Here is a 55,456-nt window from a genome sequence, read left to right on the forward strand (position 1 = left end):
ACGCGGACGCGTTCGGCAGCGCGGTCGAGAAGTTCGGGGTCGGCACGGCGTTCCTGGTGCCCTCGATGGCCATCGAGCTGGTCAACGCGGGCACCGCCGGGCGGTACGACCTGAGCAGTCTGCGCCTGGTGAACTCCTCCGCGGCCGCCCTGCCCGTGCCGGTGGCCGCCGCGCTGGCCGCGGCGCTGCCGGGCGCGACGCTGGTCAACACGTACACCTCCGCGGAGGCTTCGCCCGCGCAGATCTCCACCGTGGTCGACACCCGCCGTCCCGGTTCGCTGGGCCGCCCTGCCGACCCCCGTGACATCCGGATCCTCGACGCGGACGGGCTGCCGCTGTCCGCCGGGCAGGTCGGCGAGGTCTGGCTGCGCCAGCCGGGACCGCCGCGCGGCTACCTGGGGGACGCCGGGCAGAGCGACCGGGTGTTCCGGGACGGCTGGGTGCGGATGGGCGATGTCGGACGCCTCGACCCGGACGGCTACCTGTACCTGGTCGACCGGGAGAGCGACGTCATCAAGAGCGGTGCGCTGAAGGTCTCCACCCTGCGGATCGAGGAGGTGCTGCACGCACACCCCGCGGTCGCCGACGCCGCCGCGCTCGGCCTGCCGCACCCGGTGATGGGCGCCGTCCCCGTGGCGGTGGTGGTGGCCGGGCCCGGCGGTCTGGATCCGGACGAGCTCCGGCTGTTCCTGAGCGCCCGGTTGAGCCGGCCCGAACTGCCGGTCCGGATCGTGCTCGCCGACGACCTGCCCCGGAACCCGAGCGGCAAGGTGGTCAAGCACCGGCTGCGCCCGCTGTTCGACGTGCCGGCGGAGCCCGCGGGACCCGTGGTCGCCCCCGCCACCCCGACGGAACTGCGGCTGTCCGCGCTCTGGAGGCGCCTGCTGGGCCGGCCGGTCACCGATGTGGCCGCCGAGTTCTTCGCGCTGGGCGGCGACTCGTTCCGGGCGGTCCAGCTCGCCACCGGCATCAGCGACGAGTTCGGGGTCCGGGCGCGCACCGCCCTGATCTTCGAGCGGCCCTCGCTGCGCTCCCAGGCGGCCTGGGTGGACCACCCCGACCGGGGGCGGACCGCTGCCGACGCGGCGGATGCCGGGACGCGGACCGTGACGCCGTACCTGGCCGCGCTCCGTGCGCAACCGCACGCCGTGGCACTCACCTCGCAGCAGGAGAACTTCTTCCGCTGGATGGCCGAGGCCCCCGGGCGGGACGCCGGCGCGGTGACGGCGCTGTTCAAGGTGGCCGACCGGCTGGAACCGGAGACCCTGGGCCTGGCGCTCACCGAGGCGGTCCGGCGCCACCCGGCGCTGCGGACCCGGTTCGAGGCGGTGGGCGAGGGGGTCGTGCGGGCCGTACTGGACGAGGAGCCGCGGGTGCGGATCACGCTCACCCGGGCCCCGGGCGCCACGGACGCGGAGGTGGACGCCCTGCTGCTGGCCGAACGCGACCGCCTCACCGACCTGGCCCGCGACCCGATGGCCCGCCTCCTGGTGGTCAGCCGGTCGGAGACCGACCACGTGGTGCTGGTGGCGATGCACCACATGGTCTCCGACGGCTGGTCGGTCGGCGTGCTGCTGGCCGACCTCGGGGTGTTCTACTCCGCGCTGCGGCGGGGCCGCTCGGCCCCGCCGGCCCGCTCGGGCCCGGGCTACCCGGAGCTGGTCGGCTGGGCGAACGCGCACTGGCCGGCGTCCCGGGCCCACTTCGGTTCCGCGCTGGCCGGGGCGCCGGAGGCCGTGGAGCGGTTCGCCGGCCGCCGGGCGGTGGACGAGGTGCTGACCAAGGCGCACGAGTTCGAGGTGCCGGCTCCGCTGGCCGACGCGCTGCGGGCGCGGGCGGCCGAGCTGGGCGCCACGCCGTTCCTGGCCGTCACGGCGGCCTGGACCGGACTGCTGGCCGGCCGCAGCGGCCGGCCCGACCTGGTGGTGATGACCCCGGTGCCCGGCCGCCCGCGCCCGGACGCCGAGCGAACGGTGGGCTGCTTCGTCCAGTCGTTGCTGCTGCGGGTGGACGCGAGCGGGGGGCCCGGTTTCGCCGAGCTGGTGGACCGGCTGCGGACCGTCTACAGCGAGGCGCTGGACCACCAGCTGTACCCGTTCGCCGAGTTCAGCCCGTCCGTGCCGTTCGCGGCCTGGCTCCGCTACGAGGCCTGGGCCGCGCCCGCGCAGCTCCCCGGTCTGGCCTGCGAGCCCTGGGAGCTGCCGCGCGGCAGCACCGTGCCGTGGCCGCTGCCGGGCGGCGACCGGGGCGTGCCCGAGCTGACCGTGGTCGAACAGCCGGACGGCGGACTGCGGTGCTGGCTGCAGTACAACGCGCTGGCCTTCGACCTCCCCGTGATCACCGAACTGGCCGAGGAGTTCACCGCCGCGCTGACCGCCGCCTGCGGGTGACCGGCTGAGCGGGTGCTCGGCCGGGCGGGTCCTCGGCCGGGCGCCGATCGGGACCGGCCGGGCCCGCCCGGTACGGCAGCGGGGCCCGGACCGCGCGTCGCGGTCCGGGCCCTGCCCCGTACGGCCGCCGCCCTGTGGCGGCGGGTGCGTCAGCCCTGCGCGGTGTCGTCGCCCGCCTGGCCGGCGTCCTCGGACGCCTCCGCCTTCTCGCGCATCTTGCGCAGCAGCTCCGCCTTCTGGTCGGCGGCACCCTGGCGGTCGAGGTTGCGGTGCGGACCGTTGTTCTGGCGTTCGGCGCGGGACTGCCGCTTGCGCTGCCCGCCGCCCTGGCCCACGGGGTTGTTGATGTTCTTGCTGACGGTCACGGGTTCTCCCGGTCGTGATGTGAAGTGATCTGCGGATTCATCGGTGAGGGACGGGCGGCGACGTCGGGGGACGTCAGCAGGGGCCCATCACGCTCTCACTCGTAAATCGGCGCCTGGAAGAACATGACAAAGACGTTACCCGGTCCCGGCGGCCCCGCACACCAACCCTGTGCCCGCCCCGGCCTTCCGGCGGGACCGGGCACCGTGGAGCGGCCGGGGGCGCGAGGGGCGCGAAGAAGCGCATTCAGGTAGAAGATCCATTCGAGTGCGCCCCCGCGGGTGAAGCGCCCCGGTCCAAGATCTTCTGGTTGCTAGCGTCCTGGCCATGACGCACCCCCTGCCGTCCGGCCCCGAGCCGGACCACCTCGTGCTGCCCGGACCCCGCCGGATCAGCGAATCGTTTCGTCCGGTCCTGCTGGACCCGTCCCAGCCCGCCGACGCGGCGGCCCTGGCCGGACTGCGGGACTCGAACCGGTTGCGCGAGGTCCACGACCGGATCGAGGACCAGGTCGAGGAACTCCTGGGTTGCACGATGCCCCACGACCCCTTCGGCGGCCGCTCGCGGGCCCGCGCGGTCGCCGACACCCTGGGGTCGCGCCCCAGTGACTACGGCCGGTGGGCCTGGTACCCCTGGTCCGGGCGCCTGGTCCACGTCCTGCGGGAGTCCGACTTCCGGCTGGTCCGCACCGATCGCAACCGCGACAAGATCACCCGTGGGCAACAGCAGGGCCTGCTGAAGCGGCGGATCGGCGTCATCGGCCTGTCGGTCGGCAGCAGCGCCGCGCTGACCTGCGCCATGGAGGGCGTCGGCGGGGCCTTCCGGCTGGCGGACTTCGACCGGCTCGGCCTGTCGAACCTCAACCGGCTCCGGGCCGGGGTCCACGAACTCGGCCTGGAGAAGAGCGTGCTGTGCGCGCGCCGCATGTACGAGCTGGACCCCTACCTGGACATCGAGATCTTCCGCGGCGGCGTCACCGAGGAGAACATCGGGGACTTCTTCGGCGACGGCGAGGAGGGCCGGGGGCTGGACCTGCTCGTCGAGGAGTGCGACACGCCCTGGGTGAAGGTCGCCGCCCGCGAGCAGGCGCGCAGCCGGCGGGTCCCCGTCCTCATGGACACCAACGACCGGGGCGTGCTGGACATCGAGCGGTTCGACCTCGAACCGGACCGTCCGCTCTTCCACGGCCGGATCGGGGCCACGACCGCCGCCGACGTACGGGACTTCGACCGGGACGAAGCCCTGCGCTTCCTTCTCGACGTCGTCGACGAGAGCACGCTGAGCCCCGCGATGCGCGACGCCCTCACCCGCGTCGGCGACACCCTGTCCAGCTGGCCGCAGCTCGCCGGCGGGGTCATGCTCGGCGCCGCCCTCGTCACCGACACCGCCCGCCGCATCCTGCTCGGGGAGCCGCTCCCCTCGGGCCGCCACTCCATCGACCTCGAAGCCCTCGTCCCCGCACCGGTGGACGCGTGCGTCCCGCAGGGAGCCGGCCGGTGAACCGGGTCCCCGAACTCCACGGCGAGCACCTGTGGCTGCGGGAGCTCCACGCGAGCGACCACGACCCGTTCGCCCGGATCCTCACCCACCGCGTCCTCACCCGCTACCTGGGCATCGAGCGGATGGACGCCGGCCAGGCCCACGACAGCTTCACCCGGAGCCTCGCCCAGCCCCACGCCCACCCGCGCCGCAGGTACACCCTCGCGGTGTGCGCCCCCGACGACGACACCCTCGTCGGCACCATGGGACTGCTCGTCGAGGACTACGGCAGCAACGCCATGCTCACCAGCCTCGTCCTGCTGCCCGGCGCCCCCGTCCGCGGCCACGGGCACGAAGCCGGCCGCCTGTTGATGGCCTACGGCTTCGGACACCTGGGCCTGCACCGCATCTGGGCCGGCCACCGCAGCGACCACCACCACATGCCGAAGGTGATGCACGCCGCGGGCCTGCGCCCCGAAGCCACGCTCCGACAGCTCTTCCACACCCAGGGCTGCTGGCACGACGTCACCACCTACGCCGCCGTCGCCCCCGAGTGGAAGCGCCAGGCCGGCACCGCAGAACTGGCCATCCTCGACGGCGCACCCCGCCTCGACCGCGTCTGAACGCCCGGGACGATCCGGGCCGCGGAGGCGTCCCCGCGGCCCGGATCCGCAAGGACGTGACGATCAGGGCCAGTTCAGCGGACCCCTAAACGGATTCCTCATCCGCTTTCATGCTACCGTCCTCATCAAGCGGATGAAGTATCCGCATGACTGCCTGGAGGGGCGAATGACGAAGACAGCCGTGGTCACGGCGGGGACGGCCGGCATCGGACTGGAGACCGCCCTGGGGCTGGCCGCCGCCGGATTCTCGGTCACCGTGGTCGGGCGGGACCCCGACCGGGGAGCCCGGGCGGTCGCCCGCATCTCCGCGACGAACCCCGCACACCCCGCACGATTCCTGGCCGCCGACCTGGGATCGCTCGCCCAGGTGCGCACGCTCGCCGAGCGAATAGCTGCCGAACACGCCTCTCCCGACGTCCGGTTGAGCGTCCTGGTCAACAACGTCGGGGCGATGTTCCCCCAAAGACGGACCCTGGACGGCATCGAGGCGTCGTTCGTCGTCAACCACCTCTCTCCGTACCTGCTGACAGAACTGCTGCTGCCCACACTGACGGCCGGGGGGGCCAGCAGGATCGTGAACGTGACCTCGGGCGCGGTCGGGCTCGCGAAGCAGGGCTTCGACGCCGTCGAGCCGCGTGGCGGCTACTACGGCTTCCACTGGTACGGCCGCGCGAAGCTCGCCCACCTCGCCTACACGCTGGACCTGGCCGCCCGGCTGGACGGCACGCCCGTTTCCGTCTTCGCCGCCGATCCCGGGGGCGCCGCGACCGACATGACCGACGGCACCCTGACCGACCCCAGGATCGTCTCACCGGCCCTGCGGCTGCTGTGGCCTCTGGTGCGGCGCAGGTTCGCGCGCTCCACTTCCGGTCCGGCGTCCGCGGCCGCCCGGTCCTCGATCGTCGCCGCCACCGACGAAGCCCTGGCCGGCCGGACCGGCATCCTCATCGGCGCCCAGGCCCTGCCGGTGGCGCCCCTGCGCGCAGCGACCGACGCCCGCGTCGCCTCCGCCGTGCGGCGGCTCAGCCGGCGGCACGCACCGCTCGCGACCACCTGACCGGCACGCCTCCGCCGCGCCGCCCGCGTACGGGGACGGACGTAGCCGGATGGGTCATCCGGTTAGCATGTCCCCATGACGACGCCTCTGCGCAAGGACGCGGCACGCAACTGGGACCGGATCGTCGGCGTCGCCCGCGCCCTGGTCGACCAGGGCACACCGCTCCAGCTGAACGACGTCGCCGGCCGCGCCGGACTCGGAGTCGGCACGGTCTACCGGCACTTCCCCACTCCCGAGGCACTCCTGGAGACCGTCGCCGCTCCCTGCCTGGAAGCCCTGGCCGCCCACGGCCGGCAGGCGCTCACCGACACCGATCCCTGGTGCGCGTTCGAGGGCTTCCTGCTCCGCACCGTCGAAGCCCAGGTCACCGACGCGTCGCTGGCCCCGGTGGCCGCGGCCCCCGCCGACACCCTGCCCCGCACCACGGAACTCAAGGGGGAGCTGCTGTCCGTCGGCGCCGCCCTCCTCGACCGGGCTCGCGGCGCGGGAGCGGTCAGGGGCGACCTCGGCGCCGGAGACCTCGTCCCCCTCATGTGCGGCATCGCCCACGCCGTGGACGTCCACGGCGGTGCGCCCGACGACCGGATCGCCACGGCGCACCGGTACCTCGCGGGCCTGCTCCACGGGCTGCGCGCCACACCCCACTCCGCGTGAGACACAGGGGCCCCCGCGCCCCACATCCGCGGCGGGCCGCAGGCCGGGGCCGCGACCGGGTTCGCCCGAGCCGCTGACGGGGGCGGCCGGTTACGCGGTGCCGAGGGCCGTGCGCAGGGTGGCCACGGCCTGGTTGATGGCGGCTTCGGCGGCGTGGGTGCCGCGCAGGGCGTTGAGCATGACGAAGTCGTGGATGACGCCCTGGTAGCGGACGGCGGTGACGGGGACACCGGCCTGGCGGAGCTTGTTCGCGTAGGCCTCGCCCTCGTCCCGGAGCACGTCGGCCTCGGCCGTGACGACCAGGGCCGGGGGCAGGTCCCGCAACTGCTCGGTGGTGGCGCGCAGCGGTGAGGCGGTGATCTCGGCCCGCCGGCTCTCGTCGGTCGTGTACTGGTCCCAGAACCACTGCATGGCGTCGCGGCGGAGGAAGTACCCCTCCGCGAACCGCCGGTAGGAGGGGGTGTCGAACGCCGCGTCGGTAACCGGGTAGAACAGCACTTGCTGGACCAGCGGTACGTCGCCGTGCTCCTTGGCCATCAGGGTCAGCGCGGCCGCCATGTTGCCCCCGACGGAGTCGCCGGCCACCGCGATGCGGGTGGCGTCCAGGCCGTGCTGCGCACCCTCGCGGACGATCCACTGGGCGACGGCGTAGTTCTGCTCGATGGCGACCGGGTAGCGCGCCTCGGGAGACAGCTCGTACTCGGGGAACACGACGGCGGCCCGGGCGCCGACGGCCAGTTCGCGCACCAGCCGGTCGTGCGTGTGGGCGTTGCCGAAGACCCAGCCGGCACCGTGGATGTAGACGATCACCGGCAGCACGCCCTCGGCGTCGACGGGCCGGACGACACGGGCCCGGACCGAACCGGTGGGGCCGCCCTGGACCGTCACCCATGCCGCGGCGACCTCCGGCTTGCCGATCTCACCGGACTGCACCTCGTCGACAGCCTTGCGCCCCTCGGCCGGCCCGAGGTCGAAGAGGTACGGCGGGTGCGCGGTGGCCTCGGCGAAGGCGGCTGCGGCGGGCTCCAGCACCGGGCGGGTGGCGGTCTCGGACATGGAGGGCTCCTCGTGGTTCGCGTCGGCCGGCGGTCCGGCGGGACGAGAGGAACAGTATCGCTCGATTAAGTCGTGCACAACTTAATGCGACACAACACGATCGCGGCCGCCCAGAAGGGTAAGGTGAAATCCCACCACCAGACGTGAGGACCGGTCATGGACCAAGCCGCGCACGAGGCCGCGCACCGGGCCGCGGAAGAAGCCCCGCTCCAGCTCCAGGACCAGCTGTGCTTCGCCCTCTACGCCGCTTCGCGCTCGGTCACCACGCGCTACCGGCCGCTCCTGGAGGAACTGGGGCTCACCTACCCGCAGTACCTGGTCATGCTGGTGCTGTGGGGCCACGACTCGGCCACCGTCCGCGAGCTGGGGACCGCGCTCCAGCTGGAGTCCAGCACCCTCTCCCCCCTGCTCAAGCGCCTGGAGGCCGCCGGCCTGATCAGCCGTGAGCGACGCTCCGACGACGAACGCTCCGTCTCGGTACGCCTCACCCCGGCCGGCGCCGACCTCCAGGGGGCGGCCCGCACCGTCCCCCTGGCGATCGGTGAGGCCATGGGCCTCACCCCCGAACAGGACGCCACCGCCAAGCACCTGCTCCGCCTGCTCACCACGAACGTCACCCACACCTGACGACAGGGGGCGCACCGGCCGGCGCGCAGACCGGTCCGCGCGACAGCGGACCGGTCGGCTCCCGCGCCGAGGACCGTCCGTTCGCCGATGGAACCGTCCGCGCCGCCGCTACGACGCAGCCGCCGGTGCCGATGCCGAGACGCCGGCGCCGGCGCCGGCGGATTGTCCGGGCACTCGGTCAACACGCGGAGCGGGAGACGAAGGGGCAGCCAGGGACGACGTCGGGCACCCCTTCTCCTCATGGCTTCCCACATGGCTCATCCAGAGGACCACGTCACAGATCCGCAGCGCCGAGACCGTCCCCGGCACACCGACGTCATCCCGCAGCGAGAGCAACTGCTCGTGCAGAGCGTGGCCATCGGCAGCCAGCGCTTCTCGCAGCGACAACCAGAAGGACTCCGGTCGCCCGACCGCACAGCGCACCACGCGGTCGTAGACCGGGAGAAGGCGCGGACGCTTGCGGGCCAGAAGCTTGTTGGTCGTGACCCACCCCAGTCCCTTCTGACCACTCAGGAGGTGCCAGGCCTGGTCGGCCGGAGAACCGGGTTGCAGCAAAGCAGGTTCCGCGTCCGCCATGTCCGTATCCGCAGGTATCTGACGAAGAAGGAAGGAAAGCTCCCCGGCAAGGCGGCCCTCCAGCAAGGCGAGCGATGCAGGGGACGGCACCTGAACGGACAACGTCTGGACGGCTATCAGGTCCGCCGCGGTGACCACGTCGGCGATGCCTGCGCGGTCACCGCCGCCGTCCAGCCGCTCGAACCGGGAACCGGTGAAAGCAGGTGTGACGCCATCGAGTTCGTCGAGGGCGAAGTAGCGTTCCAGGTAGGCCGCCGCTTCCGCAGTGGACAGGAGCGCTCGCAACCGTTCGGTGAAGCCAACAGAAGCCATGCCGGCTCTCCTTGCACAGATGAGGGTGAAGTGACGGCAGAGCGTACCGGCGGCCCGACCAACCCACGACCTTCGGCCACCAGACGGAGCAGGAACTTCTGCGAACCCAGGTCGAGGCTGCGGAGGCGGCTCTGGACCAGTCACAGCAGGGGTTCGGTCGCGGACCCCATCGGGCCCGCGACCCCCGCGGCCGGCGCCCGCTCCGTCAGATCACCATCGGGGCCTCCGACCAGCGGCGGACACGGTACGGGGTCCACCACAGGTGGTCGCCGAAGCGGAGGACGAGGGTCTCGCTCATGAGGTCGTCCAGGATCGGGGCCGGGACCGCGTCCACGTGGGCGCCGTCGGTGAGCGCTTCGATGGCCCGGTGGTAATCCGGTTCGTCGATGGTGAAGCGGCGCAGCTCGCCGTAGCGCCGGTCGCGCACCTGGATGAACCCCGGGCCGTGACGGAAGACACATTTGCAGATGTAGTAGGCCTTGCGCCACTCCCCGGCCGTCACCGCCGGGTCGGCGGTGCCGAGGACGGCGGTCGGCGGGTGGAGATGGCCGTAGTGACGCCACGCGTCGGGGTCCGGGCCGGCGTGGAGCTGCCAGTCGACCGAGATGGCCACGCTGGACAGAGCGCCCACGAAGCTCAGCGCCCGGACCGACCAGGCCGCGTCCGCGGGGTCCGTCAGGTCGACCGGGCGGGGCAGCGTGACGTGCCGGGCGCCGGCGGCGAAGAGCCGCCGGGCGGCTTCGCCGCCGGGCAGGTCGATTTCGTAGCTGCCCAGGGACATCGCGGGCAGCGCGCCCACCTCGGGGTCGTAGTCGCGCGAGGCGGTCACGGTGAAGGGTGGGGGGCCGGTGAGTACGGGAGTCATCGTCGTCTCTCTGTGTGGCAGTGCTCAGGCGGTCGACCTGCGTGGCAGTGCTCAGGCGGTCGACGCGGCGAGTTCGGCGGCGCGCGCGGAGGTGTGCCGCATGAAGTCGATCCGCAGGAACTCCTCGTTCAGTGCGGGCGGCGCGATCTGTACGAACTGGCCGCTGTCCTCGAAGACCACCCCGAGCGCCCGCCACCGCGTCAGCACCTCCCGCAGGGCGTCCTCGCCCCTGTGGTGGTCGGCGTGCAGCTTGCGCGCGGCGGCCTTCACCGTGTGCGGCTGGTCGAGCAACCGGAACAGGGCGAGCTCGAACGGGTCGGTCAGCTCCCTGTACGTCCAGTCGAAGGAGCGGCGCTTGCTGACCAGGATGATCCGGTCCTCCAGGTCGCAGTGGGTCAGGCGGCTGCCCGAGTAGTTCCGCTTCCAGCTGGCGATGCCCTCGTCCAGGCGCCTGACGACGTCCTCGCCTATCCCCCGCGGCGGCACGTCGAAGACGTACGCCAGGTCGAACATCTCGGCGTCCGGGAGGTCGTAGGTGAGCCGGTAGGGTTCGGCGGCGCGGAGTTCGGAGAATCCGAGCTCCGGGTTGTTGAAGTACGGGCTGAACCGTTCGATCGCGATGCGGGAGGACGGACCCACGGGCGGGTTGAGGTGCTCCAGCGCGGCGAGCTGGGCCACGACGTCGTCGTAGTCCTCGGCGTCCTCGCCGGGGAAGCCGTGCAGGTAGTTCCACGCCACCGAGAGGCCGACGGTGGCGGCGTCCCGGAGCATCCGGACGTTCTGGCCGCCGGTCACGCCCTTGTCCATCAGGGTCAGCACCCGGCTGTTGAGGCTCTCGATGCCCGGCTGGACGAAGATCAGGCCCGCGTCGGCGAGGACCTGGAGCTGCTTCTGCCGCATGTTGGACTTGATCTCGATGTGCATGCGGAGGTCGAAGCCGCTCTCGATGATGCGCGGCAGCACCGTGTTGACGTACCCCATGTCCAGGATGTTGTCGACAACGTACATGTCCAGGACCCGGTGTTTGCGGGCCAGTTCGATGATCTCGTCGTAGAACACGTCCGGGCTCTTGCTCCGGAACTGCATGGACGAGCCGTTGAGTCCGCAGAAGGTGCAGTGGTGCTTCTCGCCCCACCAGCAGCCCCGTGCGCCTTCGACCACCAGCTTCGGCTCGACCCAGTTCCGCGCGTGGGAGGAGGCCAGCCGTTCGAAGTACCCGGCGTAGTCCGGCGGCAGGATGAACGCGGGCGGCAGCGGCTTGGTGCTCATCGCGTTGACGACCTGCGCGCCGTCCGCGTCGTTCCAGCACAGACCGGGTACCTCGGCGAGCGGCGTGCCGGCGTCGAGTGCGCCCAACAGGGCGGGGAAGGACACCTCTCCCTCGCCGCGCAGGACGTAGTCGACGAAGCGGAAGTTGCGGTGGACGGCCTCGCCCTGTTTGCCGTCACAGTTGGCGCCGCCCATGGCCGTCGTGATGTGCGGGGCGAGGCGCTTGACGTACTTGGCGGCGGCCAGGGCGGCCGTGTTCTGCTGGAACGTCGAGGTGAAGCCGACCACGTCCGGGGCGATCTCGACGATGCGCTCGGCGATGTGCCGGACGAAGTCGGGCGCGGTCACGTGGAGCGCCTTGGTCATCTCCATGCGGGCCCCGCGGACCCGGCTGCTCATCGCTTCGGTGAACTCGGCGACCCGCCACTGGGGGTCGTCGTAGAGGGCGGAGGAGAACACCCAGTCGCCGCATCCCATGAAATAGGATCCGAGCGAGTAGTAGGAATAGTCCTCAAGGGTGAATTCCGTGTTCTTGGTAATCCAGTCCACGTATTCGAGGTTGGCGTGGAGGACGTCCGCAGTTCCGTTCGCAACCCGCTCGTCGACACTGCGCTTGAGAATTCCGAGAGCCAGCGAAGGAAGATCGATCGGGGCCCAGGGCATGTTCACCAGGAGTACGCGCATGGCTGGCCTCTTCTCACGTGATCGGGGCACGGGGTCGGTCATCGGGTGGGGGTGGAGGGATGGGGCCGGTCGCGCACGGGTGCGGGGCCGGCCCCACGGTGCTACTTGTCCTCGTCCTCCATCTCCTCCGCGGAGCGGAGGTAGACGACGACGCCGACGCCCGGCTTGCGGCTTTCCTCGTCGCCCTCGAGCGGGTCGCCGTGGATGATGTCCTTCTGCATGATGTTCACCTCCTCTCCGGCTGCGGTGACGGCTCGGCCCGCACGGGCGCCGGAGGCAGCCCGCGGCCGAGAAATCTGAGGGATCGCCGGATCACGGCCAGGTGGTCGGCGCCGTCGTAGCCGTCGTGGCCCGAGTCCAGCCACATCAGCTCGTGGGCCACACCGCCCGCGCGCAGCACGGCCAGGTACGCCTCCACCTGTTCCGGCGGGCATTTGGCGTCCCGTCGCGCGGCGACCACCAGCAGCGGGGAGCGGATCGCGGCCGCGTACGAGGACGGGGAGGCGTGGGCGTAGGCCTCCGGCACCTGGTCCGGTGTGCCGCCGAACAGTGCGGTGTCCAGCGCCTGGAGGGCCGGGGTGGAGTGCCGGAAGGCCGTGACGCAGTCGGCGAGCGGCTTGACCGCGACCCCGGCGTCCCACAGCTCCGGACGGGTCCCCATGGCCAGCAGCGTCAGGTAGCCGCCCCACGAGGTGCCGTGCAGGCCCACGGCACCTTCGCGGCCGATGCCCCGGTCCAGGAGGTCTGCGCGGGCCCGCACCAGGTCGGCGACCTGGGTGTGGCCGACGCCCTCGGAGTAGGCGGAGCGCCAGTGCGGCCCGTAGCCGGTCGACCCGCGGTAGTTGACGCGGGCCACGGCGTATCCCGAGCCGACGAGGGCCTGTACCAGGGGGTCGTAGGCGTCGCGGTCGTGGTCGGCCGGGCCGCCATGGACGAGGAGGACCAGCGGGTGCGGCGCGGGACGGTCGGCCGGTGTGGTGACGAAGGTGTGGACCGGACCGTCGGGCCCGGGGGTCCACAGGTCCTGGCGGTGGCCGAACCGGGGAAGGCGCCACTGGCTCTGGCCGGGCAGGGGCGCACCGGACAGGGACAGCGCGCGCGGCACGTTGACCGCGTCGGTCCAGATGAGGTGGACGTCACCGTCGGCGGTGGGAGACGCGTCGAGGATGCTGCCCTCCGGAGTGGGGACCGGGGTCAGCTCGCGGCGGGCCAGATCGGCGGTGAACAGCCGGCTGCGGCCGTGCCGGTCCTGGCGGAGCAGGACCCGCGCGCTGCCCGGGCCGGGGTACCACCGGGCGGTCGTCTCCGTGTCGAAGGAGCACCAGGGCAGCAGCTCCACTCCACGCCCGGGGGCCCAGGTCCCGAGGTGGTAGCGGCCGGCCCGCTCCCGCATGACGAGCAGCAGGGGCCGGCCGGGCATCGGGCCGGCCGCGGGGGACGGCACCGGGCCGGGTGCCGACGCGGCACCGGGTGCCGACGCCGGGCCCCGCACTGGCGCCGGGCCCGGTAACGACCCCAGGCTCGGTAACGACGGCAAGCCCGGTAACGACGCCGCCAGGCCCGGTAACGACCCGGCCCCGGACAACGCCGCGAGCGGGGGCGCGAAGCCGAGCGCCCAGGTGCGTTCCTCGGTACCGGAGAGCACCTCGACGGTCCGTCCCCGCGGGTCCAGCAGCGTCACGGCGCGCGCGGAGTACGCGGGTCCGGACACCGCCAGAAGGCTGCCGTCCGGCGCCAGGTCGCACAGGGAGCCGGACTCCGTCGTGTGCAGGACGGACGTGGCGGTGCCACCGCGCCGCCCCACATGGATGCCGAGTCCCTCGGGGCTTCGGATCCCGACCGCCACCAGGCCCCCTGGCGCCAGGGCCAGTCCGGCGGGCCGCCCGTAGGGCACTCCGGCCAGCGCGGGACGGTCCGGGCCGTGGTCGAAGTCCTGGGTGCGCCAGCCTCCGCTGCCGTCGCGGTCCTCGTCGAACCACCAGACGGCCTCGTCCTCGTCGATGGCGCAGAGCAGCGTGCCGTGCGGGCGGTCCGTCAACTGCCGGCCGGTCGCGGTGGAGCGGTCCCACGTGAAGATCTCGCACCGGCCGTCGGCGTCCCCCGTGTACACCATCCGGTCCGGATGCCGGGGGCTGGTCACCGGCAGCACCGGCCGGTAGACGCCGTAGGTGCGCGGGGCCGGTGTCACGGCGCCTCCCCCGCCACGGCTCCGGCCCTGACGGTGGCGTACAGGGCGAGCCCGGCGAACGCGCCCGCGCATCCCAGCGCCACCGCACGTCCCCCGTACGCCGCCACCAGGACCCCGGCCGTCACCGGCGCGAGCACCGCGACGCCCTGGCCGGCGGTGCCCAGGACCGTTCCCATCCGGGCGAGCAGCCGGTCGGGGGTGACCAGCACCGCCCGGGTCTGGAGCACGACCGCCACGGACGGCACGATCAGCGACACTCCGCCCAGCAGGAGCCCGTAGGCCCAGGTCCGGGACGCGAACGCGAGCCCGGCAGCCGTCGGAACCATGGCCCACGACGCGCCCGTCACGATCCGCACCGCCGGGATCCGCTGTACGCACCACGGCGCGGCGAGTGCGCCCAGCAGGCCACCGACGCCCGCAAGGGTGAGGATGAGCCCGATCGAGGAGGGGCTGGCACCCTGCGCGTGGGAGGCGAACACCGCGTGGAAGTACAGCGCACCGAGCAGCGCGTTGATCCCGGCGGTCCACACCACCACGAAACGCAGGAAGGGCTCGGCCCACACGAAGCGCAGGCCTTCGGCGAGGTCGCGGGTGAAGGACGCGGCCGCGTCCTCCCGTACGGGTGTCAGGTCCGCGCGGATCGCCTTGGTCAGCACTGCCACCAGCAGGAACGACACCGCGTCGGCCAGCAGCGGGACCCAGCGCGCCAGTTGGTAGAGCACGCCCCCGAGTGTCGGCCCGACGATCTGCACGGCCTGGTCCCGTGCGTGGAGGTACCCGATCGCCCGGGCGTACCCCCCGGGCGGCACCAGCCGGCGGATCGTCCCCGAGGCCGCTGCCCCGTAGATGGCGCTGGCCGCCTGCTCGACGACGGCTGCGACGAGGACGTGGACGAGGACGACGTGGCCGAGGGCCACGCTCACGAATACCGATCCCATGGCGCCTGCCGCGACCAGGGCCGCCGCGTACATCATGCGCTTGCGCGGCCACCGGTCGGCGTACACGCCCGCGACCGGGGAGACCACCAGGCCGCTGATCAGTGCCACCGACGCGACGAGGCCGGCGAGGCCGGCCGGATGTCCCGCGCCGAGCAGAATCAGGGGGAGGAAGAGGGAGGAGGCGCAGGTGCCGAGACCGTCGATGGCGCCCGCCGCCCAGAAGAGCGTGAAATCCCTTCGCCGGAACAGGGGCGCCGGGCCTTTGTCTAATTCAGGGCCGGAAGGTCTTAATTCCACATCGGCATCGGCCTCGTCCATCAAGAGTCCCGCCGGGAGTGGATTGACGACGCCAATGCATCCACAACGCCCCCTTGAATGATCGGACTTACGGCCTCCGAGGGTCGAGAGCGTATCGAACGGAACCACCCACTACAACACCCGCGTTCGAATTGAATTGCGATCAAGAAAGCCGTCGTCCGGGCGCACTCGCGGGCCCGACGATTCACCCGCGGCGCGTACCGGGGTCTGGTCCGTGCCCGCCGGTTCACGCCCGAGATCGCCCGACGCCGCCCCCACCACCGCTTCGGCCTGGGCAGACCTGCATACCGCCGCCCCCGCGCGGGGCGACCGGGCATATGGATCTCGTTGGAGCCCCCGGAGGCGACGCCGGCGATCTCCTTGTACGGGTCGGCGCCGACGGCCTTCTCGACGGTCCGGGTCCGAGGGCCCGCTCCTTTGCGTTTCAGCAGGTGAGAAGCGTTCTGGCGGGATCCCGGCAAGTCCCCTAGGGTGTAAGGAACGCGTCAACGGGGCAGCCGAGTTGCCGGTGACGCGCGGTGTGCCGGGAAGTCTGGTCGGCGAGCAGGGGCCGTGTGCCCGTCTTCAGCCGACGTCCCGGAGCCACCACCATGAGCGACCCGCGCCCCCGCATCGCCTTCGGACTCGTGCCCTGGCCCGAGCGCCAGGCGATCGCCTCCGCCCTGCGCACCGAGACCGTCGGCGGACTGGTCCTCCTCGGCGCCGCCGTCATCGCACTGATCTGGGCGAACACCCCGTTCCGCAGCGCGTACGAGGCGATGCGCGACTTCCACTTCGGGATACCCGCGCTCGGCCTGGACCTGTCCGTCGGGCACTGGACCGCCGACGGACTCCTTGCGGTCTTCTTCCTCGTCGCAGGCATCGAACTCAAGCGGGAACTCGTCGTCGGCGAGCTGCGCACCCCTGCCACGGCGGCATTGCCCGTCATCGCCGCGGTCTGCGGCATGGCCGTACCGGCGGCCCTGTACGCGCTGACCGCGGGCCTCGGCGGCGGCAGCCCGGACGGCTGGGCCGTCCCCATGGCCACCGACATCGCCTTCGCCCTCGCCGTCCTCGCCGTCATCTCCACCCACCTGCCCTCCGCCCTGCGCGCCTTCCTGCTCACCCTCGCCGTGGTCGACGACCTCGGCGCGATCCTGATCATCGCCGTCTTCTTCACCGGCGACCTGAACCTCTGGGCGCTGGGCGGAGCCTTCGCCGGCCTCGCCGTCTTCCACCTCCTGCAGCGCTGCCGGGTCCGCGGCTGGTGGTGGTACGTCCCGCTCGGCATCGCGATCTGGGCGCTGATGTACAACGGCGGCGTCCACGCCACCGTCGCCGGCGTCGCCATGGGCCTCATCCTGCGCACCACGCGCGACGAGGACGAGAGCGCGTCCCCCGCCGCCCGCGTCTCCCACCTCGTGCACCCGTTCTCCGCCGGCGTCGCGGTTCCCCTCTTCGCCCTCTTCGCCGCGGGCGTCGGCGTCTCCGGCCCCGCACTGGCCGCCGTGTTCACCACTCCCGAGCCGCTCGGCGTCGTCGTCGGGCTCGTCATCGGCAAGGTCCTGGGCATCTTCCTCGGCACCTACCTCGCCGCCCGTTTCACCAAGGCCCAGCTCAACCCCGACCTCGCCTGGGCCGACGTCCTCGGCCTGTCCGTCCTGGCCGGGATCGGCTTCACCGTCGCCCTCCTCATCGGCGAGCTCGCCTTCCCCGGCCAGGAGGTCGGGGAGCACGTCAAGGCCGCCGTGCTCCTCGCCTCCCTCAGCGCAGCCGTACTCGCCGCGGTGCTCCTGCGGCGGCGCAACGCTCTCTACCGGCGCCTGTACGAAGAGGAGAACATCGACGCCGACGCCGACGGCATCCCCGACATCTACCAGTACGACACGGCGCAGAGCGACGGCCCTGCCACCGACACCCACCGGCTACGCAGCTGATGACCGGCGGCGCACGGCCTCGACCGGACCCCCGTCCCGGTCGCGACCACGTCGTCCTGAACCAGTGGTACGCCGGTCAGCAGCCGCCGGACGTCGCGGCGGGGGCGCCGATGGTGAGGGTGGCCGGGGCGGCGCAGCAACCGCCGCTGGTGTCTTCGGCGGCCGCGGGCTGGTCGAAGAGGCCCGCGCCGCCGCAGACTCCGGTTTCGGGGAGGGTCAGCTCGACGCGCTGCGCGGCGTCGTGGTCGCCGGCGAGGTGAGCGGCGATGGAGCGGACCTGCTCGTAGCCGGTCATGGCGAGGAAGGTGGGGGCGCGGCCGTAGGACTTCATGCCGACGAGGTAGACGTCCTTCTCGGGGTGGGAGAGCTCGTTCACGCCGTGGGGGTAGACGGTGCCGCAGGAGTGCTGGTTCGGGTCGATCAGCGGGGCGAGGCCGACCGGGGCCTGGAGGCGCTCGTCCAAGGCCAGGCGAAGCTCGGAGAGGAAGGACAGGTCGGGGCGCAGGCCGGTGAGAACGATGACCTCGTCGACCGGGTCCAGGCGGCGGCCGTCCTCGCCGACCAGGACCAGACGGCCGTCGCCGTCGCCGTCACGCTCGATGATGCCGGTGCGGAAGCCGGTGACGGCGTCGGCGTGCCCGCCGTCCACGGCGGCCTTGGCGGCGAGGCCGAGGGCGCCGCGGGCCGGGAGCTGGTCGGCGCTGCCGCCGCCGAAGGTGGAGCCGGAGATGCCCCGGCGCAGGATCCAGGTGGCGTGGGTGCCGGTGCCGTCCTCGGCCTTGGCCAGGTCGGCCAGGTAGGCCAGCGCGGTGAAGGCGGAGGCGCCGGAGCCGATGACGGCGGTGCGCTTGCCGGCGTACCGGGCCCGGGTGGCCGGGTTCCCGAGGTCGGGGATGCGGTAGGAGATCCGGTCGCCGGCAGCCTTCTCGCCGAGGGCGGGCAGGCCGTCGCCGCCGATGGAACCGGGCGTGGACCAGGTGCCGGAGGCATCGATGACGGCGGAGGCCAGGATGCGTTCCTCGGTTCCGTCCGCGTTCGCGATGCGCACGGTGAAGGGCTGCTGGTCGCGGTCGGCGTCCACGATCCGGTCGCGGCCCAGGCGGGAAACGCCGGTGACGGTGGCGCCGTAGCGGACCCTTTCCCCGAGGACGTCGGCGAGGGGCTGAAGGTAGAGGGCGGCCCAGTCGGCGCCGGAGGGGTACGTCGCGCCGTCGGGCGCCGTCCAGCCGGTGGGGGCCAGAAGCTTCTCCGCGGCCGGGTCCACCAGCTCGGACCAGGTGGAGAACAGCCGAACGTGACCCCATGCGCGTACCGCGGTGGCGGCAGACGTGCCGGCTTCCAGGACCAGGGGCTCGATGCCGCGCCCGGCGAGGTGGGCGGCGGCCGCCAGGCCGGCGGGACCAGCCCCGATCACGGCGACGGGCAGGGCTTCGGCGGATGTGTTCACGTTCACGAAGGGCTCCCGAATTGATTCGACGTCTGTCGATGTCCTGACGTCTTCAAGAGTGCACCCGGCATCGACGTTGGTCAACATAGACATCTGTCGAAGTTCTGAGGATGATGGGGTCATGTCCGCTGCGAAGGTGTTGCCGCTGCTGGAGCCCGAGGCCGTGGCCCCGTGCTGCCCGCCCCTGTCCGAGCGCCCGCTGACGGCCGAGGAGGCCGAGCGGACCGCCGTCATGTTCAAGGCGCTCGGCGACCCGGTACGCCTGCGCCTCTTCTCGGCCGTCGCCTCCCACGAGGGCGGCGAGGCGTGCGTATGCGACATCTCCGACGTCGGCGTCTCCCAGCCCACGGTCTCCCACCACCTGAAGAAGCTCCGCGAGGCCGGCCTGCTCTCCTCCGAACGGCGCGGCACCTGGGTCTACTACCGGGTCGAGCCCTCGGTACTGGCCGCGATGGGCCGGCTCCTCACCCGCGCGGCCACCGCGTGACCCTCACCGTCACCGAGCTGACCGCCGCGCACGCGGAACAGACCCTGGCCATCTACCAGGCCGGGATCGACGAGGGCAACGCCACCTTCGAAACCACCGCCCCGACCTGGGAGCAGTTCGACGCGGCCAAGCTGCCCGGCCACCGCTTCGCCGCGCTCGACGCCGACGGCAGGCTGCTCGGCTGGGTGGCCGCGAGCCGGGTCTCCGACCGCTGCGCGTACGCGGGCGTCGTCGAGCACTCGGTCTACGTCCACCCCGCCGCCCGCGGCCGCGGCGTCGCCGGACACCTCCTGGCCGCGCTCGTGGAGTCGACCGAAGCGGCGGGGATCTGGACCATCCAGTCCGGAATCTTCCCCGAGAACGCCGCCAGCCTCGCCGTCCACCAGCGCGCCGGCTTCCGCATCATCGGCACCCGCGAGCGCATCGGCCGCCACCACGGCGTCTGGCGCGACGTCGTACTCCTGGAGCGGCGCAGCCCCCTCCTCTCGTGACGGATCCGCACCGCCCGGCCGCCGCAGGATGACCCGATGAGGTCCTTGCGGGACGGCCCTTCAGGAGGTGGAGCGCGCGGCGCGGGCGCGGCGCAGGCCGTAGACGGCGGAACCCAGAGCGATCACCGCAGCACCGGAGACGACCGAGGGCGCGGGCAGCGCACAGGCGAGAACGAGGCAGCCGACCAGCCCGGCCGCGGGGATCAGGCGGTGGGGGCGGCCCTCCCCGGGGGTGAGGGTCCAGGCGGAGGCGTTGGCGACGGCGTAGTAGACCAGGACGCCGAAGGAGGAGAACCCGATCGCTCCGCGCAGGTCCCCGGTAGCGGCGGCCACCGCCACCACCGCGCCGACGAGGAGTTCGGCGCGGTGCGGCACCTTGAACTTCGGGTGGACGGCGGCGAGCACGCGGGGCAGGTGCCGGTCGCGGGCCATGGCCAGCGTGGTGCGGGAGACGCCCAGGATGAGGGCGAGCAGGGAGCCGAGTGCGGCCACCGCCGCGCCGGCGCGCACCACCGGCACCAGCCCGTCGGCGCCTGCCGCCCGGGCAGCGTCCGCCAGGGGCGTGGCGGTCTGGGCCAGCCCCTGTGGGCCGAGGACGGAGAGCACGGAGATCGCGACGGCGGCGTAGACGACCAGGGTGGTCCCGAGTGCGATCGAGATGCCGCGGGGGATGGTGCGCCGGGGGTCGCGGACCTCTTCGCCGAGGGTGGCGATGCGCGCGTATCCGGCGAAGGCGAAGAACAGCAGGCCCGCCGCCTGGAGCACCCCTGTGAAGGTCGCGTCGCCCCCGACGCCGAGGCGGGCCGCGCTCGACGCCGGAGAGGTGAGCGAGGCAACCACCACGGCGGCGAGGACCGCCAGGACCACGGCCACGATCACCCGGGTCAGCAGCGCCGATTTCCGCACCCCGGTGTAGTTCACCGCGGTCAGCACCACCACCGCAGCGACCGCGACCGCGTGGGCGTGGCCGGGCCATGCGTACGAGCCCACCGTCAGGGCCATGGCCGCGCAGGAAGCCGTCTTGCCGACCACGAACGCCCACCCGGCGAGGTGGCCCCAGAACGCGCCGAGCCGCTCACGGCCGTAGACGTAGGTGCCGCCCGAGGTGGGGTAGCGGGCGGCGAGCCGGGCGGAGGAGGTGGCGTTGCAGTACGCGACCACGGCAGCCAGGGCCATGCCGATCAGCAGCCCGGAGCCGGCCGCGTGCGCGGCCGGCGTGAGCGCGGCGAAGATCCCCGCGCCGATCATCGACCCCAGGCCGATCACCACGGCGTCGGCCACCCCGATCCGCCGCTGCAACGCGTCCTGCCCGGCGGCCGTCGACGGCTCGCTCATGAACCCACTCCTCGGCGGCGGAGCCGCCCCCCTCGGGGACTCCGATGCAGGCTGACGATACTGGAGCCGATCTCCGACCCCTGCCCGGTGTCGTCATCGCGCCTCGGGCCCTGGCCGGTAGCGCACGGTCGCCGGTGCGCTGTGTCATGAGGTGAGCCGGTGCTCCGCGAACTTCCTGCGCCAGGCCAGGGACACGTAGACGAGGGCGACCAGGACGGGGACCTCGATGAGGGGGCCGACCACCCCGGCCAGGGCCTGGCCGCTGGTGACGCCGAAGGTGGCGATGGCGACCGCGATGGCGAGCTCGAAGTTGTTGCCGGCCGCGGTGAAGGCGAGGGTGGTGGTGCGGTCGTACGGCAGGCCGATCGCCTTGCCGAGGACGAAGGTGCCGAACCACATGACCGCGAAGTAGACGAGCAGCGGGAGCGCGATCCGTGCGACGTCCAGGGGCTGGGAGGTGATGGTCCGGCCCTGGAGGGCGAAGAGGATGACGATCGTGAAGAGCAGGCCGTACAGGGCGAAGGGGCCGATCTTCGGCAGGAACGTCGCCTCGTAGGTGTCGCGGCCGAGCTTCTTCTCGCCGATCCGGCGGGTCAGGAACCCGGCGAGCAGCGGGACGCCGAGGAAGACGACGACGTTCAGGGCGATCTTCCACATCGAGATGTCGAGGTTCTCGCCGTTGCCGAGGCCGAGCCATCCGGGCAGCAGGTCGAGGTAGAACCAGCCCAGGACGCCGAAGGCGATGACCTGGAACACCGAGTTCAGGGCGACGAGGACGGCGGCGGCCTCGCGGTCGCCGCAGGCGAGGTCGTTCCAGATGATGACCATGGCGATGCAGCGGGCGAGGCCGACGATGATCAGGCCGGTGCGGTACTCGGGCAGGTCCGCGAGGAAGATCCAGGCCAGGGCGAACATGAGCGCGGGCCCGAGGACCCAGTTGACGACGAGCGAGGAGAGCATCAGCCTGCGGTCGCCCGTGACCGCATCGAGCTTGTCGTAGCGGACCTTCGCCAGGACCGGGTACATCATCACCAGCAGGCCGACCGCGATCGGCAGGGAGATCCCGCCGATCTCCACCGTGGCGAGCGCGTCGTTCAGGCCGGGAATCAGACGGCCCAGCCCCAGGCCGAGGCCCATGGCGAGCAGGATCCAGACCGCGAGGAAGCGGTCCAGGGTCGAGAGCTTGCGAACGACCGAGGCGTCTTCGGTCGTCGCGGGCGCTTGGGTGGGGGTCACGGTCGGGCCCTCTTGTTCTCGGCAGTGGTGCGGGCGGAGGCGGCCAGGTCGGCGAACTGGCCGGCGAACCGGGCGATGACGTCCGGGCGCAGCCCGTGGTGGACGAAGCGGCCGCGCGGCTCGGTGTCCGCGAGGTGCGTGGTACGCAGCGCCTCGCGGGCGGGCAGGGCGGCGATCCGGAGCCCGAGGGGGTCTGCAAGGACCCGGGTCAGGTCAGTGTCGACTGACGTCATCATGGGCTGATATTTTCACATCAGTGGCGACTGACACCACCGGGTGCTGATGTCATCGCCTCCTGATACCTGTCCGTCCGTCTGCTCGACCGATGCCCGCCCGCCTGGAGAAGAGAGCCCCGTGTCCGAGAAGCCCTCCGTCCTGTTCGTCTGCGTCCACAACGCGGGCCGCTCGCAGATGGCCGCCGCCTGGCTGACCCACCTCGCCGGGGACCGCGTCGAGGTCCGCTCCGCCGGGTCCGCTCCCGCCGGTTCGGTCAATCCGGCCGCAGTCGAGGCGATGCGCGAGGTCGGCATCGACATGTCCGCCCAGACGCCGAAGATCCTCACGATCGACGCGGTCAGGGCCTCCGACGTGTGCATCACCATGGGCTGCGGCGACACCTGCCCCGTCTTCCCCGGCAAGCGCTACCTCGACTGGAAGCTCGACGACCCCGCCGGCCAGGGAGTCGAGGCCGTCCGCCCGATCCGCGACGAGATCAGGATCCTGATCGAGGGCCTGATCGCCGAGATCGCCCCGGAACCCGTGGAGTGAGCGACGCTCCGGTCACCGTCCCTTGTCCTTCTTCCCCTTGGCCTTCCCCGGGCTCTCCTTCGTCTTCGCCGCCCCCGGCGCCTTCGCCGGGCGGTCCGTGACCGGCGGCGAGGAGTACGCACCGGTCGGGTCGGCGGATGCCCGGACGTCCCGTGGGGTGGTCGACGCCTCGTACGACGGCTGCCGGGTCGGCTCCGCAACGGCGGGAAGCGGTGGCACCTGCACCGACGGCTGAGACCCCACGGGTCCCACCGCCTCGGTGTTCCTCGGCGCCGAGGGTTCCTCGCGCGCGGGAGCGGTGGCAGGTGCGTTCCTCCCGGCCGGGATCCCGCCCATGGCCCAGGCGCAGCTGCCCGCGACGATCGCGGCCGCGAGCCCCAACCCCACCGCGCGGCGCCGACCGGTCACCCGGCTCCGCGGTGGTGCGGGCGTACGCGCGGCGCGAGCGGCGATCGCCGCGCGCGGGGACGTACGGGTGGAGGCGCCGGTGGGCGACGCGCCCACCGCGGCGAGGGGGCGCCGCGGCTGTGCGATCTCCTGCAGACGCTGCTGAACGGCGGCAGCGTCGGGGCGGGCCTGAGGGGCCTGGTCGGTCATCGCCTTCAGCAGGCGGGCCAGGCCGTCCGGCAACCCGTCGGGTATCCGGGGCTGACGCAGGAGGTGGGCGGTGCCGATCTCCACGGGGGTTCCCTGGTACTCGCGGTGGCCCGTGAGCGCTTCGAGCAGGGTCACTCCCATGGCGTATATGTCGCTGGCCGCGCTCGCGCCCTGCCCGAGGAACTGCTCGGGGGCCATGTAGGCGAGCGTGCCGACCAGGGTGTCGGACGCACTGTGGGAGTGGTCGTGCACGGTTCTGGAAAGCCCGAAGTCGGCCAGGTACGGCGCCCCTTCCTGACCCAGCAGGATGTTGGACGGCTTCACGTCGTGGTGGATCACGCCGTGGGCGTGCACGTGGTCCAGGGCCGACGAGATGTCGGCGCCGATCCGCGCGACGTGAACGGGGCTCAGGGGGCCGGCATCCATCCGGGCCCGCAAGGTGACACCGCGGATCAGTTCCGTGACCATGAAGGCGCCGTGCCCGTGACGTCCGGCGTCGTAGACGGTGACGAGGGCGCGGTGGGACATCCGGGCCAGCGTGCGGGCTTCGTCGCAGAAGCGATCGGCGGTGACGGTGTCCGCACCCGAGCGGAACACCTTGACGGCCACCTCACGGCCCAGGACCTGGTCGACGCCGCAGAAGACGTCGGCCGTACCGCCGGACCCGATGGGCCGCTGGAGCCGGTAGCGGCCGCCCAGCAGGACATCGTGCGGGGGCAGTGCTCCGTGCTCCGGGACGGACCTGGCCGTCATACGGGGTCCTCCTCCACTCGCGGGCGTTGGCGCGCTCCTACCCTTCGCACGTCGTGCCATTCAGCGGACTGGAGGATCCCGGGCGGACGCTCGGCACCGCCTGCCGGCGGGCGCCGCAGGCGCGTGACGTCACCGGCCGCGACCACGCCCCGGGCGCCGTCGGCGAGGGCCCCGGGGTCGTGCTCACGGTGCGGCCGGAGTGCCGGCGGCCGGCGTGGGAGCCGGCGTGACGGTGATGGCGCGGGCGGGGCAGGCCGTTGCCGCCTTCCTGGCCTTGTCCAGCAGGGCGTCGTCGGGGTGGCGTCGTAGAGGAGGTAGTCCTCGTCGTCGAAAGAGAAGACCTCGGGCGCCGCGAAGACGCACTGTCCGTGGCTCGCGCAGAGGTTCATGTCCACGGTGATCTGCATGAGTGGCTCCGGTGGGGGCGAGGACCGGCCCCGTTTCCGGGCCGGCGGGGAAGGTGGTCTCAGCTGACCGGGGGGTTGAAGCGCGAGTATCCGGGGTCGCTCCAGCGCAGCGGCGAGGCGGCGGAGATCTCCCGTACGTCCGTGACGGAGAACTCCACGAGGCGCTGCGCTCCGGGAATGCGGGACCGTTCCTCCTCGTCCCACACGGTGTGCGCGGTGCCGGAGAGGTGGAGGACGGAGCCCGTGGTCCAGTTCGGGAAGAGGATTCCGGCGGCCGGATTGAGCGCGAGGTTGCCGAGCGTCAGGAACATGGCGTTCCCGATGTAGTCGGGCCAGCGCAGCCGCGTCGGGGAGAGCACCTGGACGAAGCCGGGGTTGCCGCCGCGGTGGCTTGCGTCGGCATCGCCGCGGTCGGAGGCAGTGGCGACGAAGAAGGTGTCGGCTGCGCGCACCGTCTCCTGCTGGGCCGCGCTGAGCGCGGTGCCGGAGGTGACCGTGCGGGCCGCCGCCCGCGCCTCGGCCTCGGTAGCCCGCAGGATCCGGTAGTCCCGCTTCTGCAGGTATTTGGGGCAGTTGGCGATGACCTGGTCGAGCGCGACGCGCAACCCGCCGGCGCGCGGGAACGCCCTGCCGTTCAGGCGCATGCGACGGCGGGTGGCGGGCTCGATGGCGATCATGCCCAGCCGGACGGGCCGTTCCGCCTGCGTGGTCCCGGCGGGGGCGTCGGCCCGGCCGAGCAGGTCCGCGAGGGGATCGCCCGGCAGGGGGAGCGCGTCGACGGTGAGGGTGCGGGGGTCGGGCGCCCGCAGGAAGCCGGGGTCGCCGGTCAGCTGGGTGGCCCAGACGCGGCCCGCGCGGTCCGTGCCGCCGAGGATGATCATCGGCTGCTCGGCGAGGAAGTCCGCCGCCACGGCGGGGACGGACTCGCCGATGCCGCCCAGGGAGGAAGCCGCCGCGCCGGTGAGGTCGGCACGGTGTTGCACCAGGAGTTCGCCGGGATGGTAGCCGGTTGCCATGGCAGTTCCTTTCGTTGCGCCGCAACCGGGGATGCGGGCCCGCCCGGGCCCGGTCCCCGATCGCACCTTGGGGGCTGCTGGCCGCTCGTGTCTAGAAGAAGCCGCAGGTGGGCGCGCCCTGGGTGGGGGCGTCGGCCGGGTTGGCCCCGGTGGGGGCGTAGATCTCGAGGCGGATGCCGTCGGGGTCGGTGAAGAAGATGCCGCCGGAGGCGCCGTTCTCACCGTGCGGGACGACCCCGGCGTAGGTGAACTCGGCGTTCAGGCCGCGCAGGACCTCTTCGGTGGCACGGACTTCGTCGATGGTCTCCACCTGGAAGGAGAGGTGGTGCAGTCCCGGCAGGTCCGTGCCGAACGTGCCCGCGCTCTGCTGCCAGAGGGTGACGTGCATCCGGCCGTCGCGGCCGAGGAACGCCCAGCGACGGTCCTCCTCCTTGCCTTCCGCCAGCACCTCGAAGTCGAAGACCTCGCGGTAGAAGGCCAGGGAGCGGTCCATGTCGGTGATGTTCAGACCGACGTGCCCGGTCTGCAGGGTCTGTGCCTTGCCCATGCTGGATCACTGCTTTCGGTCGGGGTTTCGAGGCGCCCTCTCAACCACTGAAAAAGACTTTAGTGGTTAGAATTGAGGAGCGTCAACCTTTGATCTTCGGATGACCGGTTATGGTGGGCCGGGCATCCCCACGGAGAAGGAAGGAGCCGCCCGTGCCGCCACCCGCGGAGCCGGACCCCCGGCCACTGACCGGCGAACCGCTCTCCATCGATCTGCTCAACACCCGATGGATCGACGGCGACGGTCGGCACGATCTGCTGGAATCCGTCGAAGGACTGGCCGTCTGGCTCGCCGGCCCGATCGTCCGCCAGGAGCTCGGCGACCGGCCGGCCGTGGCCGACCGCCCGACGCTGGACGCGCTCCTCCAGGTCCGCGGCGCGCTCGACGCGCTCGTCGACACCCCGACACCCTGGGACGAGGCCACCACCGGCCCGCTCAACGCCGTACTGGAGCACGGTCGCGTACGCCGCCTGCTGCTCCCCGACGGTGCGGGTGCCACCGTCGAGGTGGACACGCCCTCGTGGCTGGTGGCGTGGACGGTGGCCGAAAACTTCCTCCACCTGCTCGGCGAGCGGCCCGAACGGGTCCGCTCGTGCGCGAACCCCGAGTGCATCCTGCACTTCTACGACGTCTCCAAGAACGGCACCCGGCGCTGGTGCTCCATGGCCGGCTGCGGCAACCGGGCCAAGGCGAACCGGCACTACGCGCGCCACAACCCCGCCTGACGGTGCGGGGCCGGAACGACCCTCCGACCGGAACCCGACCCGGGAGGGAAAATCCGCTGGACCGGAGCCCCGGTTCCTCTCAGGGATATCGGGTAAAAACTCACAAAAGGGATGCTCTCCTTCCTCGCGAGGAGGTCTAGGGATGGACCCCTGGCTGGTCTGGCTGATCGTCGCCCTGGTCCTGGGCGCGGTGGAGATCGCCACACTCACCGCCGCGCTCGGGCTGCTGGGCGGCGCGGCACTGGTCACCTCCCTGTGCGCCGCCGCCGGTCTGCCGCTGCCCGGACAGTTTCTGGTGTTCGCGGTCGTGTCGGCCGTCAGCGTGGTCTTCGTCCGCCCGGTGGCGCTGCGCCGCCTGTCGCCGACGCCGGACGGAGGCGGCCGCTTCGGCGTCGACGCCCTCGTCGGGCAGGCCGCCTACGTGACATCGGAGGTGTCGCGGCTGGGGGGCAGGGTCCGCATCGGCGGTGAGGAGTGGACGGCGCGGGCCTACGACGAGACGTTGGTGATTCCTCCCGGCGCGGCCGTCGACGTCATCGAGATCAAGGGCACCACCGCGCTCGTCTACCCCCGGGAGTGAGCCATGGAGATTTCCGCGTTCCTCGTAGCCGGTTTGCTCGTCGCGGTCCTCGCCGTCCTCACCGTGGTCCGGGCGGTACGCATCGTCCCCCAGGCCCGCGCGCGAAACGTCGAGCGGCTCGGCCGCTACCACCGCACCCTGAAACCCGGCCTCAACGTCGTCATCCCGTACGTCGACCGCGTCTACCCGGTGATCGACCTGCGCGAGCAGGTCGTTTCCTTCAAACCGCAGCCGGTCATCACGGAAGACAACCTGGTCGTCGAGATCGACACCGTTCTGTACTTCCAGGTGACCGACCCCCGCGCGGCGGCCTACGAGATCGCCAACTTCCTCCAGGCGGTGGAACAGCTGACGGTCACCACGCTCCGCAACGTCGTGGGGTCCATGGACCTGGAGAAGACCCTGACCTCGCGGGACACCATCAACAGCCAGCTCCGCGGCGTCCTCGACGAGGCCACCGGCAAGTGGGGGCTCAGGGTCAACCGGGTGGAGATCAAGGCCATCGACCCACCTCAGTCCATCAAGGACGCGATGGAGAAGCAGATGCGGGCCGAGCGGGACAAGCGGGCCGCGATCCTCGGGGCCGAGGGACAGCGCCAGTCGCAGATCCTCACCGCGGAGGGCGACAAGCAGTCCGCCGTCCTGCGCGCCGAGGGAAACCGGACCGCCGAGATCCTGCGGGCGGAGGGTCAGTCGCGGGCCATCGACGAGGTGTTCCAGGCCGTCCATCGCAACGACCCCGACCCCCAGCTCCTCGCCTACCAGTACCTCCAGATGCTTCCCCAGCTCGCCCAGGGGCCGGGCAACACGTTCTGGGTGATCCCGGGCGAGGTCACCTCCGCCCTCCAGAACGTGACGCGCGCCTTCTCCGAAGTCCTCCCCCAGTCCGCAGCGACCCGCGAGGCGTCCTCCGACGACCTGGCCGTCCAAGCCGCGAACGACGCGGCGAAAGCCGCGGAAGCGGCCGCCGAAGCCCTCGCCGACGCCGCGGAGGCAGAGGCGGGCAGCGGGTCCGCGGGACGCGGCGCCGGCGCCGGGGCCGGAGCCGGGGCCGGGGCCGGGGCCGCGCAGGGGCCCGGGGCACCGCACTGAGTCCGCTGATCCGGCGCACCGTCAGGTCATCGCGACGACGGCCTCGCCGGCCTGCGCGCGGCCTCTCGACGTACGACGTACTCCCCGGCCTCCCGGGTCAGATCGTGACCGGGCCGTGGGCGGTGGAGAACTCGACCGAGAGCAGGCCCGGTTCCTCATCCTCGACCCAGGTGACATCGATCTGGTCGAGGGGGTGGTCGGCCGGTTCGCCGAGGAATTCGGCGATGGAAGCGCCGTCGCCGGCGATGGAGACTCCGCGGATGGTGGTGGAGGTGCGCGGGTCGGCGCTCGGGCGCTGTTCGATGGGTACCAACCACTGGAGGAAGTACGGCAGTTGCGGGTCCTCCAGCAGTTCCAGCAGACCGATCTGCTTCCACCTCAGGTCGAACCCGTCGGGGCGGACACGGTGGCCCTCGGCCGAGGTACGGCCGAGGCGGGCCTCGACCGGGGCGATGTCGTCGACGGAGACCACCCAGCCGAGCCAGCCGCCGCCCTCGGCGGCACGGCGCGCGACCGCCTGGCCGAAGGGTGCGCGGTCGGCGGCGGGGTGGTCGAGCGTCGTGACGACCTCGACGTAGGCGCCGCCGCTCAGGGGGAGGATGAAGTTGCGGGTGCCGAATCGCGGATGCACGCCCCCGTCGACGAACCCGGCACCGAGGGCCGATCCGATCCGCTGGACGGTCGAAACGAAGCTGTCGCGGGCCACCGCATAGGACACGTGATCAAGTCGCACTGCCGCATCATCACCCCACAACCCGCACAAATCCCGCCGCCACGCCCGCCGCCCCGGCCGGGACGGCGATCAGCCCGACCTCGCGCGCGATTGAGTATGTTGACATAGCTATGCAGTCATACTTACATTGCCTGCATGGTCACCCCCAGCGCGTCCGAGCAGGACATCCGGCAGATCGCGTCCGCGATGTCGGCCGTTCTGCCCGCGCTGCACCGGGCGCTCGACCGGCGTCTTGCCCAGGACTTTCCGCACCCCAAGCCACCCGAGACCCAGCTGGCACTGCTGCGGCTCGTCGGCGAGCGTGACGGCGTCACGGTGCGCGAGGCCGCCGAAGTCCTGCTGATGAAGGCGAACAACGTGAGCGCCCTGGTCACACAGCTGGCGGGCCAGGGGCTGCTGGAGCGCAGGCAGGACCCGGCGGACAAGCGGGTCGCACATCTGCACCTGACGGCCGAGGCCCGCCACCGGCTCGACGAGGTCGGGAGCCTCGTGGACGGGTACCTCGTCGAGGCGCTGCGCACCCTCACGGACGGGGATCTCGACGCCATCGGGTCCGCTCTCGGCGCGCTCCGGGGCGTGGCGCGGCACGTTCACCCCGCCGCCCACTGACGGGCTCGCGTCCCCGCGGCCCGTCGACCTCCATCCTTACGAGGAAGCAAGGCACCCCCATGTCCTCCACCGCCGTGGACAGCTCCCCCCTGCCCGCACCCAGCCCGTCCGCCGCTCCGGTCGGCCGCCGCGCCAATCCCTGGCTGACGCTCGTCGCCGTCGCCTTCGGACTGTTCATGGTCGGCCTCGACGGCTCCGTCGTCGCGATCGCCAACCCGGAGATCGGCCGGGACCTGAACGCGTCCACCGCCGACCTTCAGTGGGTCACCAACTCCTACCTGCTGGCGCTGGCCGCCGCGCTGATCCTCGGCGGGAAGCTCGGTGACCGCTTCGGCCGGCGCACCTTCTACCTGGTCGGAGTCGTCGGTTTCACGCTCGCGTCGGTCGCCATCGGGCTGGCCGGGTCGATCGAGGGCGTCATCGCCTTCCGTGCCGTTCAGGGCTTCTTCGGTGCGCTGCTGATGCCCAACACGCTCGGGCTGCTGCGCGCGGTGTTCCCGCCGAAGAAGTTCGGGATGGCCGTGGGCGTCTGGGCGATGGTGTCGTCGGTGTCCACCGCGCTCGGCCCCATCGTCGGCGGGCTGCTCGTCGAACACGTCAGCTGGGAGTCGGTCTTCTACATCAACGCCCCGATCGGCGTCGTCGCGCTCGTCTTCAGCGCACTCGTCCTGCCGCAGAGCAAGAACACCTCCGGAGACCGGCGCTTCGACGTCCCCGGTGTGATCCTGCTCGCCATCGGACTGCTCGTCGTCGTGTTCGGCGTGGTCAAGGGCGAGACCTGGGGCTGGAGTTCAGGCCCGACGCTGGGCGCACTTGCCTCCGGCCTCGCGATCCTCCTGGTGTTCGGCTGGTACGAAACGCGGGTGGAGAACCCGTTGCTGCCGATGCGGCTGTTCCGCAGCCGCGCGCTGACCATCGGCACGATCATCACCGCGATCAACTTCTTCGTCCTGCTCGGCGTGATCTTCTTCGTGATGCTGTACCTCCAGAACGTCCGCGGCTTCACCCCCGTCGAGGCCGGCGTGCGCACGCTGCCGCTGAGCCTGGCGTCCGTGGTCGCCTCGCCGCTGGGCGCGAAGCTCACCGAGAAGTTCGGCGCCGGGCTGTCCATGCCGCTCGGCATGGTGCTCCAGGGCTGCGCGGCCTTCGGCGTAATCACTTGGGGCGTGGACTCGCCGTACGGCGCGATGTGGCCCCCCTTCATCGCCCTGGGCCTCGGCGTGGGCATGGTCATGGCCGCCTCCTCCGACGCCATCGTGGGCAACTCCCCGGTCAAGGACGCCGGCGTAGCGGGCGGCCTCCAGGCCACCGCGCTCCAGATCGGCGGCGCGCTGGGCACCTCCGTACTCGTGTCCCTGATCAGCAGCCGGGTCAACTCGACCCTGACCGCCGAACTCACCTCCGCCGGGGTGCCCGCACCCATGGCCGAGGGCCTGCACGAAGCCAAGGACGCGGTGGCCATGGGCATCTCACCCGTCTCCGGTGACATGCCGGCGCAGCTGAGGGCCGCGGTGATCGAGGGCAGCGGCCAGGCGTTCATCAACGGCGTGCACACCGCCGCGCTCGTCACCGGCACCCTGTGCGTCATCGGCGCCGCCCTCGCCGCAGCCGGCGTACGACGCAACCCGCAGAGCGCCCGCCCCTAAGAGGTCATCTCATTTAAGCATCGCGGGTACGGTCGGTCATGGTGGGGATCGTCGAGCGGCTGGTGCCGGACGAGTTGTGGGTGCTGTTCCAGCGGGTGGTGCCGGAGGCGCCGTCGCGGCCCCAAGGCGGGGGCGGCGCCGGCACGGTGACCGTGAAGTACTGGCCGCGATCGTGTTCGTCGCGACGTCGGGCTTACCTGGCGGCAGCTGCCCACGGCGTCGTTCGGCCCTTCGGCGGCGACAAGCCCACCGACGGTTCTCCGAGTGGAGCAAGGCCCGCGTGTGGGCCAAGCTCCACCGCCTGGTCCTCGACGGACTCGGCGCCCGAGGCGAGCTCGACTGGTCCAGCTGCGCGATCGACTCCGTGAACATGAGGGCCTTGAAAAGGGGGATCTGACAGGTCCGAATCCTGTCGATCGGGGCAAGTACGGCTCGAAGATCCACTTAATCACCGAGCGGAACGGTCTGCCCCTGTCCGTCGCAATCTCGGGCGCCAACCTGCACGACAGCCTGGCCCTCGAGCCCCTCGTTCGCGGCATACCACCCATCAGCTCACGCCGCGGAAGCCGACAACGCGAGCCCGGCAAGGTCCACGCGGACAAGGGATACGACTACGCCCACCTGCAGCAATGGTTACGCGGACGCGGCATCAAACACCGCATCGCCCGCAGAGGTATCGAATCCTCACAACGGCTCGGCCGCCACAGATGGGTCGCCACAAGGACCATGTCCTAGCTCGCCGGCTGCCGACTGCTGCACCGCCGCTACGAACGCAAGGCCGAGCACTTCCTCGTCTTCACCAGCCTCGCCTGCACCCTCATCTGCTACCGCAGACTGGCCGAATGAGATGACGTCTTAGAAGGCGCCTGCTCTATCCACTGAGCTACGGGGGCTGACCTGCGAGAACGCAGCTTCCGAACGCGAGTCTTATGGCGCTGTGCCACACATGCGCCACAAGGGTACGTGTGGGGCGGTCGGCCTCGGCGTCTCACAGAAAATTTTTACGTCCCCGAAAGCGGGGATGGAAACAATTCGGTCTTCGCCGCTGCTGTGGCGTCGTATCGGGATGCATGGGGTGCTGAGACTCAGGCTGTTCTACGTGAACGGTGGGGCACGGTGGAGATCACCGCGCGGTCGGCGGAGCTGAAACGCCATCTGCAGGAGGTAGTCGGGGGGGAACATGGAGCTCCTCCTCGGGGTCCGGTTCCTGGCGAGTGAATGCAGCACGGCGCCGGTTGGCTCTGCTCCCCAGGTTCCTCAAGCACACCGGAGCGCGGTCTCGCCGCAGCGTGCGGCTGACCTGGAGGTCCATTCGTCTCACGCGAGAGATTGTCCATTCCGATGGAATCTCAAAACTCTTGAGATAATATCGCCCAGTCCGATCAGCTGGTCACATGGTCGAGCTGGAGGTTTCGTGTCCATGGCGATCATGCGAGACCTGCGTCCGGAACTGCGCTTGACGACGCCGGAGGAGCTCGCGGCCTTCGAGCATGACCTGTTGTCCGAGTTCGTGCTCGCCCGGGCTTCGGTCGGCATCAGCGACAGGACGGTCGCCGGTGACGTTGACGTGATCACCGAAGCGCGCTCACGGTTCACGCACCCGCTGAGGGAGATGGAACCTCGCGATCTGGACCAGCTCTTCGTCCGACATCAACGGGGCATGGCTCATGCCACAAAGGTCCACAAGGCGCACGCTCTCATCGTGTACTCCGAGTTCCTTGACCTACGGAACAAGCCCGCCATCCACCAGAACGGCCGCAGCAACTCGGCACTCCTGAGGGTCAGATCGGCCTCGAACTCTTTGGAGGCGAAGCCCTTGTCGGAGATCATCAGCAGCCCCGGCCGGATCGTGACGGTCTCGGGTTCGCGGCCGGGCATCGCGTTCAGCACCTCACGCTCGTCCATCTTCGGGTTCGCCGGAGCCCACAGGATCGGCAGGGCGTCCGGGGTGCAGGCGCAGGCCCCAGAAGAACCGGCTGTGGCCGGCGCGGTACCCGCATCCGGCCCATCCGGCCATGTCCGACCGCTTCACGGTCGGACGAGAGCGGCCGCATTCCACCGGCGTGGAGTGAGCAGCCGTATTTCCTTCTTGACCAGTGGAAACGCGGCGCGCAGCCGCTTGTTCCAGCCCGGCTGCCCGGGCACGTACGGGAACATCCCACCCAGGGGACGTCTACGAACCGTAGTCGCCGCGACTCTGAAGTGACACCCAGCGGCGCCTGTGCCACAGCCAGGCGGACGAGCTCGGAATCCGCCAGCAGGGCGTCCAGGTCGTTCGTCACACAACAATCTCGGACGCTCCGCCTGCTTTCCCGGACACATCATCAACATTCGGAATAACTCATCCAATAGAGGTTCATCCACTATGAAAGACGAGTGTATCCGCTTCTTCCGAACTTTCGGATATCGGGTGTTCCGAAACCTCCTCGCCGAAGAGATCGACCACATAGCAGGGGACTTCGACCGCCTTATGGGTACGAGCCAAACTCTCGACCAGGAAGGTAAGCCGACGCGAACGCTGCACTGGCAGGCACTCGATTCTTCGTCACGCCTTTCGTCGCTGATCGATAGCCCCAAGGTAGTCGGAATCTTCGATGCACTGCTGGGATCGGATTGGCAGTACTTCGGTAGCGTGGCGAACCACTACACCGGCAACACGGGTTGGCATACGGATGATTTCTCATTCCATGACAAGGCCAAGATCGCGATCTACCTTGACGAGACCGGACCAGGACGAGGCGGTCTGAGTGTCATTCCCAGGACGCATGTTCCAAGTCTCGAGGTCGTCGAACTGCAGTTGGATGTGGGTATGAGCGAACGCGCCCTCGGTGTCCCTGGAGCCTCCGTGCCCTGCACGACTCTGAACACGCAGCCTGGTGATGTCGTTGTGTTTCATCAGAACCTCATGCATTCCTCGTGGGGAGGCGGCGACAAGCGCAGGATGCTGAGCATCAATGCCCATGCTCGATACGACGACGAAGAGTTGCTTCTGGACAACGTTCTTCGCACAGCTCGTTTTCGGCCACTGTCCGTATACGGGCCTTTCATGAACTGCACGACCATGCCGATGTCACGTCGGGTCCATCTCGAGCAAATGCTCCGTCATGAGAACCAAATGCTTGCGGAGGTGGACCGGATCGTCCGGTCCGTCCCCAGCGGAGCCGTCGACCTACTCCCCGATATGAGCAGCAACCATGATCGCGAGGCCGCGGCGGAGGAGTTCGCCCGGGACACCGACTATCGCTCGACGGTGGCTGCTCTGAAAGCAGAGGCTGGCGCGTGACCTTCTCAGATCCGGCGCTAGAGGACGGCCATGCAGCCGGCGGCCAGGTCTCTCCGACGGCGCGTTCCGCGCTGGATCTGTCGGATGTGGATGACCTGATCGCCGAGAGGCCGAGCGTACTCCTCGTGGGGCTGGGTAAGGCAGGCGGTCGGTTCCTGCGGTCACTCCGATTTCTCGACGAGACCTGCTCGGCCCTGGACTTGGCCGGGGTCTGCGACACCGACGGTTTGCGCTTTGGCCAGTTGCAGGGGTCTTCGACCCGATGCTTCACGGATCTGCGCACGGCTCTCGAGGAGATTGCACCCGATGTGGTCTGTGTGTGCATTAACGAGGTCGGACACTACGACGCATTGGCAATGATTGCGGAGTTCCCGTCGGTGCGCGCCGTTCTGTCCGAGAAGCCACTCACCGAGACACTTGCCCAGTGCGAGGCAGTGATCGATCGCCTCGGGGATCGACTGATCTGCGTCAACTTCGTCGAGCGCTACAGTCCTGTCGTGGAACAGTTTCAGGAGTGGAGCGCCTTCCACGACGCATGGATACTGCGCGCGGAATTCCACTGGGGCAAGTACCGTTTCATGGATCCACGTCCGACGATGGGCGTGCTGTCGGAAATTTCACATCCGGTCGATCTGGTTCGGACCCTGATCGGAGCCCGGCCGGACGCGATGTTTTCGGTCCGCGCCGCGTCGGGCAGCCGGAGCCGCTTTTCCGTGGTCGACCGCGCGCTCCTCGACACGGTCGACGTCGAATACACGATCGACGGGGTTCCGGTACGAGGCCACTCCTCATTCCTCTGGGAGGGCCGCGACCGGCGCATCGTGCTCTATGGCCGTACGGGCCTCGCCGGTGCTCTCTTCCAAGCGGTTCTCGCCTTCGACCGGCCTAGCTGGGATTGCGACAGCCTGCGGGTCACGCGCGTGGACGAGTCCACCGGGGCGCGCGAGGAGGTCTTCGCGAGCCACTGCGACCAGGACGACTTCCCGCGGGACCTGAGGCATATCTTCAAGGTCACGCGCTTCTGCGCGATTGCTCTCCGAGCGTTGTACCAGCCGGAGTACGGCGCGCAGTTGGCCCTCGCCGAGGACGCGTGGTGGGCGCAGCGGGCCATCGATGCGTTCAGCGAGACGATCGGGGGTGGCGATGCAATCGGATTCTAGGGACGAGTTCACGATCGGGGTCATCGGGTCGGGCTTCGCCGCCCGGACCCTCGTCGCGGCCGCGACCGCGTCGCCGCGAGTGGGCCGTGTCGTCGTCACCGGCGGGAGCAGGGTGGAGGAACTCTGCAGTCGCTACGGGGCCCGGGCGGGAGCGTCGGTCGAGGACGTGCTTGCCTCGGCAGACGCGGTGGCCGTGGCCACGCCGCACGAGACCCATGCCTGGCTGGTCGAGCAGGCGCTGGCGTCCGGCGTTCATGTCTTCTGCGAGAAGCCGTTCGTGACCGTTTCGGCGGAAGGCGAGAAACTGATCGCGGACGCGTCTCTCCGCGGCTTGACGCTCTCGGTCAATCACTTCCAGCGGTATCGCGGCCCTCATCGGGCAGTCAGCGACTTCCTGGAGCGCGAGGGAGTGCGGTTGATCGGTGGCCAGGCCCGTCTGATCGAGCACGCGGGTACGCAGCCGTGGAAGGCCGAGGCGGGCAGTCGCGGGTTCATGCTCGGCTATGGCGTCCACGTGATCGACCTCCTGCACACGTGGACGAAGGTTCCGTGCGTCGAGGTCAAGGCCCGCAGCATGCGGGTTCAGGGAGTTGAGCGCGCGACGGCGGCGATGTTGAGGTTCGCTGACGGCCAGGAGTTCTCCGTGTTCGCCTCCGACCTGTTGGCGGAGGAGGCCGATACGCAGCCGGGTCGCACCCAGCTGGCCTTCGAGCTCTTGACCCAGGTCGGAATGCTCCAGGTGGACTCTTACGGCTCGACCGTGCTGCACGCCGCCGATCACGCGCGGGAACTCGGCCGCCTGGGTACCTGGGACGATTTCGACAGCTCGGTCCGGCTCTCCGCCTACCAGCAGGCAGTGGACCAGTTCGTAGTTGCGTGCACGAGTGGCGAAGAGCCTGAGTTGACTGCGTCGGCCGCGCTTCACGCAGTCCGGGTCTGCGAGGCCATCGAGGTATCGGCGGGGCAAGGAGGCGACCCGGCATGCGTGTAACCGCTGTGGACGTGATCATCAATGGCTTCGATCTCGACGAGCCCCTTTTCGACGCGCGCTCATGCATCGCCCAGCGCCATCAGGTGCTCGTCCGGATCGAGGCCGAGGACGGTTCGGCCGGATGGGGCGAAGCGGCAGCGTTCGGCGGAAGTCACGAACTTGTGGCAATGGCGATCAAGCAGCTGGCAGCTCCCTTGATCGGACATCCCGCCCGCCCGCGCGAGACGGCTCGCTCCCTGCTCCGGAACACCGCCCACTACGGCCATGTGGGCGTCGTAGTCTCCGCGATCTCGGGCATCGAGACCGCTCTGTGGGACTTGCAGGGCGCCGCGTCAGGGCTGGACCTCAGCGCGCTGCTGGGAGGCGAGGCGCGCCCGGTCCGCTGGTACGGCACCACGGGGTTCTACCGGGGTGGGAGCCGCGCCGATGAGGTCACGGCCCTGCGCGATGATCTTGCCGCCGCGCTGGACAGCAACCCTTCAGGTCTGAAGATCAAGGTCGGTCGGCACGGGGTTGAGGAGGCGATCGGGCGTGCTCACCAGGCACGTGCGGCGCTCGGGCCGGAACGCCTGCTCATCCTCGACGCGAACAATGCGTTCACCGTTCCTGAAGCGCTCCGGGTGATGTCCGGTGTCCGGGAACTCGACATCCTGTTCTTCGAGGAACCCATCCCGTTCGGCAACCCGGACGCGAGTCGCGAGCTCCGGCTCAGTGGCGCGGTGCCCGTCGGCGGCTACGAACTGGACCCGACCTTCGCCGGCTGCCGCCGCTATCTGGAGGCGCGCGCGGTCGACTACATCCAGCCGGACGCGAGCTGGTCGGGCGGGATCGCGGAGACGATGGCCATCGCCGACCTCGCCCACCGCCTGGATTTGGGTTTCGTCCCGCACAACTTCTCCTCGATCGTCGCGACCGCCGCCAACTACCACGTCGTCAGTGCAGTCGGGGGAGACCTGATCGAACTCGACCTCACCGGAAACTCCGCGTCCGATCCGTCCGTGCTCAGAACGATGGGCTGGCGGATGGAGGGCGGATACCTGCAGGCGCCCTCCTCGCCCGGACTGGGTCTTGTGAGCGTCGGAGAGTGGGCAAGTCATGCTTGAGCAGCACGGTCTGACCATTGTCCTCGGCGCGTCGTCGGGCGTAGGTGCGGCGCTTCTGGAACGCCTCCACGGCGAGGGTGCGCAGGCGGTGGGGTTCAGTCGCAGAGCGGAATCCTCCTTCGGCCGGTCGCTGGTCGTCGCCGATGTGACGGACCGTGCCGCGCTCGTGGGCGCCGTCGGCGGGCTCGAGGGGCCGGTCGAGTCAGTCGTGAACTGTGTCGGTGTCGGGTTCTACGCGCCCTGGGATTCGGACGGGTCGCCGGAGTGGTCCGAGATGGCGGCCACCAATGTCGCGGGTTTGGCCAACGTCCTCTCCGTGGTGGGAACTCTCGACCCGGATCCGGAGAACTACCTGCATGTCGGTTCCCTCGCGGCTCACCGACCGTCAAACTCACCAGGCAACGCCGTGTACTCCGCGACCAAGGTGGCCGGGCGAGCGATGGTCAACGACTTCCGGAACTGGTCTGTCAGCGCGGCGCGGGCCACGCGGGTGGCGATGCTCTCGCCGGCGCTCATCAACGGCACCGGCTTCGATGCAAACTTCTTCCGTGCCGATGAAACGGCGCGGACTCCGCTCTACGAACGGCCGCATCTGGCCATCGAGGAGGTTGTCGATGTGATCGTCCGGATGCTGGCGACGCCCCGTCACCTGGAGATCTCCGACCTGGTCCTCCGGCATCGTCTCCAAGAGGACTGACCGATGGATCCGAGTGTCGGTAGGGCGAGCCGGACTCTCGACCTGTCTCGCGGGGAGATCCCGTGGGGGGTCCTTTCTTCGCACTTGGAGTCCCTCGATGCCGGCGCGGTGCTCCGCCGCGGGTTCAACTACTCATCGCCGGCCGGTCTGGACGACCTGCGCGAGCTGTTCGTCGACCGGTTCGCGACCTGTGCGGTCCACGTCGACGACACTCTCGTGACCGGAGGTGCCCTCGGCGCACTCGACCTCGCGTTGCGTGCATTGCTCCGGGATCGGCCGGCAGCTCGCCTGGTCGTGCTCGAACCGACCTATCGCGAAGCGCTCGGCATCGCCAAGGCCATCGGGCTGCCGGTCGTGGGTTGGAGCAAACTCGCCGGAGTCTTGAGTCGGGACGACGTGGTCTACGTCGTCTCCACCTTCAACAATCCGGACGGCCGGACCCTCTCCGCCGCCGAGCGCGACAGTCTGGCGGCGGCGATCGTCGAAGCTGACGCGGCCCTGATCGAGGACGCTGCATACGATCTGCTCCCGGCCGTCTCGGCCGACCCGGTTCCCGGCGTGTGCGCAAGCGTGATGCAGCGGAGAGGAAACGCGTGGGCACTGCGCCTGATGTCGTTCTCGAAGACGGTGGTCCCGGGTGCACGGGTGTGCGTTGTCGAGGGCAGTTCCCGTGCTCTTGCTGCGATGCGGACGGTCAAGTTCGACTTCGGAACCTCGCCCGTCGCGTGCGCCCTTGTCGCCGAGCTGGTGCGGGATCCGCGGACCCTGGCCCGCCATCTCGCTCTCATTCGCGAGCGCCTCGAATGTGGGCGTGCTGCTGCCGATCAGGCGTTCCGTGCCTGGGACCGACCGCCGTCCGTCGTGGGTGCAGGCTACTTCCTCTGGCTGTCGTCCTCCCACGTGAGTAGCACCGAGGCCGCAGGGCGCGCCACGGCTGTGGGAGTCCGGGTCAGCGACGGTGCGCCCTTCTTCGTGGACCACCGCCCCACGCATCTGCGCCTGAGCGTGGCGTGGGAGCCGCCCGAGCGGATCCACGAGGCATGCCTTCGACTCGAGGAATCGGTGGCCGCCCCGAAGAATCTCCTGGAGGAGACGTTGTGACCACGATCATCGGCTGGCAGTGCGATCTGGTGGCCAGTGCTGCTCTGCTCATCGACGGCGAGACCGTCGGCGCTGTCGAGGAGGAACGGTTCACTCGGGTCAAGCCGGAAACCGGGTTTCCCGGCAGGTCCGTGACCTGGCTACGGGAGGGTATGGGCCTGTCGACGGCCGAGGTAGACGACTGGGTCCACGGCTGGCTCGCCGGGACGAACACGGCGCAGATGCTGCCCGACCTGGCGCGGCGTGTCGCAGCGGCGAGCAACCCTGACGGCGTCGACGCGATGGCGCGACGGCCGGCCACGGAGCACGCGGACGACGCCGAGATTCGCGACGTGGGCTATCGCCTGGCAGTTGAGCGCAGGTGGTCGTTGCTGAGCACCAGTTTCAACCGGCACGAGGAGCCGATCATTCTTGCGATCGGGGATGGACTGGCGGCCCTGGCGGACGCAACGGTGGACGCGGTGGTGCACCGCGCGAACGTTTGGACGACGTCATGAGTCGACAGCTCGTGGTCTGTGGTATCGGGAGTGGCATGGAATCGGTGATCCCGCGCATCGCGCGGGATCACGACCTCGCGATCATCGCGATCACCGATCGTCCGACCGAGCTCGACGGCCTACCGGTCGACCAGGTCCTGGTGACCTACCCGCGAGACGCCGCAGCGGTCCTGGACGCCGTGGCTCAAACCGGCATCGAAGGCGTGGACGCGGTGATGTCGCTCGGCTACGAGAACCCGCCCGTTATCTCCCGGCTGGCTCGCCTGTGGTCCTGCCCGGGAGTCCCGGTCGAGGTCGCCGACCGTTGCACTTACAAGGATCTGAGGATCGCCGCACTGCAGCAGGCCAACGTGCGCACGCCTCGGTTCAGGGTTTTCCGTGAACTCACCGAGGCCGCTGAGGCAGTGGGCGCACTGGGCTTCCCGGCGGTCGTCAAGCCGACGGACGGCACCAGCTCCGTCGGAGTCTCGGTCGTCCGCGACGCCAACCGACTCCCGGAGGCCGTTGCCGCCGCGCGCGAGGCGACGGGACGCGATGCCCTTGTCATCGAACAGTTCATCGAGGGCACTGAACACACAGTCGAGGGAATCGTCGCCGACGGCGTCGTGCGGGTAGCAGCCTTGTCAGATCGCAACTACGACGCGAAGCACCGGTTCGCCCCGTTCGTCTTCGAGGCCGGCGACGACCTACCGTCGGCGGCCGGTCCCAGGGAACGCGCAGCCCTTGAGGACGCGGCCGCAGCGGCGGTGTCAGCCCTCGGGATCGACGACTCGGTCTTCAGCACCGACCTCCTGCTCACCCCGGGCGGAGTGTACGTCCTAGAGGTGGCGGCGAGACTGTCCGGCTCGCGTTTCGGGACTCACCTGGTGCCCCTGGCCTCGGGGGTCGACATCGTCGACGCCGCCGTGCGCCTCGCGCTCGGCGAAGCCGTCGACCCGGCCTCCCTCGTCGCCACCAAATCGACCTTCGTTGCCAGCCGCTACCTCCCTTCCGCCACGGGTGTTGTCACCTACGTCGGCGATCTGGCGGCTCAGACGTGGGAGACGGGAGTCGTCGAGGTTTTCTGGGAACAGGAGTTGGAGGCCGGACAGGTGTTGGACGGGTATCGGTCGGCCAAGGACATGCTGGCCAGCGTGATCGCGTGGGGAACGACGCGCGCCGAGGCTGCTGGGCGCGCGGAGCGCGCGCTGGCCGGGCTGCCACTGGAGATCGGGTTGATCGGGGTGGACGATGTCTGAGTCGCTGGACCGGAGCCGGTTCGACCGCTTCTTCGATGCCCGCCGTCCGGCGATCGCGGCCGACCTGTGCGAGTACATCAGCTTGAACACGCAGACCCCGCACGAATCGGAATGCTTCGCCTTCCTCGCTCGCTACCTGGAACCGCTCGGAGCCCCGCTCCAGACTCGGAACCGGCATCCCCTTCTCTCTGGTCATCCGGACCTGTCTCCACATCCCAATGCACGCACCGAAGGGGGGCCGACTTCAGGATTCGCCGTGTTCGAGAACGGACACGGCGCGTCGACCGCCACGCGGTTCAATGCCCACATCGATGTCGTGCCCGCCTCGCCAGAGGACCCTGCCGCCTTCGAACCGCGTGTCGACGCCGAGGCCATCTGGGGGCGGGGGGCCTGCGACACGAAGGGAGGCCTGGTGATGCTGGCTGAGGCGATGCGCTTCATCGGCGACGAGGGGGTCAGCGCCGGGAAGCGGGTCGAACTCGACCTGCCCTCCGAGGAGGAGATCGGCGGCAATGGGACCCTGTCGAACATCCTGTACGGAGGGCGGGTCGACGAGGCGATCTGTCTCGAGCCGACCGGACTGGAGGTGTTCCGCGGACATCGTGGCTGTCTCACGTTCTCCGTCGACATGGTCGGCCGCAGCGTACACATGGGCGAAGCCGCGTCCGGGGTAAGCGCCATCGAAGGAGCCGTCGCCATGATGGCGTCACTGCGTGACCTCGAAGGCGTCCTCCTGCGGCAGGCCCGCAGCCACGATGCGTTCGCTCGGTGGGAATGGCCCCTCAGCCTCAACATCGGCAAGATTAACGGTGGCGAATGGTCTGGCTCCGTCCCCGAACGATGCACGCTGGTCGGAGACCTCGGTTTCCTGCCAACCCACTCGCTGGAGGATGTCGAGGATCTGATCAGGGAGGCATGCACGAAGGCTGCTGAGGTCTGGCCGGGCGGCAGTCATCGCGTCCGATTCGACCGGGGTCTACGCAACGACGCATGCCTCACCCCCGAGTCCGCACCCGTCGTCGAGGAGTGGGCGGGACTGACCGGAGTGCCGGCGTCTCATATCGCCGGGTGGAACGTCAGTTGCGATGCCCGGCACTACGTTCATGCGATGGGGGTGCCGACGATCGTCGTCGGGCCTGGTTCGTTGAAGAACGCGCACTCGGCTCACGAGCACGTGGCCTGGTCCGAGCTACGCGAGGGCGCCTGGATGCTGGCGCGATACGTGGCACGGGAACGGGTCGCAGGTTCGCCTACCGGCAGCAGGCAGGCGCGATGACCAAGATTGCCGTCACCGGGGGAGCCGGGTTCATCGGCTCCAACCTAGTGCGCGAACTCGTGCTGCGCGGGCACGAGGTGGTCGCGATCGACGACGTCTCGACGGGCGACTGGTGCAATCTCGCCGGCGTTGAGACGGAGCGCGTTGAGGCGTCGGTGCTCGACGGGGGAATGGTCGAGGCGAGCATCCGTGGATGCGCCTCTGTGGTCCACCTCGCCGCACTGGGATCGGTTCCGCGCAGCATCGCCGATCCGTGGGCGACCCACCGCGCGAACATCGACGGAACCCTGAGCCTCCTCCGGGCATGCGGGCGGGCGGGCGTCGGCCACGTCATCTATTCGTCGTCGAGCTCGGTCTACGGACGCAACCCCGCCCTGCCGAAGGACGAACGTGAATGGGTACGCGCGATGAGCCCGTACGCGGTCAGCAAGCTCGCGGCTGAGCAGTACGTACTCAGCTTCCAGGAGTCCTTCGGGATGTCGAGCGTTGCTTTCCGACTGTTCAACGTGTTCGGTCCGCGGCAGAGCTCCGGCCATGTCTACGCGGCGGTGATCCCCCAGTTCCTGGACAGCGTCCGCGCGGACCGGCCGTTGACGATCTTCGGGGACGGCGCGCAGACCCGTGACTTCACCTACGTGGCCGACGTGTGCCGGGTCCTTGTCGGCGCGGTGGAGCATCGGGTGACGGCTCCGGAGCCGGTGAACCTCGCATTCGGTCGTCGCGTCAGCGTGAACGACGTGGTTCGCCAGCTCTCGGAGATCCTTGGACGGGAGTTGCCGGTGGTACGGGCGGAGGGGCGGCCGGGGGACGTCCGGCACTCACAGGCGGTGAACAACCGGTTGCGCGCGCTATTCCCGGATGTCGAGCCCACTCACTTTGGAATCGCTCTGGAGGTCACGGCGCGATGGATGCTCAGCCCCGACAGTGTCGCCTCGTGACCGGCATCACGGTGTTGAGGGAGAACCCGAGCTCTTTCGGGCGTCGCAGAAGGCGCGGCGAGGATCAGGACGATATCGATCGCATCCTGGCACTCGACAAGTCGGTACGGGCGGCCCAGGCGACCTTCGAGAACGCCCGGGCCGACCAGAAGGCAGACCGGGGCCCTGGTGCGCAACGCCTCTCCGAAGGAGCGCGAACGGCTGTTGACGGCAGCCAACGAGAAGTCCCTCGCCGTCGACGCGGGCGTACTCCACGCTCGCCGCCATGGCCGCGAGGAAGACGGAGTCCTCCCCTCCACCCCCCGACGCGGGTCCGTGGGGAGAACTGGCATCCGCAGATAGCGGACAACACGGCAGAGGACCTCATACGACAGCGCCCATCCCTGGGAACGAGCCACGTCCTGGCCTCAAGTGCTGGCTGCCGCCTCAGGCGAGAGTCCGCCCAGAGCCGTCCGTGACCGCCGGAGAGTCCAAGACCTGGTGCCTCGCCGTGGCGTCGCTCCGCTGGAAGACACCGCAAGCTTCCGATTCAGAAGTCAAACTACTCGTCAGCAAGACCAACATTTCCCTACAGACCTGACCACACACTGGTCTACGTGGGACGCGACGCCAAGATCAAAAGCCCCGTCCGGAGACCGTAATGGCGTCCACGAGAGCACGGGAACCGGAGCGGAATGACAGTCCCCGATCCGATCCACGCCCGACAGCATCGGCACAGCTCAACGCACTCTTCCTCTGGGCTTCAGGCGCGTCGGGGGAAGTTCCGGGGCCGGAATCGGAGGGCCGTCGTAGCCCTTGACCTCGCCGTAGCGGGTGCCGTTCGTCCAGTCTTCGCGGAACTGTTCGATCTCCTCCTGGGAGCGTCCGATCCAGTTCCAGAACATGACGATCTCCTCCTCGAACGGCTCGCCGCCCAGGAGCATCAGGCTCGCGTCCGACGTCGCCCGCAGGGGGAGGTCCGTGCGGCCGCAGCCCAGGTACAGCATCGAGCCCGGGAGGACCGGGACGCCGTCCACGTGGGCCTCGCCCGACATCGACAGGACCGCGTACTCGAAGTCCGGGTCGAGCGGGAGCCGCGTCTCCGTGCCCGCCGCCAGGGTCAGGTCGGCGCCGACGATCGGGCTGTACGCCGTGCCGGGCGAGGTGGCCGTGTCCAGGGTGCCGAGGATGACCGTCGCCGTCAGGCCGGGGGCCGTGACCCGCGGGAGGTCGGCGTGGTGCTGGAAGTGCGGTTCCACGTTCCGGTGGGCGTCCGGCAGGGCCACCCAGAGCTGCGCGCCGTGCAGGAGCCGGGCGTGCGGGCGCGGGCTCTCCTCGGAGTGGCTGATCCCCCGGCCGGAGGTCATGAGGCCCAGTTCGCGGGGCCGGATCGTCTCCAGGCTGCCGACGCTGTCGCGGTGCAGCACCTCGCCCTCGTGCAGCCAGCTCACGGTCTGCAGGCCGGAGTGCGGGTGCGGCGCCACCTGCATGCCGGGCTCGTCCGCGATGTCGTCGGGGCCGTAGTGGTCCACGAAGCACCAGGCGCCCACCATGCGGCGGCCGAGGTTCGGCAGCAGGCGTCGGACCTCCGTGGACTCCCCGAGCTTGACCGTGCGCGGGCTCAGGAGCTCGCGGACCGGTTCGGCCACGACGAAACCGCGGCCGCCGCAGGCGGAGAGGGCGGGCTGGCGATCGAGATTGCTCATGCGGACAACCTAGCCGCGCGCGGCTGCCGAGCCGAGCGGAATGTTCCGCGGGACGGGCGTGTTGGAGGCGGCGTACGGACAAGACGACCGGCGGAAGGGACACGATGAACGGGCCGACGACGTACCTCGGACACGGGACCGCTGCCGAGCGCTGGGAGCGCGCCCGGCTCTTCTTCGACGCGAAGGAGTACGCGACCGCCGCCCGCGTCCTGGAGACCCTGGCGCAGGAGGCCCCCGAGCAGCTGGCGCCCCGGCTGCTGTTGGCCCGCGCCTACTACCACTCCGCCCAGCTCTCGCGCGCCGAGACCGAGCTCCGCGCCGTCCTGGAACGCTGGCCCGTGGAGGACTACGCGCAGCTCATGCTCGGTCGCACCCTGGAGCGGCTCGGCCGGTCCGGCGAGGCCCGTCCGCACCTGCGGATGGCCGCGGCGATGGCGGGCGAGCTGCCCGAGTAGGCCCGGGCGGAGGGCGCCCGGGACGGGGCTCCGGCGCCGTCCCGGGCGGGTCCCGGCCCCGTCCGAGGGGGCGTGCGGACCCCTCCGATCGGGGTCCCGGCCCCGTCCGTGCGGGGCTCGGCCCCGGGCTCGGTTAGCCTGGGTCCAATATGAACCGTCTGACCACGCCTTTCGGCTCCTACGAGCTCACCCGCTTCCCCGAGGACCCGCGCGACCGGCTCTTCGCCTGGGACGCCGCGGACGAGTACCTCCTGCGCCATCTCGACTCCGGTACGGGCGAACGCGGCCCGGTGGACCTGGCCGGCGCCGGGCAGATCACCGTGCTCGGGGACCGCTGGGGGGCTCTGACCACGGCGCTCGCCGCGTACCACCCGGCGCAGATCACCGACTCCTCCCTGACCCGTTCCGCCACCGCGGCGAACCTGGACCGGGCCGGCATCGGCACCTCGAAGGCGACCGTGTCCCTGCTGACCACGCAGGACGCGCCGCCGGAGCGGATCGACGTCCTGCTGGTGCGCGTGCCGAAGAGCCTGGCGCTGCTGGAGGACCAGCTGCACCGGGTGGCGCCGCACGTGCACGCGGGGACCGTGGTCGTCGGCGCCGGCATGGTCAAGGAGATCCACACCTCCACCCTGCGGCTCTTCGAGCGAATCCTGGGTCCGACGAAGACCTCCCTCGCCGAGAAGAAGGCGCGGCTGATCTTCTGTACGCCGGGCACCCCCGGCGCGACGCGGCCGACGACCCCCGGGCCGTGGCCGCTGACGTACACGGTGGACGAGGACGGCGGCTCGGGCGCCGGGCTGACCGTCGTCAACCACGCGGGGATCTTCTGCGCGGACCGGCTCGACATCGGCACCCGCTTCTTCCTGCAGAACCTGCCGACCAACACCGACGGCGCCCGGGTCGTGGACCTCGGCTGCGGCAACGGCGTCGTCGGCACGGCGGTCCAGGTGCACGACCCGGACGCCGACGTCGTCTTCACCGACGAGTCCTACCAGGCCGTCGCCTCGGCGCAGGCCACCTACCGGGCGAACGTCCGCGAGGGCCGGCGGACGGCCGAGTTCCTCGTCGGTGACGGTGTGGCCATGCTGCCCCCGGGTTCGGTGGACCTGGTGCTGAGCAATCCGCCGTTCCACTCCCACCAGGCCACGACGGACGCGACCGCGCTGCGGATGTTCGCGCAGTCGCGCAAGGTGCTGCGCCACGGCGGCGAGCTGTGGGTGGTGGCCAACCGGCACATGGGCTACCACACCCACCTGCGGCGGCTGTTCGGCAACAGCGAAGTCGTGGCGAGCGAGCCGAAGTTCGTCGTGCTGCGCGCGGTCAAGCAGGATCGTCCGCGGGCCGTGTGACCCCGGTGGCGCGTCCTGCGTGCGGCCCGCGGGTCCCCGAGCGATCCGGGACCTGCGGGCCGCACGTGCGTCCGGGTCAGGCGTAGCGGCTGAGGTCGTGGAAGAAGTGGTCGATCCGGGTGGCGAGACCGCGCCGGGTGGCCTCGCCGAAGACGGTGGTGCCCACGGCCAGGTCGAGGACGCCGAGGCCGAACGGTGAGAAGACCACGGGCCTGTCCCGGGGGATGGCGACCTTCCCCTCGATGACGTCGTACAGGGTGCCGTCGATGAAGTCCCGGTTCCCCACGCGCTGTTCGGCCAGGTGCGGCGAGGTGTCGGCCTTCAGGCAGTGCTCCACGTCGTCGACGATGTTGGTGGACCCGAGGATGATCTCCGGGGACAGGTCGCGCAGCGAGACGTGCAGCACCACCGGGTTGTGGTCGAACCACCCGAGGTCGTGCACGTGCGGGGTGGCCGCCGTCGTCGCGAAGACGATCAGCTCCGACGCGCGGACGGCCGTCTCGGCATCGGGGAGGACGGATATCTTCGCGCCCCGGCCCAGCCCGGCCAGGTAGCCGCTGAAGGACTCCGCGTACTCGGCGCTGGTGTCGAAGACGTTGATCGCGTCGAACTCGAAGCCGGCCGCGGCCAGGTACTTCTCGATGTAACGGGCGATCAGGCCGGTCCCCACGAAGGTGATCGAGCGCGGCCGTTCGCGGTCGGCGTGCAGCTGTACCGCGGCGAGGGCGGCCGACGCCGCCGTGCGGGTCGCGCTGATGATGGAGCTCTCCAGGCAGGCGAAGGGGTAGCCCGTCTCGTGGTCGTTGAGGATGAGCACCGCGGAGGCGCGCGGCAGTCCGCTCGCGATGTTGCCCGGGAAGCTGGAGATCCACTTGATCCCGTCGACGCCGAAGTCGCCGCCCAGCGCGGCCGGGAGGGCGATGATCCGGGAGTCGGGCTTGTCCGGGAACCGCAGGAAGTAGCTGGGCGGGTTGACGCTCTGCTGCTCGCCGTGGGTCAGGTAGGCGCGGCGCACGACGTCGATGACCCGCTGCGGATCGCCGTCGAGGACCTCGCTGACTGCGGCTCCCCCGATGACGGAGAACTGGGGTGTGGTGGACATGGATGCTCCAATGCGGAAGGGAACTGACGGTCTGGGAAGAGGAGTAGGGGTGGTCGGGTACGGGCGGCCCGTGCGGGCCGCCCCGGTCAGGCCGGCGGAGCGGCCAGCCGGTGCAGGAACAGCGCCTCGGCGGTGGCCATGCGGGCCAGCAGGCCGGGATCGACGCTCTCGTCGGTGGAGTGGATGCGGGAGGCCGGGTCCTGCACTCCGAGGAGCAGGAACTCGGCGTCCGGGTAGAGGCCGGCCAGGGTCACGCAGACCGGGATGGATCCGCCCTGGCCGCAGCGGGCCGGCTCGGTGGCGAAGACGTCGCGCAGGGAGCCCAGCATCGTCCGGTGGGCCGGGCCGTCGCTGCCCGTCTCGAACGCCTCCCACACGCCGAGGCGTTCGACCGTGACCTCGGCGCTGCGCGGGGCGGCCGCTTCCAGGTGCGCCGCGAGGGCCTCCTGCGCGCGGGCGGCCCCCGTACCGGGCGGAACCCGCAGGCTCACCAGGGCGCGCGCCCGGGCCTGTACGGCGGAGGTCGCGCCCTGGACGGCCGGGCAGTCGATGCCCACCACCGTGACGGCGGGGCGCGCCCAGAGCAGGTCGGCCAGGGCCGCCGTGCCGGGCAGTTCCACCGAGGGCAGCACTTCCGCGTCGGCGCGGAACTTCTCGACGGGGTACGGGGATCCGCGCCAGGTCTGCGACCGTTCCAGCCCGTCGATGCGGGTGTGGCCGTCCTCGTCGTAGAGGCTGTCCAGCAGCCGGACCAGCGCCGCGAGGGCGTCGGGGGCGCCGCCGCCGAAGCTGCCCGAGTGCGCGTTCGCGGCGAGGGTGCGCGTGTGGACCTCCACCGTGGTCATGCCCCGCAGCGAGGTGGTGAGGGTGGGCACGTCGAGCGCCACGTTCGCGGTGTCGGCGATGACGACGACGTCCGCGGCCAGCAGCTCGGGGTGGGACTCGGCATAGCGTTCGAGGCCGCCGGTACCCTGTTCCTCCGAACCCTCCACGATGAACTTGACGTGCACCTCGGGCAGTCGGCCGTCCCCCACGGCCGCGAGGGCCCTGAGCGCCGTCAGGTGCATCAGGACGCTGCCCTTGCAGTCGGCGGCGCCGCGTCCGTACCAGCGCCCGCCGGCCTCGGTGAGCCGGAACGGGTCGGTGGCCCAGGCGCCGCGGTCGGCCGCCGGCTGTACGTCGTAGTGCGCGTAGAGCAGGACGACGGGCGCGCCCTGCGCTGCCGGGAGCTCCCCCCAGACGGCCTGGGTGCCGTCCGGGGTGTCCAGCAGCCTGACGTCGCCGAAGCCCTGCGCCGTCATCGCTCCGGCGATCCACGCGGCGGCGGCCGCGCACTCCCCCGCGAGGGCGGGGACGTCGGCGACCGACTCGAACGCGACGAGCTCGGCGAGGTCGGACCGGGTCCGCGGCATCAGGGCGTGCACCGCGTCGGCCAGGGACTGCGGGTTCATCGCGGCTCCTCCTACGGTCAGTGGGCCGCCCGCGGTGGCGGGCGGGCGCGGGGTCATGCGAAGCGGACCGTGGCGGCGGCCCAGGCCCGCAGCTCGGCCTCCTCCTCGGCCGAGTCCGCGGTGAAGACGACGTGCCCGAGCCGGCACCGCAGGTCACGGGCGGCCGGTACGGGGTCCCCGGGCCGCAGGTAGGTGCGGACCTCCACCACCCGGGGGTGCCGTTCGAGCACCTCCAGGCCGTCGATCCGGTCGAGGACGCCGAGGCCGGGTGCGGTGAAGAAGTGCACGGCGGCGTACTTCGCCGCGGGCTGGGCGGGCGGCGTCGCCGCTTCCGGGTCGAGGCCCGTGTGCGCGGCGACCATGATGTGGCGCAGCGACACCCCGGTGGCCAGGGTGATGAGCTCGGCGATGCGGTCCCCGGCGAGCCGGGCGCCGATCTCGATCAGTACGGGCCCCTCCGCGGTGAGGCGCACCTCGGCGTGGAAGGGGCCGAGGCCGATGCCGAGTGCGGTGACGACGGCCGTGGTGTAGTCGCCGATCCGGGCGCGGGCGTCGGGGCCGAGGTCCGCCTGCACCACGTGGCCGAGCTCGACGAAGTAGGGCTCGGGGCCGAGGAGTTTGCGGGTGAGGGAGACGATGGTGACCCGGTCACCGCTGACGTGTCCCTCGACGGAGTACTCGGGGCCGTCCAGGTACTGCTCCAGCAGGGCCCGGCCGTCCTCCGGCTGGTCGAAGACGTAGTCGGCGCGGTCGGCGAGCCTGCGGTAGGCGGCGTGCAGCTGTTCGCGGTCGTCGGCGCGGCTGACCTGGATGGAGCCGGATCCGGCGGCCGGCTTCAGCACGCAGGGGAAGCCGACGGCGTCGGCCGCGCCGTCGAGGTCCCCGGGGGCGGAGACGGGGGCGAACCTGGGTACGCGCAGGCCCGCCGCGGCGAGCGCGGCGCGCATGCGGGTCTTGTCCCGGACGGCTTCGGCGGTCTCCAGGGGCAGTCCGGGGAGGCCGAGCCGGTGGGCGATGCGGGCGGCGGCGTCGACGTAGAACTCCGAGCCCGAGACGACCCCGCTCAGGGGGGTACGGGCGTGGACCCGGTCGGCGGCCTCGGCCAGCGCGGCCGGGTCGTTGGTGTCGACGACCACGAAGGTGTCGATCTCGGCGCGGGCTGCCTCGGGGACCACGCGGTCGCCGCCGTCGTGGGAGAAGACGACGGTGGCGAGGCCGAGGTCGCGGGCGGCGCCGAGCAGGGTCAGTCCCGAGGACATCGGCTCGATGACCAGCAGCTGCTTCCGGGTCGTGGGGGCGGCGGCGGGCATGGGCGTCTCCTTGTGCGGGTCGCGCTGTGGGGCGGTGGGGTGGCGGGGGCTCACGTCACGGGCTCCGCCCGGGGCGGGGCGGCCGCGAGCGGCGAGAGGCTGATGCCGCCGAGGACGTAGTCGATGGCGCCGGTGATGGTCAGTTCGCGCTGGTCCATGCGGCTCTCGTGGGCGGCGTCGACGTGCCCCTGGCGGTGCCAGAACGCGAGGTGCCAGGCGTGGTCGGCCGGGACGACGTGGTGCAGGTCGTGGGCCGGCAGGTCGGAGACGAGGACGCCGAACCGGGCGGGCGTCTGGAGGAACAGCATCCTGGCGGCCCAGCGGGCCCAGCCCGCGGCGCGCCGTGCGGCCGGGAGGTCCCGTGCGGGCAGGGGCTCCAGACAGAAGCGGGCCCAGCAGCGCGAGACGTAGTCGCCGCGGCTGGTGGGGGCGCCGTCGAACGCCATCCAGGGGTGCTCGGACACGGTCTGGAACAGCGCCGCCCAGTGGAACAGCGGCAGCCAGGGCACGACGAAGGCGAGGGTGTACTCGATGCCGTCCATCCGGAAGCCCATCAGGACGAGGAAGCCCACCCAGACGGTGGAGGCGATCCGCCGGGTCCAGGTCGCGGTGATGAAGTTGGTGCGGATGCGGAAGGTGATGAACGGCAGGTGCAGCCGCGGGGAGAACGGGGTCCGGTAGAGGGTCCGGCGCAGCTGCTCCATCGGCATGCCCGGCCGGAAGCCGAGGTACATCAGGAAGCCCGCGTCGGGGTCCTTGATCGTGGTGAAGACCTTGCGGTTGTGGTGGCTGCGGATGTGGTCCTCGAAGATGTCCTCGTAGTTCGAGGTCAGGCTGACCGCGCTGGACACCACCTGGACCACCTTGTCCACGTGCTTGTTGCCGGAGACCTCCTTGTGGACGGCGTGGTGGCTCCAGGTGACCTGGAGCTTGCGCACCGCGTTGACGGTGACGAGCCAGGTGATCGGCAGGACCGCCGCGGCGTACCAGTCGAGGAACCGTACGGCGTACACGCCGGCCAGGACCGCGGCGGCCAACTGGACCAGTGTCAGGAACCAGTTGACGAGCGGGGGCGTGATCCAGCGGGGGGCGCGCTGTCCGGGTGCGGCCTTGCCGGAGAAGATCGTGACGAGCTGCTGGGTCCAGCGCGGGAACCGCTCGGCGTAGTCGAGGCGCAGTTGTTCCATGGAAGCCGATATGCGGGCGGGCGAGGGCGTTTCCTGCGGCACGGTGACTCCTTGCGGGTCGGTGGGGCCTTGTCTCTGCCACATGGGTGCGTCAGGCCCCTTCGAGGCGTACGGTCAGCAGCCGGCCGGCCTCGTCCAGGCTCTTGACGACGTTCTCCGGCAGGCTTCCCTCGGCGATCACGTAGCCCAGCCGGTCGTAGGCGTTCTGCGGGGCCCGGACCGGGCGGCCCGGCGCCGCGGTGAGGTGGACCCGCTCCACGCCCGGGACCTCGGCGGCCTCGGCCGCGCCGTCGACGGCGGCGAGCACTCCGTCGCCGTCGGCCGTCAGGAAGCGGATGCCCGCCGTCGTCTCCCGGGTCCCCTGCAGGTCGGGGGCCAGGCCGCAGGCGGCGCGGAGCTGCTGTTCCAGCAGCTCGACGCCGGTGGCCAGCCGGATCAGCTCGGGGATCATGCCGCCGGCCAGGCGGGGGTTGACCTCGACGATCAGGGGGCCCCGGCCGGACATCCGGACCTCGGTGTGCGTGGGGCCGGTCCGTACGCCGAGCGCGGTGAGGGCGGCCGTCACGGCCGCGCGCAGTGCGGTGGCGTCGTCCTCGGCGAGGGGGGCCGGGAAGACGTGCTGGTGCTCCACGAAGTGCGGGCCGCCCGAGACCGTCTTGGCGGTGATGCCGGCGCACACGGGCACGCCGTCCGTGCTGAACATCTCGACGCTGTACTCGGGCCCCTCGACGTACTCCTCGACGAGGGCGGTGCGTGCCGTCGGCAGCCCGCGGACGTTGGTCTCGACCGCCAGCACCCGCTCGGTGTGTGCGCGGGCCTCCTCGTGGGAACGGCACAGGAGCACGTCGTTGGAGCCGGAGTCGTCGGCGGGCTTGACGACGCACGGCAGGCCCACCCGGTCGACGGCCGCGGCGAGTTCGGCGGTGGAGCGGACGGCGGCGAAGCGCGGCTGGACGATGCCCGCGGCGTCGAGGAGGCCGCGTACGGTGGCTTTGTTCCGGCTGTCGGCCATGGCCTGCGGGGGGTTGCCGGGCAGGCCCAGCCAGTCGGCCAGTGCGGCGACGACCGGTACGTAGAAGTCGCTGGTGGTGGTGATGCCGGCGATCTCCCGGCGGGGGAAGCGCTCGCCGATGGCGGCGCGCAGGCCGCGTTCGGTGGCGGTGTCGCAGACCACGATCTCGCAGTCGGCGTCCCGGGCGCCCGCGTACCGTTCGGGGGCGTTCGTCAGCAGCACGGGCTCCAGGCCGAGCCGGCGGGCCAGGTCGAGGGCCAGGACGCCCGTGCCCGAGGTGTTGGCCTCGACGAACAGGAGCTTGCGCGGTCCGGCGGGGCGCTCGCCGAGGGCGGCGTACGACCAGGCGGTGACCTCGGTGCCCGGGCTGACCTCGACGGGGGTGCGGGAGACGGGCTGGTCGGTCACCGCGCGGTCGCTCCAGTAGGCGTCGCTGTAGACGTTGTCGGCGTAGCGGTCGCCCCGGTCGGGGAAGATGCCGACGATCCTGGTGCCGGGGGCGGACCGGCGGGCGACGTCCTGGAGGACGCGGTAGACGGAGCCGGAGGTGTTCCCGGCGAAGATCTGCTGCTCCAGCGCCAGCGCACGGGTCGCGTCGAACGCCTCGTGGTCGTTGAGCCAGTGGATCTCGTCGATGAGGCCGCGGTCCAGGTTCGCCGGTACGAGGCTGTTGCCCAGGCCGCCCTGGAGCCGTCCGGGGTTGTCGGGCTGGTCGAAGACGACGCTGCCCACGCAGTCGACGGCGACCACGCGCAGGTCGGGGAGGAACCGGCGCAGGGCGCGGGCGGAACCGGACAGCGATCCGCCGCTGCCGACCGATCCGACGAGGACGTCGAACGGGCCGAGGTCGTCGATCAGTTCCTCGGCGAGGAAGCGGTAGGCGCCCGGGTTGTCGGGGTTGCTGTACTGGCGGGGCCAGAAGGCGCCCGGCAGGTCGCGGATGAGCGTGGCGAGGCGTTCCAGCCGGGCGCTCTGCCAGCCGGCGCCCGACATGGCCTCCACGACGTGCACGGTGCAGCCCAGGGCGTTCAGCTTGGCGTGGGTGACGGGGTCGATGCGCGGGTCGGTGACGATGTGCACGGGGTGCCCGAGGCGGGCGCCGACGAGGGCGACGCCGAGGGCCATGGTGCCCGAGGAGCTCTCGATGACGGGTGCGCCCTCGGCGAGCTCCCCGGTCCGGCGGGCCTGCAGGATGGTCTGCCGGGCGACGCGGTCCTTCATTCCGTACAGGTTCTGCAGTTCCAGCTTGGCGTAGGCCTCGACCGGATCGGGGAGGTCCAGCGCGAGTCTGACCAGGGGGGTGTGGCCGATGGCGTCGACGATGCTCTGGTAGGGCATGTTCACCTCCGGGGTGAGGAGTGGTCGGGGGCCGGCTGGCCGCTGGAGTGGAACACGGTGGCGCTGCCAGCGAGTTCGGTGGCGCGAGCCCGGGTCTCGGCGATCTTGCGCGCGTACTCCGGGTCGGCGCGGGAGACCAGGACGCCGAGGGCGGTGCCGCTGTGGGCGACGGCGACGCCGAGGGCGTCGACGTCCCGGGAGAGGTCGATCATGCGCTGGAGCAGGCGCTTGGGGCGCAGCCGCTGGTTCATGACGGCGCTGCGGGTGGCCACGCGGCCCACCGACCGCAGGTCGCCGCTGCGCACGGCGTGGCCGATCTCCTCCAGCAGGCCGTCGTACTCGCGGCGTTCGCCCGACGAGAAGTCCTTGGGCCGCCGGTTGAACTCGATGGTGTCGACGACGCCGCCCTCCTCGACGCCGACGACGGACAGGGGGCTGAGCGCGCCGAACCGCTCCCGCAACCGGACCTCGCGGTGGTAGAAGGCGACGACGCCGG

At 70.9% G+C, this 55,456-nt stretch carries 51 protein-coding genes and 3 pseudogenes (2 of these 54 only partly in view); 30 read left to right on the plus strand and 24 right to left on the minus strand.

The window, feature by feature from the left end; genetic code table 11:
- On the plus strand, positions 1–2,390 hold the 3' portion of the coding sequence (locus ACZ6S8_RS23015; RefSeq protein ID WP_469458536.1) for a class I adenylate-forming enzyme family protein. Its footprint begins 670 nt before the window's first position; only the last 2,390 of its 3,060 coding nucleotides appear in the window; its start codon lies beyond the left edge, outside the window; its stop codon occupies positions 2,388–2,390.
- A 149-nt stretch (positions 2,391–2,539) separates the two neighbouring features.
- Here ACZ6S8_RS23015 and ACZ6S8_RS23020 read toward each other — a convergent pair whose 3' ends face one another.
- On the minus strand, positions 2,540–2,755 hold the full coding sequence (locus ACZ6S8_RS23020) for a DUF6243 family protein (protein WP_469458538.1): 216 nt from the start codon (positions 2,753–2,755) through the stop codon (positions 2,540–2,542).
- A 325-nt stretch (positions 2,756–3,080) separates the two neighbouring features.
- On the opposite strand from ACZ6S8_RS23020, the gene ACZ6S8_RS23025 reads away from it, so the two are divergent.
- From ACZ6S8_RS23025 to ACZ6S8_RS23040, 4 genes are all read left to right on the plus strand, one after another.
- Positions 3,081–4,253, plus strand: coding sequence for a ThiF family adenylyltransferase (locus ACZ6S8_RS23025; RefSeq protein WP_469458540.1), 1,173 nt, complete (start codon positions 3,081–3,083; stop codon positions 4,251–4,253).
- Positions 4,250–4,855: a GNAT family N-acetyltransferase gene (locus tag ACZ6S8_RS23030; protein ID WP_469458542.1), complete on the plus strand. Its 606-nt coding sequence runs from the start codon at positions 4,250–4,252 to the stop codon at positions 4,853–4,855. Before ACZ6S8_RS23025 ends, ACZ6S8_RS23030 begins: the two co-directional genes overlap by 4 nt.
- A 166-nt stretch (positions 4,856–5,021) precedes the next feature.
- Entirely contained in the window at positions 5,022–5,912 is an 891-nt protein-coding gene (locus ACZ6S8_RS23035; RefSeq protein WP_469458544.1) for an SDR family NAD(P)-dependent oxidoreductase, read from the plus strand.
- A gap of 75 nt (positions 5,913–5,987) precedes the next feature.
- Positions 5,988–6,566 carry a TetR/AcrR family transcriptional regulator gene (locus tag ACZ6S8_RS23040; RefSeq protein WP_469458546.1) on the plus strand — a complete coding sequence of 193 codons (579 nt, stop codon included), beginning with the start codon at positions 5,988–5,990 and terminating at the stop codon, positions 6,564–6,566.
- 90 nt (positions 6,567–6,656) lie between these two features.
- On the opposite strand, the gene ACZ6S8_RS23045 is transcribed toward ACZ6S8_RS23040, so the two are convergent.
- Complete coding sequence (locus ACZ6S8_RS23045) at positions 6,657–7,622, minus strand: alpha/beta hydrolase (protein ID WP_469458548.1); 966 nt, start codon at positions 7,620–7,622, stop codon at positions 6,657–6,659.
- 156 nt (positions 7,623–7,778) lie between these two features.
- Between ACZ6S8_RS23045 and ACZ6S8_RS23050 the strand changes: the two genes are divergently transcribed.
- Positions 7,779–8,249 (plus strand): MarR family winged helix-turn-helix transcriptional regulator, encoded by a 471-nt coding sequence (locus ACZ6S8_RS23050; RefSeq protein WP_469458550.1) that lies wholly within the window; start codon positions 7,779–7,781, stop codon positions 8,247–8,249.
- A gap of 108 nt (positions 8,250–8,357) precedes the next feature.
- Here the strand turns inward: ACZ6S8_RS23050 and ACZ6S8_RS23055 are convergent, their stop codons facing one another.
- From ACZ6S8_RS23055 to ACZ6S8_RS23075, 5 genes are all read right to left on the minus strand, one after another.
- Positions 8,358–9,137, minus strand: coding sequence for a DUF6308 family protein (locus ACZ6S8_RS23055; RefSeq protein WP_469458551.1), 780 nt, complete (start codon positions 9,135–9,137; stop codon positions 8,358–8,360).
- Between the two features lie 205 nt (positions 9,138–9,342).
- Positions 9,343–10,002 (minus strand): DUF5825 family protein, encoded by a 660-nt coding sequence (locus ACZ6S8_RS23060; protein ID WP_469458553.1) that lies wholly within the window; start codon positions 10,000–10,002, stop codon positions 9,343–9,345.
- A gap of 51 nt (positions 10,003–10,053) precedes the next feature.
- Complete coding sequence (locus tag ACZ6S8_RS23065) at positions 10,054–11,955, minus strand: RiPP maturation radical SAM C-methyltransferase (RefSeq protein ID WP_469458555.1); 1,902 nt, start codon at positions 11,953–11,955, stop codon at positions 10,054–10,056.
- A 226-nt stretch (positions 11,956–12,181) separates the two neighbouring features.
- Positions 12,182–14,143, minus strand: a complete 1,962-nt coding sequence (locus ACZ6S8_RS23070; protein WP_469458557.1) for an alpha/beta hydrolase family protein — start codon at positions 14,141–14,143, stop codon at positions 12,182–12,184.
- Positions 14,140–15,399, minus strand: coding sequence for an MFS transporter (locus ACZ6S8_RS23075; RefSeq protein ID WP_469458558.1), 1,260 nt, complete (start codon positions 15,397–15,399; stop codon positions 14,140–14,142). Before ACZ6S8_RS23075 ends, ACZ6S8_RS23070 begins: the two co-directional genes overlap by 4 nt.
- Positions 15,400–15,989: 590 nt before the next feature.
- On the opposite strand from ACZ6S8_RS23075, the gene nhaA reads away from it, so the two are divergent.
- On the plus strand, positions 15,990–17,315 hold the full coding sequence (gene nhaA, locus ACZ6S8_RS23080; protein WP_469458559.1) for a Na+/H+ antiporter NhaA: 1,326 nt from the start codon (positions 15,990–15,992) through the stop codon (positions 17,313–17,315).
- 76 nt (positions 17,316–17,391) lie between these two features.
- On the opposite strand, the gene ACZ6S8_RS23085 is transcribed toward nhaA, so the two are convergent.
- Positions 17,392–18,762: an FAD-dependent oxidoreductase gene (locus ACZ6S8_RS23085; protein ID WP_469458733.1), complete on the minus strand. Its 1,371-nt coding sequence runs from the start codon at positions 18,760–18,762 to the stop codon at positions 17,392–17,394.
- 121 nt (positions 18,763–18,883) lie between these two features.
- Here ACZ6S8_RS23085 and ACZ6S8_RS23090 point away from each other — a divergent pair, with 121 nt between their 5' ends.
- The gene (locus tag ACZ6S8_RS23090) at positions 18,884–19,249 is read left to right on the plus strand and encodes an ArsR/SmtB family transcription factor (RefSeq protein WP_469458561.1); all 366 of its coding nucleotides are present in this window, start codon (positions 18,884–18,886) and stop codon (positions 19,247–19,249) included.
- Positions 19,246–19,740 (plus strand): GNAT family N-acetyltransferase, encoded by a 495-nt coding sequence (locus tag ACZ6S8_RS23095; RefSeq protein WP_469458563.1) that lies wholly within the window; start codon positions 19,246–19,248, stop codon positions 19,738–19,740. The genes ACZ6S8_RS23090 and ACZ6S8_RS23095 overlap by 4 nt, the downstream gene beginning before the upstream one ends.
- Before the next feature lie 60 nt (positions 19,741–19,800).
- Here ACZ6S8_RS23095 and ACZ6S8_RS23100 read toward each other — a convergent pair whose 3' ends face one another.
- The 3 genes from ACZ6S8_RS23100 to ACZ6S8_RS23110 form a co-directional block, all read right to left on the minus strand.
- Positions 19,801–21,075, minus strand: coding sequence for an APC family permease (locus ACZ6S8_RS23100; protein ID WP_469458565.1), 1,275 nt, complete (start codon positions 21,073–21,075; stop codon positions 19,801–19,803).
- Between the two features lie 144 nt (positions 21,076–21,219).
- A complete protein-coding gene (gene arsB / locus ACZ6S8_RS23105; protein ID WP_469458567.1) occupies positions 21,220–22,311 on the minus strand; it encodes an ACR3 family arsenite efflux transporter in 1,092 nt (363 codons plus the stop codon).
- Positions 22,308–22,547 carry a transcriptional regulator gene (locus tag ACZ6S8_RS23110; RefSeq protein ID WP_469458569.1) on the minus strand — a complete coding sequence of 80 codons (240 nt, stop codon included), beginning with the start codon at positions 22,545–22,547 and terminating at the stop codon, positions 22,308–22,310. Before ACZ6S8_RS23110 ends, arsB begins: the two co-directional genes overlap by 4 nt.
- A 118-nt stretch (positions 22,548–22,665) precedes the next feature.
- On the opposite strand from ACZ6S8_RS23110, the gene ACZ6S8_RS23115 reads away from it, so the two are divergent.
- Positions 22,666–23,079 carry an arsenate reductase ArsC gene (locus tag ACZ6S8_RS23115; protein WP_469458571.1) on the plus strand — a complete coding sequence of 138 codons (414 nt, stop codon included), beginning with the start codon at positions 22,666–22,668 and terminating at the stop codon, positions 23,077–23,079.
- Positions 23,080–23,091: 12 nt separating this feature from the next.
- On the opposite strand, the gene ACZ6S8_RS23120 is transcribed toward ACZ6S8_RS23115, so the two are convergent.
- On the minus strand, positions 23,092–24,429 hold the full coding sequence (locus ACZ6S8_RS23120) for a serine/threonine-protein kinase (protein ID WP_469458572.1): 1,338 nt from the start codon (positions 24,427–24,429) through the stop codon (positions 23,092–23,094).
- 53 nt (positions 24,430–24,482) lie between these two features.
- On the opposite strand from ACZ6S8_RS23120, the gene ACZ6S8_RS23125 reads away from it, so the two are divergent.
- Entirely contained in the window at positions 24,483–24,659 is a 177-nt protein-coding gene (locus tag ACZ6S8_RS23125) for a hypothetical protein (RefSeq protein WP_469458739.1), read from the plus strand.
- A gap of 123 nt (positions 24,660–24,782) precedes the next feature.
- On the opposite strand, the pseudogene ACZ6S8_RS23130 reads toward ACZ6S8_RS23125, so the two are convergent.
- The 3 genes and pseudogenes from ACZ6S8_RS23130 to ACZ6S8_RS23140 all read right to left on the minus strand — a co-directional run.
- A pseudogene (locus tag ACZ6S8_RS23130) lies at positions 24,783–24,836 on the minus strand (ferredoxin); the annotation flags it as partial.
- Between the two features lie 59 nt (positions 24,837–24,895).
- Positions 24,896–25,852 carry a pyridoxamine 5'-phosphate oxidase family protein gene (locus ACZ6S8_RS23135; protein ID WP_469458574.1) on the minus strand — a complete coding sequence of 319 codons (957 nt, stop codon included), beginning with the start codon at positions 25,850–25,852 and terminating at the stop codon, positions 24,896–24,898.
- A 91-nt stretch (positions 25,853–25,943) separates the two neighbouring features.
- Positions 25,944–26,399 carry a VOC family protein gene (locus ACZ6S8_RS23140; RefSeq protein ID WP_469458576.1) on the minus strand — a complete coding sequence of 152 codons (456 nt, stop codon included), beginning with the start codon at positions 26,397–26,399 and terminating at the stop codon, positions 25,944–25,946.
- A gap of 152 nt (positions 26,400–26,551) precedes the next feature.
- Here ACZ6S8_RS23140 and ACZ6S8_RS23145 point away from each other — a divergent pair, with 152 nt between their 5' ends.
- From ACZ6S8_RS23145 to ACZ6S8_RS23155, 3 genes are all read left to right on the plus strand, one after another.
- Positions 26,552–27,124 (plus strand): CGNR zinc finger domain-containing protein, encoded by a 573-nt coding sequence (locus tag ACZ6S8_RS23145; protein ID WP_469458578.1) that lies wholly within the window; start codon positions 26,552–26,554, stop codon positions 27,122–27,124.
- Positions 27,125–27,266: 142 nt separating this feature from the next.
- Complete coding sequence (locus ACZ6S8_RS23150; protein ID WP_469458579.1) at positions 27,267–27,704, plus strand: NfeD family protein; 438 nt, start codon at positions 27,267–27,269, stop codon at positions 27,702–27,704.
- A 3-nt stretch (positions 27,705–27,707) separates the two neighbouring features.
- Entirely contained in the window at positions 27,708–28,796 is a 1,089-nt protein-coding gene (locus tag ACZ6S8_RS23155; protein ID WP_469458581.1) for an SPFH domain-containing protein, read from the plus strand.
- A 97-nt stretch (positions 28,797–28,893) separates the two neighbouring features.
- On the opposite strand, the gene ACZ6S8_RS23160 is transcribed toward ACZ6S8_RS23155, so the two are convergent.
- Positions 28,894–29,529 (minus strand): VOC family protein, encoded by a 636-nt coding sequence (locus ACZ6S8_RS23160; RefSeq protein WP_469458583.1) that lies wholly within the window; start codon positions 29,527–29,529, stop codon positions 28,894–28,896.
- Positions 29,530–29,664: 135 nt separating this feature from the next.
- Between ACZ6S8_RS23160 and ACZ6S8_RS23165 the strand changes: the two genes are divergently transcribed.
- The 4 genes and pseudogenes from ACZ6S8_RS23165 (at position 29,665) to ACZ6S8_RS23180 (ending at position 32,519) form a co-directional block, all read left to right on the plus strand.
- A complete protein-coding gene (locus tag ACZ6S8_RS23165) occupies positions 29,665–30,138 on the plus strand; it encodes a MarR family winged helix-turn-helix transcriptional regulator (protein ID WP_469458585.1) in 474 nt (157 codons plus the stop codon).
- 59 nt (positions 30,139–30,197) lie between these two features.
- Entirely contained in the window at positions 30,198–31,784 is a 1,587-nt protein-coding gene (locus tag ACZ6S8_RS23170; RefSeq protein ID WP_469458586.1) for an MFS transporter, read from the plus strand.
- Positions 31,785–31,956: 172 nt separating this feature from the next.
- Positions 31,957–32,022 (plus strand): annotated as a pseudogene (locus ACZ6S8_RS23175) (hypothetical protein); the annotation flags it as partial.
- 233 nt (positions 32,023–32,255) lie between these two features.
- Positions 32,256–32,519 (plus strand): transposase, encoded by a 264-nt coding sequence (locus ACZ6S8_RS23180; protein ID WP_469458734.1) that lies wholly within the window; start codon positions 32,256–32,258, stop codon positions 32,517–32,519.
- A 1,017-nt stretch (positions 32,520–33,536) separates the two neighbouring features.
- On the opposite strand, the pseudogene ACZ6S8_RS23185 reads toward ACZ6S8_RS23180, so the two are convergent.
- Positions 33,537–34,042, minus strand: a pseudogene (locus ACZ6S8_RS23185) (transposase family protein); the annotation flags it as partial.
- 107 nt (positions 34,043–34,149) lie between these two features.
- Here ACZ6S8_RS23185 and ACZ6S8_RS23190 point away from each other — a divergent pair.
- From ACZ6S8_RS23190 to ACZ6S8_RS23235, 10 genes are all read left to right on the plus strand, one after another.
- Entirely contained in the window at positions 34,150–35,067 is a 918-nt protein-coding gene (locus ACZ6S8_RS23190; protein ID WP_469458588.1) for a phytanoyl-CoA dioxygenase family protein, read from the plus strand.
- Positions 35,064–36,227, plus strand: coding sequence for a Gfo/Idh/MocA family protein (locus ACZ6S8_RS23195; RefSeq protein WP_469458590.1), 1,164 nt, complete (start codon positions 35,064–35,066; stop codon positions 36,225–36,227). The genes ACZ6S8_RS23190 and ACZ6S8_RS23195 overlap by 4 nt, the downstream gene beginning before the upstream one ends.
- Entirely contained in the window at positions 36,211–37,218 is a 1,008-nt protein-coding gene (locus ACZ6S8_RS23200) for a Gfo/Idh/MocA family protein (RefSeq protein WP_469458736.1), read from the plus strand. The genes ACZ6S8_RS23195 and ACZ6S8_RS23200 overlap by 17 nt, the downstream gene beginning before the upstream one ends.
- Positions 37,209–38,321 carry a mandelate racemase/muconate lactonizing enzyme family protein gene (locus ACZ6S8_RS23205; protein WP_469458592.1) on the plus strand — a complete coding sequence of 371 codons (1,113 nt, stop codon included), beginning with the start codon at positions 37,209–37,211 and terminating at the stop codon, positions 38,319–38,321. Before ACZ6S8_RS23200 ends, ACZ6S8_RS23205 begins: the two co-directional genes overlap by 10 nt.
- Complete coding sequence (locus ACZ6S8_RS23210) at positions 38,314–39,018, plus strand: SDR family oxidoreductase (protein WP_469458594.1); 705 nt, start codon at positions 38,314–38,316, stop codon at positions 39,016–39,018. The genes ACZ6S8_RS23205 and ACZ6S8_RS23210 overlap by 8 nt, the downstream gene beginning before the upstream one ends.
- A gap of 84 nt (positions 39,019–39,102) precedes the next feature.
- A complete protein-coding gene (locus tag ACZ6S8_RS23215) occupies positions 39,103–40,119 on the plus strand; it encodes an aminotransferase class I/II-fold pyridoxal phosphate-dependent enzyme (RefSeq protein ID WP_469458597.1) in 1,017 nt (338 codons plus the stop codon).
- Positions 40,116–40,616: an L-threonylcarbamoyladenylate synthase gene (locus tag ACZ6S8_RS23220; RefSeq protein WP_469458599.1), complete on the plus strand. Its 501-nt coding sequence runs from the start codon at positions 40,116–40,118 to the stop codon at positions 40,614–40,616. Before ACZ6S8_RS23215 ends, ACZ6S8_RS23220 begins: the two co-directional genes overlap by 4 nt.
- Positions 40,613–41,854 carry an ATP-grasp domain-containing protein gene (locus ACZ6S8_RS23225; RefSeq protein ID WP_469458601.1) on the plus strand — a complete coding sequence of 414 codons (1,242 nt, stop codon included), beginning with the start codon at positions 40,613–40,615 and terminating at the stop codon, positions 41,852–41,854. Before ACZ6S8_RS23220 ends, ACZ6S8_RS23225 begins: the two co-directional genes overlap by 4 nt.
- Positions 41,847–43,130 (plus strand): M20 family metallopeptidase, encoded by a 1,284-nt coding sequence (locus ACZ6S8_RS23230; RefSeq protein WP_469458602.1) that lies wholly within the window; start codon positions 41,847–41,849, stop codon positions 43,128–43,130. The genes ACZ6S8_RS23225 and ACZ6S8_RS23230 overlap by 8 nt, the downstream gene beginning before the upstream one ends.
- Positions 43,127–44,068, plus strand: coding sequence for an NAD-dependent epimerase/dehydratase family protein (locus ACZ6S8_RS23235; protein WP_469458604.1), 942 nt, complete (start codon positions 43,127–43,129; stop codon positions 44,066–44,068). The genes ACZ6S8_RS23230 and ACZ6S8_RS23235 overlap by 4 nt, the downstream gene beginning before the upstream one ends.
- A gap of 719 nt (positions 44,069–44,787) precedes the next feature.
- Here ACZ6S8_RS23235 and ACZ6S8_RS23240 read toward each other — a convergent pair.
- Positions 44,788–45,753 carry a pirin family protein gene (locus ACZ6S8_RS23240; protein ID WP_469458606.1) on the minus strand — a complete coding sequence of 322 codons (966 nt, stop codon included), beginning with the start codon at positions 45,751–45,753 and terminating at the stop codon, positions 44,788–44,790.
- Positions 45,754–45,857: 104 nt separating this feature from the next.
- On the opposite strand from ACZ6S8_RS23240, the gene ACZ6S8_RS23245 reads away from it, so the two are divergent.
- Together ACZ6S8_RS23245 and ACZ6S8_RS23250 are read left to right on the plus strand one after the other, a co-directional pair.
- Entirely contained in the window at positions 45,858–46,208 is a 351-nt protein-coding gene (locus ACZ6S8_RS23245; protein ID WP_469458608.1) for a tetratricopeptide repeat protein, read from the plus strand.
- 158 nt (positions 46,209–46,366) lie between these two features.
- Positions 46,367–47,560, plus strand: a complete 1,194-nt coding sequence (locus ACZ6S8_RS23250; RefSeq protein WP_383922945.1) for a methyltransferase — start codon at positions 46,367–46,369, stop codon at positions 47,558–47,560.
- 76 nt (positions 47,561–47,636) lie between these two features.
- Here the strand turns inward: ACZ6S8_RS23250 and sbnB are convergent, their stop codons facing one another.
- From sbnB to ACZ6S8_RS23280, 6 genes are all read right to left on the minus strand, one after another.
- Positions 47,637–48,662: a 2,3-diaminopropionate biosynthesis protein SbnB gene (gene sbnB / locus ACZ6S8_RS23255; protein WP_469458610.1), complete on the minus strand. Its 1,026-nt coding sequence runs from the start codon at positions 48,660–48,662 to the stop codon at positions 47,637–47,639.
- Positions 48,663–48,748: 86 nt separating this feature from the next.
- Positions 48,749–50,113 carry a M20/M25/M40 family metallo-hydrolase gene (locus ACZ6S8_RS23260; RefSeq protein WP_469458612.1) on the minus strand — a complete coding sequence of 455 codons (1,365 nt, stop codon included), beginning with the start codon at positions 50,111–50,113 and terminating at the stop codon, positions 48,749–48,751.
- 53 nt (positions 50,114–50,166) lie between these two features.
- A complete protein-coding gene (locus ACZ6S8_RS23265) occupies positions 50,167–51,423 on the minus strand; it encodes an ATP-grasp domain-containing protein (protein WP_469458614.1) in 1,257 nt (418 codons plus the stop codon).
- Positions 51,424–51,473: 50 nt separating this feature from the next.
- Complete coding sequence (locus ACZ6S8_RS23270; protein ID WP_469458616.1) at positions 51,474–52,652, minus strand: hypothetical protein; 1,179 nt, start codon at positions 52,650–52,652, stop codon at positions 51,474–51,476.
- A gap of 49 nt (positions 52,653–52,701) precedes the next feature.
- Positions 52,702–54,960, minus strand: coding sequence for a pyridoxal-phosphate dependent enzyme (locus ACZ6S8_RS23275; RefSeq protein WP_469458618.1), 2,259 nt, complete (start codon positions 54,958–54,960; stop codon positions 52,702–52,704).
- A gap of 2 nt (positions 54,961–54,962) precedes the next feature.
- A protein-coding gene (locus tag ACZ6S8_RS23280; protein ID WP_469458620.1) for a GHMP family kinase ATP-binding protein crosses the window boundary here: on the minus strand, positions 54,963–55,456 show its 3' portion. 448 nt of this gene lie beyond the right edge of the window; only the last 494 of its 942 coding nucleotides appear in the window; its start codon lies beyond the right edge, outside the window — the gene reads right to left on this strand; it ends in the stop codon at positions 54,963–54,965.

The organism is Streptomyces sp. NPDC048461, from assembly GCF_055587105.1.

What these genes read in the sequence shown, in the direction of transcription:
- ACZ6S8_RS23230 (WP_469458602.1), top strand. Translation starts at nt 41,847, where the DNA reads ATGTCTGAGTCGCTGGACCGGAGCCGGTTCGACCGCTTCTTCGATGCC.
- ACZ6S8_RS23120 (WP_469458572.1), bottom strand. Translation starts at nt 24,429, where the DNA reads ATGACGGCCAGGTCCGTCCCGGAGCACGGAGCACTGCCCCCGCACGAT.
- ACZ6S8_RS23065 (WP_469458555.1), bottom strand. Translation starts at nt 11,955, where the DNA reads ATGCGCGTACTCCTGGTGAACATGCCCTGGGCCCCGATCGATCTTCCT.
- ACZ6S8_RS23090 (WP_469458561.1), top strand. Translation starts at nt 18,884, where the DNA reads ATGTCCGCTGCGAAGGTGTTGCCGCTGCTGGAGCCCGAGGCCGTGGCC.
- ACZ6S8_RS23170 (WP_469458586.1), top strand. Translation starts at nt 30,198, where the DNA reads ATGTCCTCCACCGCCGTGGACAGCTCCCCCCTGCCCGCACCCAGCCCG.
- ACZ6S8_RS23110 (WP_469458569.1), bottom strand. Translation starts at nt 22,547, where the DNA reads ATGATGACGTCAGTCGACACTGACCTGACCCGGGTCCTTGCAGACCCC.
- ACZ6S8_RS23165 (WP_469458585.1), top strand. Translation starts at nt 29,665, where the DNA reads ATGGTCACCCCCAGCGCGTCCGAGCAGGACATCCGGCAGATCGCGTCC.
- ACZ6S8_RS23140 (WP_469458576.1), bottom strand. Translation starts at nt 26,399, where the DNA reads ATGGGCAAGGCACAGACCCTGCAGACCGGGCACGTCGGTCTGAACATC.
- ACZ6S8_RS23200 (WP_469458736.1), top strand. Translation starts at nt 36,211, where the DNA reads ATGCAATCGGATTCTAGGGACGAGTTCACGATCGGGGTCATCGGGTCG.
- ACZ6S8_RS23240 (WP_469458606.1), bottom strand. Translation starts at nt 45,753, where the DNA reads ATGAGCAATCTCGATCGCCAGCCCGCCCTCTCCGCCTGCGGCGGCCGC.
- ACZ6S8_RS23150 (WP_469458579.1), top strand. Translation starts at nt 27,267, where the DNA reads ATGGACCCCTGGCTGGTCTGGCTGATCGTCGCCCTGGTCCTGGGCGCG.
- ACZ6S8_RS23260 (WP_469458612.1), bottom strand. Translation starts at nt 50,113, where the DNA reads ATGAACCCGCAGTCCCTGGCCGACGCGGTGCACGCCCTGATGCCGCGG.
- sbnB (WP_469458610.1), bottom strand. Translation starts at nt 48,662, where the DNA reads ATGTCCACCACACCCCAGTTCTCCGTCATCGGGGGAGCCGCAGTCAGC.
- ACZ6S8_RS23225 (WP_469458601.1), top strand. Translation starts at nt 40,613, where the DNA reads ATGAGTCGACAGCTCGTGGTCTGTGGTATCGGGAGTGGCATGGAATCG.
- ACZ6S8_RS23075 (WP_469458558.1), bottom strand. Translation starts at nt 15,399, where the DNA reads ATGGACGAGGCCGATGCCGATGTGGAATTAAGACCTTCCGGCCCTGAA.
- ACZ6S8_RS23045 (WP_469458548.1), bottom strand. Translation starts at nt 7,622, where the DNA reads ATGTCCGAGACCGCCACCCGCCCGGTGCTGGAGCCCGCCGCAGCCGCC.
- ACZ6S8_RS23265 (WP_469458614.1), bottom strand. Translation starts at nt 51,423, where the DNA reads ATGCCCGCCGCCGCCCCCACGACCCGGAAGCAGCTGCTGGTCATCGAG.
- ACZ6S8_RS23275 (WP_469458618.1), bottom strand. Translation starts at nt 54,960, where the DNA reads ATGCCCTACCAGAGCATCGTCGACGCCATCGGCCACACCCCCCTGGTC.
- ACZ6S8_RS23235 (WP_469458604.1), top strand. Translation starts at nt 43,127, where the DNA reads ATGACCAAGATTGCCGTCACCGGGGGAGCCGGGTTCATCGGCTCCAAC.
- ACZ6S8_RS23135 (WP_469458574.1), bottom strand. Translation starts at nt 25,852, where the DNA reads ATGGCAACCGGCTACCATCCCGGCGAACTCCTGGTGCAACACCGTGCC.
- ACZ6S8_RS23055 (WP_469458551.1), bottom strand. Translation starts at nt 9,137, where the DNA reads ATGGCTTCTGTTGGCTTCACCGAACGGTTGCGAGCGCTCCTGTCCACT.
- ACZ6S8_RS23245 (WP_469458608.1), top strand. Translation starts at nt 45,858, where the DNA reads ATGAACGGGCCGACGACGTACCTCGGACACGGGACCGCTGCCGAGCGC.
- ACZ6S8_RS23155 (WP_469458581.1), top strand. Translation starts at nt 27,708, where the DNA reads ATGGAGATTTCCGCGTTCCTCGTAGCCGGTTTGCTCGTCGCGGTCCTC.
- ACZ6S8_RS23100 (WP_469458565.1), bottom strand. Translation starts at nt 21,075, where the DNA reads ATGAGCGAGCCGTCGACGGCCGCCGGGCAGGACGCGTTGCAGCGGCGG.
- ACZ6S8_RS23040 (WP_469458546.1), top strand. Translation starts at nt 5,988, where the DNA reads ATGACGACGCCTCTGCGCAAGGACGCGGCACGCAACTGGGACCGGATC.
- ACZ6S8_RS23035 (WP_469458544.1), top strand. Translation starts at nt 5,022, where the DNA reads ATGACGAAGACAGCCGTGGTCACGGCGGGGACGGCCGGCATCGGACTG.
- ACZ6S8_RS23060 (WP_469458553.1), bottom strand. Translation starts at nt 10,002, where the DNA reads ATGACTCCCGTACTCACCGGCCCCCCACCCTTCACCGTGACCGCCTCG.
- ACZ6S8_RS23025 (WP_469458540.1), top strand. Translation starts at nt 3,081, where the DNA reads ATGACGCACCCCCTGCCGTCCGGCCCCGAGCCGGACCACCTCGTGCTG.
- ACZ6S8_RS23210 (WP_469458594.1), top strand. Translation starts at nt 38,314, where the DNA reads ATGCTTGAGCAGCACGGTCTGACCATTGTCCTCGGCGCGTCGTCGGGC.
- ACZ6S8_RS23050 (WP_469458550.1), top strand. Translation starts at nt 7,779, where the DNA reads ATGGACCAAGCCGCGCACGAGGCCGCGCACCGGGCCGCGGAAGAAGCC.
- nhaA (WP_469458559.1), top strand. Translation starts at nt 15,990, where the DNA reads ATGAGCGACCCGCGCCCCCGCATCGCCTTCGGACTCGTGCCCTGGCCC.
- ACZ6S8_RS23190 (WP_469458588.1), top strand. Translation starts at nt 34,150, where the DNA reads ATGAAAGACGAGTGTATCCGCTTCTTCCGAACTTTCGGATATCGGGTG.
- ACZ6S8_RS23205 (WP_469458592.1), top strand. Translation starts at nt 37,209, where the DNA reads ATGCGTGTAACCGCTGTGGACGTGATCATCAATGGCTTCGATCTCGAC.